61 protein-coding genes (2 of these 61 cut by a window edge) are annotated in these 53,939 nt (G+C 72.6%); 26 read left to right on the top strand and 35 right to left on the bottom strand.

What is annotated here, in order from left to right; genetic code table 11:
• Nucleotides 1-1,295, bottom strand: partial view of an NAD-glutamate dehydrogenase gene (locus IRQ30_RS06280; protein WP_338089591.1) — the 5' portion only. The gene continues 3,562 nt to the left of window position 1, outside the view; the window shows 1,295 of its 4,857 coding nt (coding positions 1-1,295); the start codon lies at nt 1,293-1,295; its stop codon lies off the left edge, out of view.
• A 55-nt stretch (nt 1,296-1,350) separates the two neighbouring features.
• Nucleotides 1,351-2,163, bottom strand: coding sequence for a tryptophan 2,3-dioxygenase family protein (locus IRQ30_RS06285; protein WP_193608925.1), 813 nt, complete (start codon nt 2,161-2,163; stop codon nt 1,351-1,353).
• A 50-nt stretch (nt 2,164-2,213) separates the two neighbouring features.
• Here IRQ30_RS06285 and IRQ30_RS06290 point away from each other — a divergent pair, with 50 nt between their 5' ends.
• Nucleotides 2,214-2,696, top strand: coding sequence for a DUF2505 domain-containing protein (locus tag IRQ30_RS06290; RefSeq protein WP_193612117.1), 483 nt, complete (start codon nt 2,214-2,216; stop codon nt 2,694-2,696).
• Entirely contained in the window at nt 2,693-3,175 is a 483-nt protein-coding gene (locus tag IRQ30_RS06295) for a DUF2505 domain-containing protein (protein ID WP_193612118.1), read from the top strand. The genes IRQ30_RS06290 and IRQ30_RS06295 overlap by 4 nt, the downstream gene beginning before the upstream one ends.
• Here IRQ30_RS06295 and IRQ30_RS06300 read toward each other — a convergent pair.
• A complete protein-coding gene (locus tag IRQ30_RS06300; RefSeq protein WP_193612119.1) occupies nt 3,160-3,354 on the bottom strand; it encodes a hypothetical protein in 195 nt (64 codons plus the stop codon). The genes IRQ30_RS06295 and IRQ30_RS06300 overlap by 16 nt on opposite strands.
• Before the next feature lie 60 nt (nt 3,355-3,414).
• Between IRQ30_RS06300 and IRQ30_RS06305 the strand changes: the two genes are divergently transcribed.
• Entirely contained in the window at nt 3,415-4,488 is a 1,074-nt protein-coding gene (locus tag IRQ30_RS06305; RefSeq protein WP_193612120.1) for an alkene reductase, read from the top strand.
• A gap of 895 nt (nt 4,489-5,383) precedes the next feature.
• Here IRQ30_RS06305 and pruA read toward each other — a convergent pair.
• Genes pruA through IRQ30_RS06320 form a run of 3 tightly spaced genes read right to left on the bottom strand, consistent with a single transcriptional unit; the run spans nt 5,384 to nt 8,839 of the window.
• Nucleotides 5,384-7,012 (bottom strand): L-glutamate gamma-semialdehyde dehydrogenase, encoded by a 1,629-nt coding sequence (pruA, locus tag IRQ30_RS06310; protein WP_193608920.1) that lies wholly within the window; start codon nt 7,010-7,012, stop codon nt 5,384-5,386.
• 43 nt (nt 7,013-7,055) lie between these two features.
• The gene (locus tag IRQ30_RS06315) at nt 7,056-7,391 is read right to left on the bottom strand and encodes a DUF6912 family protein (protein WP_193612121.1); all 336 of its coding nucleotides are present in this window, start codon (nt 7,389-7,391) and stop codon (nt 7,056-7,058) included.
• The gene (locus IRQ30_RS06320) at nt 7,391-8,839 is read right to left on the bottom strand and encodes a WS/DGAT/MGAT family O-acyltransferase (RefSeq protein ID WP_193612122.1); all 1,449 of its coding nucleotides are present in this window, start codon (nt 8,837-8,839) and stop codon (nt 7,391-7,393) included. The genes IRQ30_RS06315 and IRQ30_RS06320 overlap by 1 nt, the downstream gene beginning before the upstream one ends.
• 125 nt (nt 8,840-8,964) lie before the next feature.
• On the opposite strand from IRQ30_RS06320, the gene IRQ30_RS06325 reads away from it, so the two are divergent.
• Nucleotides 8,965-9,321 (top strand): hypothetical protein, encoded by a 357-nt coding sequence (locus IRQ30_RS06325; RefSeq protein ID WP_193608917.1) that lies wholly within the window; start codon nt 8,965-8,967, stop codon nt 9,319-9,321.
• A gap of 4 nt (nt 9,322-9,325) precedes the next feature.
• Nucleotides 9,326-10,657 (top strand): hypothetical protein, encoded by a 1,332-nt coding sequence (locus IRQ30_RS06330; RefSeq protein ID WP_193612123.1) that lies wholly within the window; start codon nt 9,326-9,328, stop codon nt 10,655-10,657.
• A gap of 2 nt (nt 10,658-10,659) precedes the next feature.
• Here IRQ30_RS06330 and IRQ30_RS06335 read toward each other — a convergent pair whose 3' ends face one another.
• The 4 genes from IRQ30_RS06335 to IRQ30_RS06350 are packed head-to-tail and all read right to left on the bottom strand — an operon-like array spanning nt 10,660 to nt 14,036.
• Entirely contained in the window at nt 10,660-11,457 is a 798-nt protein-coding gene (locus IRQ30_RS06335) for an ABC transporter ATP-binding protein (RefSeq protein ID WP_227467052.1), read from the bottom strand.
• 14 nt (nt 11,458-11,471) lie between these two features.
• Nucleotides 11,472-12,248, bottom strand: a complete 777-nt coding sequence (locus IRQ30_RS06340) for an ABC transporter permease (RefSeq protein WP_193612125.1) — start codon at nt 12,246-12,248, stop codon at nt 11,472-11,474.
• Entirely contained in the window at nt 12,245-13,018 is a 774-nt protein-coding gene (locus IRQ30_RS06345) for an ABC transporter permease subunit (RefSeq protein ID WP_193608914.1), read from the bottom strand. The genes IRQ30_RS06340 and IRQ30_RS06345 overlap by 4 nt, the downstream gene beginning before the upstream one ends.
• Before the next feature lie 7 nt (nt 13,019-13,025).
• Entirely contained in the window at nt 13,026-14,036 is a 1,011-nt protein-coding gene (locus IRQ30_RS06350) for an ABC transporter substrate-binding protein (RefSeq protein ID WP_193612126.1), read from the bottom strand.
• Nucleotides 14,037-14,218: 182 nt separating this feature from the next.
• Between IRQ30_RS06350 and IRQ30_RS06355 the strand changes: the two genes are divergently transcribed.
• The 3 genes from IRQ30_RS06355 to IRQ30_RS06365 are packed head-to-tail and all read left to right on the top strand — an operon-like array spanning nt 14,219 to nt 16,231.
• Nucleotides 14,219-15,001 (top strand): IclR family transcriptional regulator, encoded by a 783-nt coding sequence (locus tag IRQ30_RS06355; protein ID WP_193612127.1) that lies wholly within the window; start codon nt 14,219-14,221, stop codon nt 14,999-15,001.
• Entirely contained in the window at nt 14,998-15,810 is an 813-nt protein-coding gene (locus tag IRQ30_RS06360; protein ID WP_193612128.1) for an alpha/beta fold hydrolase, read from the top strand. Before IRQ30_RS06355 ends, IRQ30_RS06360 begins: the two co-directional genes overlap by 4 nt.
• A 34-nt stretch (nt 15,811-15,844) precedes the next feature.
• Nucleotides 15,845-16,231 (top strand): Rid family hydrolase, encoded by a 387-nt coding sequence (locus tag IRQ30_RS06365; protein ID WP_193612129.1) that lies wholly within the window; start codon nt 15,845-15,847, stop codon nt 16,229-16,231.
• Nucleotides 16,232-16,274: 43 nt separating this feature from the next.
• Here IRQ30_RS06365 and IRQ30_RS06370 read toward each other — a convergent pair whose 3' ends face one another.
• Together IRQ30_RS06370 and IRQ30_RS06375 are read right to left on the bottom strand one after the other, a co-directional pair.
• Nucleotides 16,275-17,465 carry a CpaE/TadZ family protein gene (locus IRQ30_RS06370; protein WP_193612130.1) on the bottom strand — a complete coding sequence of 397 codons (1,191 nt, stop codon included), beginning with the start codon at nt 17,463-17,465 and terminating at the stop codon, nt 16,275-16,277.
• Entirely contained in the window at nt 17,465-18,142 is a 678-nt protein-coding gene (locus IRQ30_RS06375; protein ID WP_193612131.1) for a hypothetical protein, read from the bottom strand. Before IRQ30_RS06375 ends, IRQ30_RS06370 begins: the two co-directional genes overlap by 1 nt.
• Nucleotides 18,143-18,243: 101 nt before the next feature.
• Here IRQ30_RS06375 and IRQ30_RS06380 point away from each other — a divergent pair, with 101 nt between their 5' ends.
• Nucleotides 18,244-18,480 carry a helix-turn-helix domain-containing protein gene (locus tag IRQ30_RS06380; protein ID WP_193608907.1) on the top strand — a complete coding sequence of 79 codons (237 nt, stop codon included), beginning with the start codon at nt 18,244-18,246 and terminating at the stop codon, nt 18,478-18,480.
• A 3-nt stretch (nt 18,481-18,483) separates the two neighbouring features.
• On the opposite strand, the gene IRQ30_RS06385 is transcribed toward IRQ30_RS06380, so the two are convergent.
• From IRQ30_RS06385 to sigE, 3 genes are read right to left on the bottom strand one after another with little or no spacing between them, the layout of a single operon-like run.
• Entirely contained in the window at nt 18,484-19,929 is a 1,446-nt protein-coding gene (locus tag IRQ30_RS06385) for a trypsin-like peptidase domain-containing protein (protein WP_193612132.1), read from the bottom strand.
• Nucleotides 19,930-19,962: 33 nt separating this feature from the next.
• Nucleotides 19,963-20,421, bottom strand: coding sequence for a zf-HC2 domain-containing protein (locus tag IRQ30_RS06390; protein WP_193608905.1), 459 nt, complete (start codon nt 20,419-20,421; stop codon nt 19,963-19,965).
• Nucleotides 20,406-20,987 carry an RNA polymerase sigma factor SigE gene (sigE, locus tag IRQ30_RS06395; protein WP_193612133.1) on the bottom strand — a complete coding sequence of 194 codons (582 nt, stop codon included), beginning with the start codon at nt 20,985-20,987 and terminating at the stop codon, nt 20,406-20,408. Before sigE ends, IRQ30_RS06390 begins: the two co-directional genes overlap by 16 nt.
• 148 nt (nt 20,988-21,135) lie before the next feature.
• On the opposite strand from sigE, the gene IRQ30_RS06400 reads away from it, so the two are divergent.
• Nucleotides 21,136-21,831 carry an O-methyltransferase gene (locus tag IRQ30_RS06400; RefSeq protein ID WP_420827598.1) on the top strand — a complete coding sequence of 232 codons (696 nt, stop codon included), beginning with the start codon at nt 21,136-21,138 and terminating at the stop codon, nt 21,829-21,831.
• 995 nt (nt 21,832-22,826) lie between these two features.
• Here IRQ30_RS06400 and IRQ30_RS06405 read toward each other — a convergent pair.
• Genes IRQ30_RS06405 through IRQ30_RS06415 form a run of 3 tightly spaced genes read right to left on the bottom strand, consistent with a single transcriptional unit; the run spans nt 22,827 to nt 24,885 of the window.
• Nucleotides 22,827-23,165, bottom strand: coding sequence for a hypothetical protein (locus IRQ30_RS06405; protein WP_193612134.1), 339 nt, complete (start codon nt 23,163-23,165; stop codon nt 22,827-22,829).
• Nucleotides 23,162-24,721: a M17 family peptidase N-terminal domain-containing protein gene (locus IRQ30_RS06410; protein WP_193612135.1), complete on the bottom strand. Its 1,560-nt coding sequence runs from the start codon at nt 24,719-24,721 to the stop codon at nt 23,162-23,164. The genes IRQ30_RS06405 and IRQ30_RS06410 overlap by 4 nt, the downstream gene beginning before the upstream one ends.
• Complete coding sequence (locus IRQ30_RS06415; RefSeq protein ID WP_136594384.1) at nt 24,718-24,885, bottom strand: DUF3117 domain-containing protein; 168 nt, start codon at nt 24,883-24,885, stop codon at nt 24,718-24,720. Before IRQ30_RS06415 ends, IRQ30_RS06410 begins: the two co-directional genes overlap by 4 nt.
• 234 nt (nt 24,886-25,119) lie before the next feature.
• Here IRQ30_RS06415 and IRQ30_RS06420 point away from each other — a divergent pair, with 234 nt between their 5' ends.
• The gene (locus IRQ30_RS06420; protein WP_193612136.1) at nt 25,120-25,923 is read left to right on the top strand and encodes an enoyl-CoA hydratase/isomerase family protein; all 804 of its coding nucleotides are present in this window, start codon (nt 25,120-25,122) and stop codon (nt 25,921-25,923) included.
• Here IRQ30_RS06420 and IRQ30_RS06425 read toward each other — a convergent pair.
• From IRQ30_RS06425 to dapE, 5 genes are read right to left on the bottom strand one after another with little or no spacing between them, the layout of a single operon-like run.
• On the bottom strand, nt 25,920-26,756 hold the full coding sequence (locus IRQ30_RS06425; RefSeq protein ID WP_193612137.1) for a M14 family zinc carboxypeptidase: 837 nt from the start codon (nt 26,754-26,756) through the stop codon (nt 25,920-25,922). The two genes, IRQ30_RS06420 and IRQ30_RS06425, sit on opposite strands and share 4 nt — an antisense overlap.
• Before the next feature lies 1 nt (nt 26,757).
• A complete protein-coding gene (locus IRQ30_RS06430) occupies nt 26,758-27,189 on the bottom strand; it encodes a hypothetical protein (protein ID WP_193612138.1) in 432 nt (143 codons plus the stop codon).
• A 15-nt stretch (nt 27,190-27,204) separates the two neighbouring features.
• On the bottom strand, nt 27,205-27,498 hold the full coding sequence (locus IRQ30_RS06435) for a DivIVA domain-containing protein (RefSeq protein ID WP_193612195.1): 294 nt from the start codon (nt 27,496-27,498) through the stop codon (nt 27,205-27,207).
• On the bottom strand, nt 27,498-28,211 hold the full coding sequence (locus IRQ30_RS06440) for an LOG family protein (protein ID WP_193608949.1): 714 nt from the start codon (nt 28,209-28,211) through the stop codon (nt 27,498-27,500). Before IRQ30_RS06440 ends, IRQ30_RS06435 begins: the two co-directional genes overlap by 1 nt.
• Nucleotides 28,212-28,219: 8 nt before the next feature.
• Nucleotides 28,220-29,290 (bottom strand): succinyl-diaminopimelate desuccinylase, encoded by a 1,071-nt coding sequence (gene dapE / locus IRQ30_RS06445; protein WP_193612139.1) that lies wholly within the window; start codon nt 29,288-29,290, stop codon nt 28,220-28,222.
• Between the two features lie 86 nt (nt 29,291-29,376).
• Between dapE and IRQ30_RS06450 the strand changes: the two genes are divergently transcribed.
• From IRQ30_RS06450 to IRQ30_RS06465, 4 genes are all read left to right on the top strand, one after another.
• Entirely contained in the window at nt 29,377-30,222 is an 846-nt protein-coding gene (locus IRQ30_RS06450; protein WP_193612140.1) for an LLM class F420-dependent oxidoreductase, read from the top strand.
• 118 nt (nt 30,223-30,340) lie between these two features.
• Nucleotides 30,341-30,973, top strand: coding sequence for a hypothetical protein (locus tag IRQ30_RS06455; protein WP_193612141.1), 633 nt, complete (start codon nt 30,341-30,343; stop codon nt 30,971-30,973).
• A gap of 199 nt (nt 30,974-31,172) precedes the next feature.
• A complete protein-coding gene (locus IRQ30_RS06460) occupies nt 31,173-31,829 on the top strand; it encodes a hypothetical protein (RefSeq protein ID WP_193612142.1) in 657 nt (218 codons plus the stop codon).
• Nucleotides 31,830-31,955: 126 nt separating this feature from the next.
• Entirely contained in the window at nt 31,956-32,612 is a 657-nt protein-coding gene (locus IRQ30_RS06465) for a hypothetical protein (protein ID WP_193612143.1), read from the top strand.
• 153 nt (nt 32,613-32,765) lie between these two features.
• Here the strand turns inward: IRQ30_RS06465 and IRQ30_RS06470 are convergent, their stop codons facing one another.
• On the bottom strand, nt 32,766-33,530 hold the full coding sequence (locus IRQ30_RS06470; protein ID WP_193612144.1) for a TetR/AcrR family transcriptional regulator C-terminal domain-containing protein: 765 nt from the start codon (nt 33,528-33,530) through the stop codon (nt 32,766-32,768).
• A 95-nt stretch (nt 33,531-33,625) separates the two neighbouring features.
• Between IRQ30_RS06470 and IRQ30_RS06475 the strand changes: the two genes are divergently transcribed.
• Both IRQ30_RS06475 and IRQ30_RS06480 read left to right on the top strand, forming a co-directional pair.
• Nucleotides 33,626-34,624 (top strand): ATP-binding cassette domain-containing protein, encoded by a 999-nt coding sequence (locus IRQ30_RS06475; RefSeq protein WP_193612145.1) that lies wholly within the window; start codon nt 33,626-33,628, stop codon nt 34,622-34,624.
• Complete coding sequence (locus IRQ30_RS06480; protein WP_193612146.1) at nt 34,621-35,427, top strand: ABC transporter permease; 807 nt, start codon at nt 34,621-34,623, stop codon at nt 35,425-35,427. Before IRQ30_RS06475 ends, IRQ30_RS06480 begins: the two co-directional genes overlap by 4 nt.
• A gap of 96 nt (nt 35,428-35,523) precedes the next feature.
• Here IRQ30_RS06480 and ileS read toward each other — a convergent pair whose 3' ends face one another.
• Nucleotides 35,524-38,748 (bottom strand): isoleucine--tRNA ligase, encoded by a 3,225-nt coding sequence (gene ileS, locus IRQ30_RS06485; protein ID WP_193612147.1) that lies wholly within the window; start codon nt 38,746-38,748, stop codon nt 35,524-35,526.
• A 233-nt stretch (nt 38,749-38,981) separates the two neighbouring features.
• Nucleotides 38,982-39,170, bottom strand: coding sequence for a hypothetical protein (locus IRQ30_RS06490; protein WP_193612148.1), 189 nt, complete (start codon nt 39,168-39,170; stop codon nt 38,982-38,984).
• A 156-nt stretch (nt 39,171-39,326) separates the two neighbouring features.
• Between IRQ30_RS06490 and IRQ30_RS06495 the strand changes: the two genes are divergently transcribed.
• Entirely contained in the window at nt 39,327-39,740 is a 414-nt protein-coding gene (locus IRQ30_RS06495) for a hypothetical protein (protein WP_193608887.1), read from the top strand.
• Complete coding sequence (locus tag IRQ30_RS06500) at nt 39,740-39,931, top strand: helix-turn-helix transcriptional regulator (protein ID WP_193608886.1); 192 nt, start codon at nt 39,740-39,742, stop codon at nt 39,929-39,931. Before IRQ30_RS06495 ends, IRQ30_RS06500 begins: the two co-directional genes overlap by 1 nt.
• Here IRQ30_RS06500 and IRQ30_RS06505 read toward each other — a convergent pair.
• A complete protein-coding gene (locus IRQ30_RS06505; protein ID WP_193612149.1) occupies nt 39,847-40,284 on the bottom strand; it encodes a DNA polymerase ligase N-terminal domain-containing protein in 438 nt (145 codons plus the stop codon). The genes IRQ30_RS06500 and IRQ30_RS06505 overlap by 85 nt on opposite strands.
• 138 nt (nt 40,285-40,422) lie before the next feature.
• On the opposite strand from IRQ30_RS06505, the gene IRQ30_RS06510 reads away from it, so the two are divergent.
• The gene (locus IRQ30_RS06510) at nt 40,423-41,067 is read left to right on the top strand and encodes a PepSY domain-containing protein (RefSeq protein ID WP_193612150.1); all 645 of its coding nucleotides are present in this window, start codon (nt 40,423-40,425) and stop codon (nt 41,065-41,067) included.
• 6 nt (nt 41,068-41,073) lie between these two features.
• On the opposite strand, the gene IRQ30_RS06515 is transcribed toward IRQ30_RS06510, so the two are convergent.
• Entirely contained in the window at nt 41,074-42,321 is a 1,248-nt protein-coding gene (locus IRQ30_RS06515; RefSeq protein ID WP_193612151.1) for a hypothetical protein, read from the bottom strand.
• An 89-nt stretch (nt 42,322-42,410) separates the two neighbouring features.
• On the opposite strand from IRQ30_RS06515, the gene IRQ30_RS06520 reads away from it, so the two are divergent.
• The 3 genes from IRQ30_RS06520 to IRQ30_RS06530 all read left to right on the top strand — a co-directional run bounded on the left by IRQ30_RS06520 (nt 42,411) and on the right by IRQ30_RS06530 (nt 45,260).
• On the top strand, nt 42,411-43,175 hold the full coding sequence (locus IRQ30_RS06520; RefSeq protein ID WP_193612152.1) for a hypothetical protein: 765 nt from the start codon (nt 42,411-42,413) through the stop codon (nt 43,173-43,175).
• The gene (gene dapD, locus IRQ30_RS06525) at nt 43,172-44,116 is read left to right on the top strand and encodes a 2,3,4,5-tetrahydropyridine-2,6-dicarboxylate N-succinyltransferase (protein WP_193612153.1); all 945 of its coding nucleotides are present in this window, start codon (nt 43,172-43,174) and stop codon (nt 44,114-44,116) included. The genes IRQ30_RS06520 and dapD overlap by 4 nt, the downstream gene beginning before the upstream one ends.
• Nucleotides 44,117-44,300: 184 nt before the next feature.
• A complete protein-coding gene (locus IRQ30_RS06530) occupies nt 44,301-45,260 on the top strand; it encodes a VldE C-terminal domain-containing protein (RefSeq protein ID WP_420827597.1) in 960 nt (319 codons plus the stop codon).
• Nucleotides 45,261-45,290: 30 nt separating this feature from the next.
• Here the strand turns inward: IRQ30_RS06530 and dapC are convergent, their stop codons facing one another.
• Nucleotides 45,291-46,442 carry a succinyldiaminopimelate transaminase gene (gene dapC, locus IRQ30_RS06535; RefSeq protein WP_193612155.1) on the bottom strand — a complete coding sequence of 384 codons (1,152 nt, stop codon included), beginning with the start codon at nt 46,440-46,442 and terminating at the stop codon, nt 45,291-45,293.
• 6 nt (nt 46,443-46,448) lie between these two features.
• Complete coding sequence (gene fdxA / locus IRQ30_RS06540; RefSeq protein WP_193608878.1) at nt 46,449-46,775, bottom strand: ferredoxin; 327 nt, start codon at nt 46,773-46,775, stop codon at nt 46,449-46,451.
• A gap of 62 nt (nt 46,776-46,837) precedes the next feature.
• Between fdxA and IRQ30_RS24135 the strand changes: the two genes are divergently transcribed.
• Nucleotides 46,838-47,815 (top strand): GNAT family N-acetyltransferase, encoded by a 978-nt coding sequence (locus IRQ30_RS24135; RefSeq protein ID WP_193612156.1) that lies wholly within the window; start codon nt 46,838-46,840, stop codon nt 47,813-47,815.
• Between the two features lie 15 nt (nt 47,816-47,830).
• Here the strand turns inward: IRQ30_RS24135 and IRQ30_RS06550 are convergent, their stop codons facing one another.
• Genes IRQ30_RS06550 through mshB form a run of 3 tightly spaced genes read right to left on the bottom strand, consistent with a single transcriptional unit; the run spans nt 47,831 to nt 50,878 of the window.
• Complete coding sequence (locus tag IRQ30_RS06550) at nt 47,831-49,603, bottom strand: VanW family protein (RefSeq protein ID WP_193612157.1); 1,773 nt, start codon at nt 49,601-49,603, stop codon at nt 47,831-47,833.
• 9 nt (nt 49,604-49,612) lie between these two features.
• Nucleotides 49,613-49,960: a hypothetical protein gene (locus IRQ30_RS06555; protein ID WP_193612158.1), complete on the bottom strand. Its 348-nt coding sequence runs from the start codon at nt 49,958-49,960 to the stop codon at nt 49,613-49,615.
• Nucleotides 49,961-49,963: 3 nt separating this feature from the next.
• Entirely contained in the window at nt 49,964-50,878 is a 915-nt protein-coding gene (gene mshB / locus IRQ30_RS06560; RefSeq protein ID WP_193612159.1) for an N-acetyl-1-D-myo-inositol-2-amino-2-deoxy-alpha-D-glucopyranoside deacetylase, read from the bottom strand.
• A 25-nt stretch (nt 50,879-50,903) separates the two neighbouring features.
• On the opposite strand from mshB, the gene IRQ30_RS06565 reads away from it, so the two are divergent.
• Nucleotides 50,904-51,998, top strand: coding sequence for a hypothetical protein (locus tag IRQ30_RS06565; protein ID WP_193612160.1), 1,095 nt, complete (start codon nt 50,904-50,906; stop codon nt 51,996-51,998).
• Between the two features lie 47 nt (nt 51,999-52,045).
• Here IRQ30_RS06565 and IRQ30_RS06570 read toward each other — a convergent pair whose 3' ends face one another.
• Entirely contained in the window at nt 52,046-52,729 is a 684-nt protein-coding gene (locus IRQ30_RS06570) for a (deoxy)nucleoside triphosphate pyrophosphohydrolase (RefSeq protein ID WP_338089592.1), read from the bottom strand.
• 52 nt (nt 52,730-52,781) lie between these two features.
• On the opposite strand from IRQ30_RS06570, the gene IRQ30_RS06575 reads away from it, so the two are divergent.
• Nucleotides 52,782-53,861, top strand: coding sequence for a hypothetical protein (locus IRQ30_RS06575; protein ID WP_193612162.1), 1,080 nt, complete (start codon nt 52,782-52,784; stop codon nt 53,859-53,861).
• Here the strand turns inward: IRQ30_RS06575 and IRQ30_RS06580 are convergent, their stop codons facing one another.
• Nucleotides 53,862-53,939, bottom strand: partial view of a thioesterase family protein gene (locus tag IRQ30_RS06580; protein WP_193612163.1) — the 3' portion only. It continues 729 nt past the right edge of the window; the window shows 78 of its 807 coding nt (coding positions 730-807); its start codon lies off the right edge, out of view; its stop codon occupies nt 53,862-53,864. It lies immediately after the preceding gene.

The following is a 53,939-nucleotide window of genomic DNA, read 5'->3' on the forward strand; positions in this document are numbered from 1 at the left end:
AGGTAGACGAGCACGGAGGCGTAGCGGCCGTAGGTGTCGCGGCGCACGACCAGCCGCAGCGCGCGGCGCTCCCGCGCGACCATCGCGGCCTCCACCATCGGCGAGAGCTCGTCGACCGGCGTGTGGAACAGCTCGTCGCGCGGGTAGGTCTCGAGGGTGTCCATCAGGGCCTTGCCCGCGTGGCTGCGGGCGTCGAAGCCGCTGCGGCGCAGCACCGCCTCGGCCTTCTCGCGGATCAGCGGGATCCGCAGCAGCGACTCGGTGTAGGCCGCGCTCGAGAAGAGGCCGAGGAAGCGACGCTCGCCGGTGACCTCGCCGTCGGCGCCGAACGTCTTGACCCCGACGTAGTCGAGGTAGGCCGGGCGGTGCACGGTGGCTCGAGAGTTGGCCTTGGCCAGCACCAGCAGCGTCTTCTCGCGGGCCTTGGCCTTGACCAGCTCGGGCAGGCGCCCGAACGAGTCGGACATCTCCTGGTCGGCACGCAGGATGCCGAGCCCGGTGCCGGGCACGGCGCGCAGGAAGTCGTCCTCGTCCTGGCGCTCCAGCGCGTACTCGCGGTAGCCGAGGAACGTGAAGTGCTCGTCGGACAGCCACGACAGCAGGTCGGCGGCCTGCCGAACCTCGTCGGGGTCCAGCGGCGGCGGGTCGGCGTGGAGGCCGTCGACGATGTCCTTGATCTGGGCGTGCATCCGCTCCCAGTCCTCGACCGACTCGCGCACGTCGCGCAGCACCCGCTGCACCGCGTCGACGATGTCGGCGGGGTCGTCGTCCTCGCGGATCCGGTCGATCTCCACGTGCATCCAGGACTCGCGCACGGCGTCGTCCTCAGGGGCGCTCGACCCGTCGTCGACCGGCCGCACCTCCTGGAGCACGCCGGTGATGTCGCGCACGACGTCGTAGTTGGGGTGGATCACCAGGTGCACGTCGCGCAGCTGGCGCGAGAGCTCCATGGTCAGGGAGTCCACGAGGAACGGCATGTCGTCCACGACGACCTCGACGACCGAGTGGCCGCCGGCCGACCAGCCCTGCTCGCTCAGCGTCGGGGTCAGCACCCGCACCCGGGCGGTGCCCTGGGGGCGCTCCTCGGCGAGCCGGTAGTGCGAGACCAGCGCGCCGTAGACGTCGACGTCGCTGCGCTCCAGGAGGTCCTCGGGCGCCACGTGGCGGTAGTAGGCCCTCAGCAGCGCGTCCACCCGGGCCTGCGGCGGCCCCCCGGTCCCCTTCTTCTTCAGGGCCAGGTCGATCGCCTGGTCGAGGAGCTCGGCCTTGTCCACATCCTGCGTCGTCGTTGACACGCTCCGACAGTAGGACCTCGGGTGCGCCATGTCACAACGAGGGGTGCGGGTCGCGCTACAGCTCGCTGCGAAGGTCCCAGAGGAGGGGGTAGTACTGCAGCGGGAGCCGGCTGCGCAGGTACGTCGAGCCGCTCGAGCCGCCGGTGCCGGACTTCGATCCGATCATCCGCTCGACCATGACGACGTGCCGCGCGCGCCAGCTGGCGGCCAGCTCGTCGTGCTGCAGCAGCGCCTCCGCGAGCGCCCAGACGGCGGCGTACCGGGAGCGGTCGTGCGCGACCGTGCGCAGCGACGCCGAGACCTCCTCGTCGGTGCCCGCCGCCAGACCCTGCGCCCGCAGGACCTCCAGGAGGGCGTCCCACAGCGTGGGCTCCTCGAGGCGCTGCCCGAGCCGGCGCTGCTCCTCGGCGGTCAGCCCGCGGAAGCGCTCGACGTACGCCGCGTCCTTCGCCCCGGAGAGGAACTCCAGCTCGCGGAACTGCACCGACTGGAAGCCGCTCGCGGGGGCGAGCTGCTGGCGGAACTGCAGGAAGTCCTGCGGGGTCATCGTCTCGAGCACGTCGACCTGCTGCACGAGCACCCGCTCGATCACGTGCACCCGCTGCAGCAGGTGCTGGGCCCACCACAGGTTGCCGGCGCTCATCGCGTCGCGAGCGGCCACCGCCTCGTGGAGGAGCTGCTTGAACCACAGCTCGTAGACCTGGTGGATGGTGATGAACAGCAGCTCGTCGTGCGCCGGCGGGTCGGACTCCAGGTGCTGGGAGTCCAGCAGCTGGGGCAGGCGCAGGTAGCTGCCGTAGGTCAGCTGGGCCCCCTGCTCGCCGAAGGACACGAAGCTCTCGTCGGGCTGCTGCTCACGGGTCGTCACAAACGCCCACCTAACCACGGACCGGTGGGGGCGGGTGCATGATGTCGGCCATGAAGCTGCACACCGAGCTGTCCTACGACGCTCCCCCCGCCGACGTCTTCGCCATGCTGTCCGACCCGGCCTTCCGGGAGAAGGTCGCCGAGGCCCAGCACGCGGTGTCCCACCAGGTGACGACCGACGTGGCGGGCGCCGGCCTGACGGTGCGCGTGGAGACCGAGCAGAACACCTCGGGCCTGCCGTCGATCGCGAAGAAGTTCGTGGGCGAGACCACGACCGCGATCCTCACCGAGACCTGGAAGGACGGCTCCGGCGGCGACGTCGAGATCACGGCCCCGGGCAAGCCGACCAAGATCACGGGGACCGTGGCCCTGCGCGAGGCCGGCGGCGGCACGGTGCAGACCGTCGACCTGGACGCGAAGGTCAAGGTGCCGCTGATCGGCGGCAAGCTCGAGCAGCTCCTCGTGGACAGCCTCGAGCAGGGCTACGCCAAGGAGCACGAGGTCGGCGTCGAGTGGCTGGCGGGCCGACGATGAGCCGCCAGGTCACGCACCGGCTGACCTACGACGCGCCCCCGGAGCGGGTGGCCGCGATGCTGCGCGACGCCGACTTCCGCCGCGAGGTGTGCGCCGCGATCGGCATGACCCGCGCCGAGGTCTCGGTCTCGGAGGACGGGGAGAACGCCGAGATCGTGCTGGACCAGTGGCAGCCGACGGCCGGCCTGCCGTCGTTCGCGAAGAAGTTCGTCGGCGAGGAGACCAACATCGTCCAGGCCGAGTCCTGGACCGGCCCGACGCAGGGCGACATCGTGGTGACGATCCCCGGCAAGCCCGGCGACATGACCGGCACCGCCGTCCTCACCGAGCACGCTGGCGTGACCACCGAGGCCGTCACCATGACGATCAAGGTCGGCATCCCGCTCGTCGGCGGCAAGATCGAGAAGATGATCGGCGAGATGCTCCTGGCTGCCCTGGAGACCGAGAACCGGCTGGGGCGCGACTACCTCTCGCGCTGAGGGTCGGCCGCAGGCTCCGCCTCGGCGGCGTCCTCCGCCGCCTCGCGCCGCCGGCGTACGGCGATCACGACGCCCAGCACCGCGAACGGCCCGAACGCGAGCACGATCGTCAGCGCCTGCTCCACGGGGTGGAGCGCGCCGAGGTGCAGCGGCGTGAGGGGCGGAGGGGTGATGTTCATCGCGGTCGATTCTCCACCCGGGGCGGAATGCGCGGCACCTCCACCCCGGTTGAACCAGGCATGCCCGATCTCTTCGACGACCTGACCATGCAGTCCTGGACGCTCCCCAACCGTCTGGTGATGGCACCGCTGACCCGCAACCGCGCCGAGCCGGGCGGAGTGCCCGGCGACCTGGCCGTGGAGTACTACGCGCAGCGGGCGAGCGCCGGACTGATCATCACCGAGGGCAGCCAGCCCAGCGCCCGCGGCCAGGGCTACCTGGACACGCCGGGCTTCCACTCCCCCGAGCAGCTCGCCGGATGGCGCCGCGTCGCCGACGCCGTGCACGGCAAGGGCGGTCGCATCGTGGCCCAGCTGATGCACGTCGGCCGGATCTCCCACCCCGACAACACCGGCGGCCAGGAGATCATCGCCCCCAGCGCGATCGCGGCCCCCGACACCATCGTCACCGCCAGCGGACCGCAGCCCTACCCCGTCCCCCGCGCGCTCGAGACCGACGAGGTCGCCGGAGCCGTCGAGGAGTACGTCACCGCCGCCCGCAACGCCGTCGAGGCCGGCCTCGACGGGGTCGAGGTCCATGCGGCCAACGGCTACCTGATCCACCAGTTCCTCGCGCCCGGCGCCAACGAGCGCACGGACGAGTACGGCGGCTCGCCCGCCAACCGCGCCCGCTTCGCCATCGAGGTGACCCGTGCGGTCGCCGAGGCCATCGGCCCGGAGCGCGTGGGCATCCGGATCTCCCCCGCCCACAACATCCAGGGCTGCACCGAGGAGGACCCGGCCGACGTCGCCGCGACCTACTCCGCGCTGGTCGAGGCCATCGCGCCGCTCGGCCTGGCCTACCTCAGCGTGCTCGCCGAGCCCCGTCAGGACCTCGTGCAGGACCTGCGCAAGGCCTTCGGCGGCGTGCTGGTCGCCAACGACGGCTTCGGCGAGGTCACCACCCGCGAGTCGGCCCAGGAGATCCTCGACAAGGACCTCGCCGACGCCGTCGCGGTCGGTCGCCTCTTCCTGGCCAACCCCGACCTCCCCCGCCGCTGGCAGACCGGCGCCGACCTCAACGAGCCCAACCCCGACACCTTCTACGGTGGCGGCGCCGAGGGCTACACCGACTACCCCGCCCTCGACGCCTGACGCTCGACGACCACGCAGGGCGGTGACCGAACCGGTCACCGCCCTGCGCCGTCCCAGGCACGCCCCTCGGTGGTTGAGGTGCGAGCGCCAGCGAGCCTCGAAACCACCCCGCCGGTGGTCGAGCAGCGAGGAGCGCCAGCGACGAGCGGCCGTCGAGACCCCCGCACCTCTGGTTGTCTCCTCGGGGCCGGACTGGGGTGCCGCGCGCGTAGCCGGTCGCGTCTCCGCCCCAAGGAGCTTCGCCCGCTTCGCGGCGGCTTCGCCGTCCTTGACCCGGAGCCTCTCTCGACCGGCTTGACGGCGCACGGGGCGACACGGGCTTCGCCCGCGCCGCCCGCGCAAAGCGCGGCACCCCTCCCCGTGGGGCTGGTGTGACTGGTGGTGCGTCTACCGACACTCAGCGTCGGCAGTTGGGCGCGGTGCCGGCCCGGCTGAGCGTGAAGTGGCTCAGCCCGAGCTCGAACTGCCGACATAGGTGACCGATCGGCGGGGCCCGCGCTGTTAGCGGGCGGCGCGGCGAAGCCGCCGCCGCCCATGCGCCGCCTCAGCAGCCCGGGAGAGGCTCGGAGTCAAGGACGCCCGAAGGGCGCCGCGAAGCGGGCGAAGCTCCTTGACGCCGAGACCCGGGCTGCTAGCGCGCGGGCCCACACCAGCCACGCATCGGCGGTGTGGTTTCGAGGCTCGCTGCGCTCGCACCTCAACCACCGTGAGGTCGGTCCGCAGCCGGCTCACCGGGTCTCGACGGGCGCTCGTCGCTGACGCTCCTCACTGCTCGACCACCAGCGGTGTGGTTTCGAGGCTCGCTGGCGCTCGCACCTCAACCACCGGAGGGTCGGTCCGCAGCCGGCTCACAGGGTCTCGACGGGCGCTCGACCACCGGCGCCCGGTCGACAGGTCAGCCCATGTACGGGTAGCGGTAGTCCTTGGGCGGGACGAAGGTCTCCTTGATGGAGCGGGGGCTGGTCCAGCGCTGGAGGTTCACCGCGGCGCCGGCCTTGTCGTTGGTGCCGGAGGCGCGACCACCACCGAAGGGCTGCTGGCCGACGACGGCGCCGGTGGGCTTGTCGTTGATGTAGAAGTTCCCCGCGGCGAAGCGGAGCTCCTCGCTGGCCCATGCGATGGCCGCGCGGTCGCGGGCGATGACCGCGCCGGTGAGGGCGTACGGCGCGAAGCCCTCGAGCTGCCGGGCGACCTTCTCGAAGTCGCCGTCCTCGTAGACGTGCACGACCAGGATCGGGCCGAAGTACTCGGTGGAGAACATCTCGTCGGTCGGGTCGCCGCCCTCGATGACGGTCGGGCGGACGAAGTAGCCGACGGAGTCGTCGGTCTGGCCGCCGGCGAGCACGGTGAGGCCGCGTTGACCGCGGGCGCGCGCGATCGCCTTCTCGTGCTTGGCGAACGCGCGGTCGTCGATGACGGCGCCCATGAAGTGCGAGAGGTCGGTGACGTCGCCCATCGAGATCGCCTCCACCTCGGCGATCAGGTCGTCCTTGATGCGCTTCCAGACCGAGCGGGCGACGTAGGCCCGCGAGGCGGCCGAGCACTTCTGGCCCTGGAACTCGAAGGCGCCGCGGACCATCGCGACCCGGACGACGTCGGGGTCGGCGGAGGGGTGGGCGAGGATGAAGTCCTTGCCGCCGGTCTCGCCGACGATGCGCGGGTAGGCGCGGTAGCCGGTGATGTTCTCGCCCACGGTGCGCCACAGGTGCTGGAAGGTCGGCGTGGAGCCGGTGAAGTGGATGCCGGCCAGGTCGGGGTGGGCCAGGGTCACCTTGGAGACGTCCAGGCCGTCGCCGGGCAGCATGTTGATGACGCCCGGCGGCATCCCGGCCTCCTCGAGCAGCTCCATCGTCAGCGACGCCGCGACCTGCTGGGTCGGCGAGGGCTTCCACACCACGGTGTTGCCCATGAGAGCGGGCGCGGTGGGCAGGTTGCCGGCGATGGCGGTGAAGTTGAACGGCGTGATCGCGTAGACGAAGCCCTCGAGGGGGCGGTGGTCGGTGCGGTTCCAGACGCCGGGGCTGTTGGCGATCGGCTGGTCGGTGAGGATCTGCTTGGCGTAGTGGACGTTGTAGCGCCAGAAGTCGATCAGCTCGCAGGCCGCGTCGATCTCGGCCTGGAACGCCGTCTTCGACTGGCCCAGCATCGTGGCGGCGTTGACGCGCTGGCGCCACGGGCCGGCCAGCAGGTCGGCGGCCTTGAGCAGGATGGCGCCGCGGTCGTCCATCGACATCGCCCGCCACTCCGGGGCAGCCTTGGCCGCGGCCTTGACCGCCGCCTGGGCGTCGGCCTCCGTGGAGTTCTTCATGACCCCGAGCACGTGCTGGTGGTCGTGCGGCTGCACGACCGCGATCTCCTCACCGCCGCCGGACCGCTTGCGCCCGCCGATGTGGGCCCGGAGGGTGACCTGCTTGCGCTCCTGCCGCTCGAGCTCGGCGACCAGCTCCGCGCGCTCCGGGCTACCGGGGGCGTAGGTCAGGTTGGGCTCGTTGGTGGGAGCCGGAGGGAAGGTGATGGCGTCCATGCTCGGATGTTGTCACCCGGCGGTCGGGCTTGTCGAAGCGGCCTCAGGCGCCGGCGAGCAGGTCCGGGATCTCCTGGGTGGCGAACCACGCGAGGTCGTCGTCGACGTCGGCGAAGTCGGCCAGGTCGGCGTGCGCCGCGACGACGCGACGCAGGGGGACCGGGTGCCCCTCGGAGGCCACCTCCGCGACCAGGACCACCCTGCGGCCCGCGCCGCCGATCAGCTCGACGGAGGCGTCGGCCGCGGTCATCAGCGCGGCGTACTCGGACTCCTCGTCGTCTCCCTCCGGCGAGATCGGGTCGGCCGGCCACGGCACCGCGTCGGCCGCGACCCACTCGGCGAGCAGCTCGAGCGAGCCGGGGAGGTAGAGGCGCGGCATCAGGCGTCCTTCGTCGGGCGGGCGGTCCGCGTGCGTCCGCGCGGCGCCCGGGACCGGGAGCCGCTGGAGGCCTCGAGCAGCTCGTCGAGGGCCTCGACGATGCAGGTGCCGAGCAGGTCGGCGTCGGGGATCTGCACCCGGTCGGCGGTGATGCCGAAGAACACCCGCCCGTCGTACGACGTCACGCCGATCGCCAGCGGGTGGCCGGCCAGCAGCGGCGGGACGGGGTAGCTGCTCACCATCCGCGCGCCGGCGGCGTAGAGCGGCGACTGCGGTCCCGGCACGTTGGTGACGTTGAGGTGGTAGCCGCGGCGCTCGGCGGCGGCCACGCGGGAGCCGATGGCGTGAAAGGTGGTGGGCGCGAAGCCGGCGATCCCGGCGAGCCGGTTGGCGGCGACGCCGCGGCCGGTCTCCTTGTGCGCCTGGAACGAGTAGCTCACCTGGTGCAGCCGCACGAGGGGGCTGGCCTCACCTACTGGAAGGTCGACGAAGTGGGGCGCGATCTGGCTGCCCAGCGAGGTGGCCTCCAGCTCGGCGTCGATGACCGAGACCGGGACGACCGCACGCACCTGCCGGAGACCCTTGAGCGACTCGGCGCGCGTCATGAGCCAGGCGCGGAGCCCGCCCGCCACCGTGGCGAGGATGACGTCGTTGACGGTGCCGCCGTGCGCCGCGCGGATCGTGCGGTAGTCGGCCAGCGGGGTGTCCAGCGTGACGACGCGCCGCTGCTGGGAGAGGTGGCCGGCGATCGGCGACTCGCCCGCGGGGGCGCGGCCGCTGAGCGCGTGGGCGACCTCCCGCGAGCGCGAGGCGGCGCCGGCCGCGGTGCGCAGCGCGGAGCCGGAGCGACTGCGCACGGTGTCGACCAGCGTCTCGGGGGCGGTGAGCGAGTCGCGGACGGCGCCGGTGAGCAGGCCGAGCGGCGACGGCGCGCGGCGCGCCTGCCACTCGTCGGCCTCGAGCTCCTTGGGCGTCGCGCTCGCGTCGAGCAGCACCTGGCCGAGGTCGACCGTGTGGACGCCGTCGACGAGGACCTGGTGCGTCTTGGACAGCAGCGCCACCCGGCCCTCCTCGAGGCCCTCCACGAAGTAGACCTCCCACAGCGGCCGGGCGCGGTCGAGGGGGCGGGAGACGATGCGGGCGACGAGGTCGCGCAGCTGGTCCATGGACCCCGGTCGCGGCAGCGCGGAGCGGCGTACGTGGTAGGTCAGGTCGAAGTGGTCGTCGTCGACCCACACCGGGTTGGCCAGGCGCCCGGGCACCGCCTGCACCCGCTGGCGGTAGCGCGGGACGAACGAGATCCGGTCCTGGATGAGGCGCAGCAGCCGGTCGTAGTCGAAGCCGGAGTCGGCCGGGTCGAAGATCTCCACCGTGGCGTTGTGCATCGGCGCCTGCGGGGTCTCCTCGGTCAGGAACGCGAGGTCGCGCGGACGCAGTCGCTCGCTCATGTGGCGCTCCTCTCCCCGTCGGTCGCCCCCCACGGACCCCGATCATCCGGGTTTGCCCCCCATGGGATTCTGACAGAGGTGTGCCATCGTCGTGGCACCTGTACCCCGAACCGGAGGAATCCACCATGCGCCGGAGCCTGGCGGCCGCAGCCGTGCTCGTCTCGACCCTGGGCGGCCTGACCGCGTGTGGCGGCGACGACGAGCCCGCCGCCAGCTCGGAGCCGAAGACGATCGAGATCACCTTCGACGGCGACTCGGTGACCCCCAACGGCGAGCGGGTCGAGGTCGGGGTCGACCAGCCGATCGACCTGGTGGTCCAGGCCGACGCACCGGGCGAGATCCACGTCCACTCCGAGCCGGAGCAGGAGTTCCCCTTCGAGGAGGGGGAGACCACGATCGAGATGCAGATCGACAAGCCGGGGGTCGTCGAGGTCGAGTCGCACGACCTCGACGTCGTGATCGTCCAGCTCGAGGTGCGCTGACGGCGTGACCGACGTACGCGACACCCCGCTGGCCCACGGCATCGGCGGCTCCGCCGACCTGCCCATCTCTCCGTCACTGGCGATCGCCGGCGCCGTCGCCGCGCTCGTCGTGTCCTTCACCGTCCTGGCGCTCGCGTGGCGCACGCCCCGCTACGACGGCGCGACCAGCGGCCGACCCGCCTGGCCGTTCCTCGACCGGCTCGTGCGCTCCACGGCCTGGTACGTCGCGCTGCGGGTCTTCGGCTTCGTCGTCTTCGCGTACGCCGTCATGGTGGCGGTCCTCGGCGAGGACCTGCTGACCAACCCGATCTTCGGCATCGTCTTCGTGTGGTGGTGGGTCGGCCTGGTCCCACTGTCGTTCTTCCTCGGCCCCGTGTGGAAGCACATCAGCCCGGTGCGCACGATCAACCTCGCCTTCGCCAAGATCTCCGGCAGCGACCCCGAGGTGGGCGTCTTCGAGTACCCGCGGTGGCTCGGCCACTGGCCGGCGGCGCTCGGGCTCTTCGCCTTCACCTGGATGGAGCTGGTCTACCCCTTCATGACCGAGCTCGGTCCGGTGCGGCTCTGGTGCGCGATCTACGTCGCGGTGATGCTGCTCGGCGGCGCGCTCTTCGGCAACGCCTTCTACGAGAACGCCGACCCGTTCGAGGTCTACTCCACCCTCGTGGGGAAGATGTCGGTCTGGGGCATGCGCGACGGCCACCTGATCGTGCGCAGCCCGCTGGCCAACCTCGACACCGTCGTCGTCCGCCCCGGCCTGGTCGGGGTCGTGGCCGTGCTCTTCGGCAGCACGGCGTTCGACTCGTTCGCCGACTCCTCGGTGTGGGTGCGCTACATCCAGTCGACCGACACCTCGTCCTACCTGCTCAACAACCTGGCCATCGTGGCCTTCTGCGTCGGCGTGGGGGCGATCTTCGCCCTCGGGACGATGCTCACCGGCGTCGAGCCCGGCACGCGGCGGCGCACCTTGCCGAACCTCTTCGCGCACTCGGTCGTGCCGATCGTCGTGGGCTACATCGTGGCCCACTACCTGACCTACCTGGTGGAGTTCGGCCAGAAGACGCTGATCCAGGCGAGCGACCCGTTCGGCAACGGCTCCGACATCCTCGGCACCGGTGACTGGTCGGTGAACTACTGGCTGTCCTACCACCCGACCCTGCTGGCCAACGTCAAGGTGCTCGCGGTCGTCATCGGCCACGTGCTCGGCGTGATCGCCGCCCACGACCGGGCCATCAAGCTGCTCCCCCGTCGCCACCAGCTCACCGGACAGCTGTCGCTGCTCTTCGCGATGGTGGCGTTCACCGTCGGCGGGCTCTACCTGCTCTTCGCCGCCTGACCTCAGCCGCCGACGGCGCTCCCGCTGTCCTTGGACGCCTGGATCGACGACAGCACCTGGGTGCGACACGCGATGAAGGCCGGGTCGGCCTTGGTGGTCAGCTGGTCGCGGACCCCGCTGATCGGCACCTCGACGATCTCGCGCACCAGGGCCGGACGGCCGCCCACGACGACGACCCGGTCGGACAGGTAGACCGACTCGTCGACGTCGTGCGTGACCAGGACGACGGTGATGCCCAGGTCGCGCTGGAGCGTGAGCAGAAGATCCTCCAGCTCCGCTCGCGTCTGGGCGTCCACCGAGGCGAACGGCTCGTCCATCAGCAGCACCTGCGGCCGGTAGGCGAGCGCGCGGGCGATCGCCACCCGCTGCTGCATGCCGCCGGAGAGCTGCCAGGGGTAGGACCGGGCGGCCTCGACCAGGCCGACCACCGAGAGCGCCTCGGCCACCCGCTCGTCCTGCACCGCGCGCGCCAGCCCCACTCCCCGGAGCGGCAGGCGCACGTTCTCGCCGACGCGCAGCCACGGCATCAGGGTGCGGCCGTAGTCCTGTGACACGAGGGCGAGCGTGGCGGGCGGGGCCGTGATGGCCGTGCCCCCGATGAGCACCTCCCCGGTGGTGGGACGTTGCAGCCCCGCGATGCACCGGATCAGGGTGCTCTTGCCGATGCCGGAGTGCCCGACGATGCAGACGATCTCGTTCGGCGCGATCGACAGGTCGATCCCGCGCAGCACCTCGCGGCCCGTCGCGCCGCCGTAGGTGACGCCGAGGTCGCGCAGCTGGACTGCAGGCGTGGCGTTCATGGTCTGGGTGCCTTTCACTTCGAGCCCGACGTGCTGCGGGGCTGCCACCGGAGCAGCCACCGCTCGATCACGCCGTAGCCGACGTTGAGGGCGTAGCCGATGACGCCCAGGAGGAGGATGCCGGACCACATGTCGGCGAGCGCGAAGGTCTGCTGCGCCACGACCACGAAGTGCCCGATGCCGGCCGTGGACACGTACATCTCGCTGCCGACCATGATCACGACGCCGATGGCGAGGCTGGTCCGGATGCCCACGGTGATCTGCGGCATGGCCCCGGGCAGCAGCACGTTGGTCACCAGGAGGTACGGCCGGATCCGGTAGCTGCGCGCCACGAGCCGGACGCTGGGATGGATGGACCGGATGCCGTCGAGGGTGTTCAGCAGGATCGGCCACACGGCGCCGAACGCGATGGCGGCGACGTTGCCGGTGGATCCGGTGCCGAACAGGATGAACAGCGCCGGGAGGACGGCGAGTGCGGGGATCGCCCGGAAGAACTGCAGGAACGGTTCCGCGATCTCGCCGGCGAGCGGGAACAGCGCCAGCAGCAGCCCGGCCCCGACCCCGACGACCAGCGCGAACGCCAGCCCGAGGGCCAGGTTCGTCATGCTGGGGACGACGTCCACGCGGAACGAGGGGCCGAACCAGTTCTCCACGAACGCCTCCCAGATCCGCGAGAGCGGCGGGAAGTACGGCGAGGTGCTGGACGCGGACACGAACCACCACACCACGACGAGCGCCACGGGAAGCCACAGCTCCCACAGGAGCAGTCGGAGGCCGGCGAGCACCCTCATGCCGCCGCCCTCGGGACGTGGTGCCAGGCCAGCAGCCGCGACTCGATGGCCGTCACGGCGAACGCCAGCGCCATGCCCAGCACGCCGGCCACCGTGATCAGCGCGAACATGCGGTCCGGCACCGACTGGCTCAACAGGATCTCCTTGCCGAGGCCGGGGACGCCGGCGATGAGCTCGGCGCCGATGGTGAGCAGGAGGCTCAACGTCGCCGAGATGCGGATGCCGGTGAAGACGTAGGGCATCGACGCCGGCCCGACCACGAACAGCAGCCGTCGCCACAGCGGGAGCCCGAACGACCTCGCCGTGGAGAGCAGCTCGGGGTCGACGTTGCGCACCCCGTGGATCGTCTGCAGCAGGATCGGCCACACGCTCACCGCGATGATCAGCGAGACCGCCATCCGCTGGGTGGGCCCCATGAGGAGCAGGAACAGCGGGATGACGGCCAGCGGCGGCACGGTGCGGCAGAAGTCGATCACGAAGCGCGACGAGATGGTCAGTGCGGGGTGTGCCGCCAGGATCAGCCCGGCCGGGATGCCGACGAGCAGGCACAGCACCAGGCCCAGGGCTGTGGTCGTCAGGGTCTCCCCCAGTGCCGTCGCCAGGGCGGAGGTGCCGAGCTCGTCGCCCAGGGCGGCCAGCACGGCGCTGAGCTTCGGCACCGCCTTGACGTCGGCGTCCGGGGAGGAGCCGAGGACCTGCCAGCCGGCGGCCAACGCGAGCAGCGTCAGCAGCCGGCCGAGCAGGACCTGGCGACGACGGGTCCTCAGCACGGAGGCCTCACTCGGTCGAGGTCAGCATGTCGTCGGCGTCCACCGAGTCCTCCAGCACGCCGTACTCGACCAGCAGCTCGATCAGCGTGGTCAGGGCACCGGGGTCCACGACCGCGGTGTACGTCGGGTTCTTGCTGTCGGCGAGCATCTCGAGCGGGATCTTCGCCTGCTCGGAGAGCGCCGCGGTGACCTTCTCGGGGTTCTCGTTGGCGTAGGCGGCGGCCTTCTCCAGGGCGCTGGCGAACTTCTCCATGGTCTCGGGGTTCTGCTTGACGAAGGACACCGAGCCGACCAGCGAGGTGCCGGGGACGCCGGGCGCCGCGAGCGGGAAGGGGTGGCCCAGGACCTTCAGTCCCGAGCTGGTGGCCATGCTCAGGAACGGGTCGATCAGGAAGGCCGCGTCGGCACCGCCGCTCGAGACCAGGTCGGCCAGGTTGGGCATCGGCGCCTGGATGAACTCGACCTCGTCCGCGGAGCCGCCCGACTCCTCGACCGCGGCGGAGATGACGGCCTCGCTGACGGACTTCAGGCCGCTGATGGCGACCTTCTTGCCCTCGAGGTCCTCGAAGCCGGCGATGCTGCTGTCCTCGGCGACGACCAGCCCGGACTGGTCGGTCTCGTCGGTCTCGGCGAAGTTGGTGAGGCCGCCGACGATCGTCACGGCCATGCTCTGGCTCTGCGCCTGGATCGCCGCGGTCGCCGTGGTGGCGGCGAGGTCCGCGTTGTCGCTGAGCAGCAGCGGCACCTGCGCGGCCGAGGTCGCCCCACCCTCGACGAGCTCGATGGTCAGGCCCTCGTCCTCGAAGAAGCCCTCCTCCATGCCGAGCCAGATGGGGGCGAAGTCCGCGATGGGCTGGGGAGCGATGCGGATCGTCGTCGCCTGCTCGCCGTCGCCGCCTCCACCGCCGCCGTCGGAGTCGCTGCCGCACGAGGTCAGTGCCAGCGAGGCGACGCTGAGCGCGGCGACCGCCGCGACCCGGAGCCGCGCCGCCGACCGAAGGGAATGTCCAACCGTCATGTTCGAACCTCTCGCTGGAGTGACTGCCACCCGGCCGGGGTCCGGCTGGACGATGAACGTACCGCAGAGTTTCCTATGACGGAACGATTATTGCGACTACAGTAATCTTTCTCAGACGAACGACGGGACCTCCAGCCTGGTGGAGACTCGGACGCTCACACCGGCACGCGGAGGGAGATCGAATGACGAAGGGCTCTGCGTCGGCCGTCGACAAGGCGCTCGACCTGCTCGAGGCCATCGCCCAGGCGAGGTCGCCGATGACGCTCAGCGAGCTGGCCGAGGAGGTCGGGATGCTGCGTCCCACCGCGCACCGCGTGCTCGCCGAGCTGACCCACCGGGGCTGGGTCTTCCGCCACGACGGCCGGTACCTCCCGGGCCCCTCGGCGCTGCACGTCTCCCACGAGGCGGCGGCGAACTCGCTGGCCGCCCTGTGCCTGCCGACGATGCGCGAGCTCTCCGAGAGCACCGACATGATGGTGAACCTCCAGGTGCTGGAGCGCGACGGCACCCGCATCATCGCCGCCCTGCGTCCCGAGCGCCTCAAGATGATCACCCGCATGGTCGGGGACCTCCTGCCGCCGCACCGCTTCGCCGGCCCGCTGGCGCTCGTCGCGGCCCTCGAGGACACCGCGCGCGCGCCGTACCTGGCGATGGTGGAGCAGAGCGGCTACCCCCTCGAGGGGCCGCAGGGCTTCCTGGCCGACGTCGAGGAGACCCGCACCACCGGCTTCGCGGTGGTCCACCGACGCTCCCAGGACATCATCGGCTCCGTCTCGCGCGCCGTGCTGTCCCGCAAGGGATCACCGCTGTGCGCCCTCACGGTGATCGGCTTCGACTCCGACTTCGACGACGCCACGACCCGGACGGTCGAGGACCACCTCCTGCGCGCCACCGACGAGGTCCAGGCGCTGCTCACCCACCACACCTCGGGCAAGCGTCCGACCGACTCAGGAGAAGACGCATGATCGAGCGCACCGAAGGCTTCCTCACCGCCTCCGACGGGGAGCGGATCTGGTACGAGACGGCGGGCTCCGGGCCCGACCTGGTCCTCACCCACGGCCTGGGCGGCAACGCCGCCGTGTGGTACCAGCAGGTCCCCTACTTCGCCCACCACTACCGGGTGATCACCTGGGACCAGCGTGGGTTCGGGAGGTCGACCAACGAGCACGGTCGGCACGGACCGGCCGCCGGGACCTCGGACCTCGTGGAGATCCTGGACCACCTCGACGTCGAGCGGGCCCACGTGGTGGGCCAGTCGATGGGGGGCTGGGCCGCGCTGGGCAGCGCGATCGCGGCACCGGGCCGTGTCGCGTCCGTGGTCCTCGCCTGCACCACCGGCGGCGTGCCCGTCGGCTTCGGTCCGGACGTCGCGCCGCCGCTGACGGACGCACCCGTGAGCGCCCGCCCCCTCGGCGAGCACCCGGCCGTGGGCGGGCGGCTGCCCTCCCTGGACATGGCGCGGGCCTACCTCTACCAGGCGCTGGGCACGTTCGGCCACCGGCCGCCGGACAACGAGTTCTTCCGCATCCTCAAGGACCACACGCACGACCCGTCGGTGCTCGCGGAGCTGGCGATCCCCGTGCTGCTCATCGCCGGCGAGCTCGACGACCTGATGACCCCCGAGCGGATCCGCAGCGCCGCCGCGCTGCTGCCCCGCGCCGAGGTCGTCGAGCTGGCCGACCGCGGCCACTCGCCGTACTTCGAGGACCCGCACGAGTGGAACGAGCTGGTCGCGCACTTCCTCGCCGGCGTCCAGGCCGCCGAGACCCGCTAGCCCCCTCCCCCACCCCCGCCACCAGGAGCTCCCCGTGAACGAGTCGCAGACCATCGAGTTCATCCCCCCGACGTTCGACACCCCCTTCTCCACCGGGGTGCGCATCGACGACGTCCTCTACCTCTCCGGACAGATCGGCATGCTGCCCGACGGCACGCTCGCCGAGGGGTTCGAGGCGCAGGCCCGGCAGACCATGGACAACATCGCGGGGTCGCTGGCCGCCTACGGGTTCGGCATGGACGCGGTGTTCAAGTGCACGGTGATGCTGGACGACATGTCGCGGTGGCAGGAGTTCAACAAGGTCTACCTGGAGTACTTCCCGGCCACCCGCCTCCCGGCCCGCAGCGCCTTCGGGACCGACGGGCTGGCCCTGGGGGCGCACATGGAGGTCGAGTGCATGGCGCACACGCCGCGCCGATGACGCCCGCGTGAGGTCGGACGTCCGGCCCGGTCACCTCACCCGGTCAGACGAGGGCGTCCGCCAGTGACGACAGCGCCCTCAGCAGCGGCGAGTCTCCCGACTCCACGAGCGTGCGGCCGGCCACCAGGGCGCGGTCGACGGCCGGCCGGTCGTCGGGCAGGAAGTGCAGGCCCGAGAGCCGCGTGAAGCCGCCCACCATGCCGGCGATGTCCTTCTCCGACCAGCCCAGGCTGGGGCGCATCCGGTTGACGACGACCCGCACCGGCGCACCGGCGACGTGCTCGCGGACGTCGACCAGGGCGCGCGCCAGTCGCGACAGGCCGACCGGGTCGGCCGCCCCGACCACCAGGACCTCGTCGGCGGCGTCGAGCGCGGCCAGCGTGAGCTGGTTGCGGGCCGGCCGGGTGCCGAAGTCCTGACCCGGGTCCTCCTCGAGGCTGAAGCCGGTGTCGACCACGACCTCGGCGTGCTCGCGGGCGACGTCGAGGAGGTGCTCCAGCGCGCCGGGACGCACCTCCACCCAGCGGTCCGCGCGAGGCAGCCCGGTGACCACCGACAGGTGCGGGCCGACGGCGCGCTGGACCGAGGCGAACCGCTCCTCGAGCAGGCCGCCGGTCGCCAGCCGCGCCGCCGAGAGCAGGCCGGACACCTCGTCGAGGATCCCGAGCTGCTGCGCGACGCTGCCACCGTAGGGATCGGCGTCCACGAGGACCGTGCGCGAGCGACGCCGGGCCAGCTCGGCGGCGAGCCCGGCCGCGACCGTCGTCCGGCCCGGTGCACCGGCGGGGCCCCAGACGGCGGTCACCCGGCCGCCCGCGGCTGCCGGGACGGCCGCCGCCGCGCCGCCACCGGGCAGCGGCGTGGGGAGCTCGGGCGGCGGAAGGGTGTCACCGTCGAGGACCGCACCGGGCAGGGCCTCGAGGTCGTCGTCGGCGACGAGGGCGGCGATGCCGATGCGGGCGGCGCGCAGCCGTCCGGCCTCGAGCGCCGGGGCGGGCACGACCGCCACCGGGCGGACGGCGTAGCGGCGCAGGTGCTCCACGACGGCCACGTCCAGACCGGGCGTGTCCAGCCCCAGCACGGCCACGTCGGCCTGGCCGGCCGAGGCGGACGCGACGAGGTCGTCGACGTCGACGCACCGCTTGAGCACGACGATCTCGCGGTGCTCGGTGAGCAGCCCGAGCGCCGCCGACTCCCAGGCGGCGCCCGAGGCGACGACCAGGACGACGATCATCAGCCCCGCCGCACCACGGTCAGCACCGGGCCGTCGAAGGAGTTGAGCAGCTCGAAGAACGCCTGGGCGTCGTCCTCGGGGACCGCCAGGTCGAGCTGCCGCTCGCCCGCGGCGCCGAAGGTGTCGTCGCCGGCCGGAGCCGCCACCACCGTCACCGCGCGCAGTGCCGGCTCACCAGGACCGCCAGGAGCGGGGCCCTGCGGGTCGGTGGGACGCGCGACGATGAAGACGTCGACCACGGAGCCCGCGCCCACGGACTCCGGCACCCGCTCGACAGCGACCGAGATCGGGACCTGCAGGGTGTCGGTGTCCTCGGCCGAGCCCACCGCGGCCCGCGGCAGCAGCTCGCCCTCGCCCACCCCGCGGAGGAGCTCGAGGTCGCCGGGGAGCGGGTCGTCACCGGCGAAGTAGCGGTTGAGCTGCGCGTCGTCGGCGAAGCGCACCCGATGGGCCACCAGGTCCTCCTCGGTGACCTGGTCGCCGGCGCCCATGTCGGCGGCCACGGCCCACACCGTCACCGTGTCGTCGGCCGACGCGAGCAGCCGCGCGCCGCCCACGACCGAGGCCGCGACGATCGCGATCCCGATCCACAGGCGGGGGTCACGCCAGCCAGGGGTCGCCGTGCGCACCGCAGGGGGTGGCGCCGGTGGCCCCGGACTCCCGAGATTCCTGGACACGAGGCCATCATGCATTCTGCGCGGCCTGCGGTCACCTGCTCCTCCACAGGAGTACGGCGGTCCGGTGACACCCCTGGGGCGGGAGGTGCGACGATGGGCCCATGTCCGCGACGCCCCGCTTCCTCACGCTGGCCGACGTGGCCGAGGTGCTCAACACCTCCAGCGCGCAGGTCTACGCGCTGGTGCGCCGCGGCGACCTGCCCGCGATCAAGATCGGCGGGCGCGGCCAGTGGCGTGTGGAGTCGAGCAAGCTCGAGGACTACATCGCCCGGATGTACAAGCAGGCCGAGGACTTCGTGGCCCAGCACCCGTTCGTCGAGGCCGACACCACGGAGTGAGGCTCAGCCCTGCTCGGCGCCGAGCTCGACCTGCGCGCTGCGCTCCTCGCCGTCGCGCTCGTAGGTGAACTCGATCGTCTCCCCCGGCTGGTGCGTGCGGATCGCGACGATGAGGCCGATGCCGTCGGTGACACGGTCGCCGTCGACCTCGACGATGACGTCGCCCTCCTCGAGGCCGGCGTCGGCGGCCGGGCTGCCGTCGTTGACCTTGTCGATCCGGGCGCCCGAGCCGTCCCGGACCCCGGTCTGCACCTGCGCACCGATCACGGGATAGCTGGACTCGCCGGTCTTGAGGATCTGGTCGGCGGTGACGACGACCTGCTCGACGGGGATGGCGAAGCCGACCCCGATGTTGCCGGCCTGCCCGCTGATGGTCCCGCCGCCGTTGGTGGCGATGGCGGAGTTGACGCCCACGACCTGCCCGCGCAGGTCGACGAGCGGCCCGCCGGAGTTGCCGGGGTTGATGGCGGCGTCGGTCTGGACGGCGTTGATGTAGGAGGAGTCGTCGGAGGACTCTCCGGTGGTGACCGGGCGGTTGAGCGAGCTCACGATGCCGGCCGTGACCGTGGAGCTCAGGCCGAGCGGCGAGCCGATCGCGACGACACCCTCGCCGACCCGCAGGCGCTGCGAGCGGCCCAGCGAGGCGGGCGGCAGCTCGTCGGCGTCCTCGGCGAAGAGCACGGCCAGGTCGTAGACCGGGCTGCGGCCGACGACGCTGGCGTCGTAGCGGTTGCCCTCCTGGTCGACGATCTGGATCTTGCCGTCCTCCTTGGCCGCGGACTCGACGACGTGGTTGTTCGTGATGATGTGGCCCTGCTTGTCGAGGACGAAGCCGGAGCCCGTGGCGCCACCCTCCTCGCCGTCGAGCGACGCGATGATCTGGACGGTGCTGGGAAGCACCTGCTCGGCCACGGCGGCGACCGATCCCTCCTGCTCCGCCGAGAGCGGGGGCAGGCTCACGGTGTCGACGTCGTCGAGGCCACCGCTGACCGTGCCGGGGGCGTCGGAGTCGCTGAGCTCGTCATAGGCCACGCTTCCGGCCACGCCACCGAGGACGCCGACGACGAGGGCGACCGCGGCCAGGACGGGCCACACCCATCCGCTGACCCGGGCGCGTGGGCCCGCGGACGCGCGGTGCGCCGGGGGCTCGGTGGGCATCGGCTGGGTGCCCGGCGGCGGGTACCCGCCCCACGGGTCCGGGGGGCCGGCGGGTGGCGACGACGGCGGGAGCCAGGAGGCGCCGGGCTGGACAACCCCCGGCTGGGGAGCGCCCGCGGGCGGAGCCTCGCTCCGCGGCCCGTCGTACCGGGGCTCGTCGGCCTGCGCCGCGTCGGCGGGCGGACGGGGACTCTGCTCGTCGGGACGGAGGGGACCGAGGGACAACGGCTGGGTGAGCTCGTCGTCCCGGTACCCCTCGTCCGGGCTCGAGGGCTGCTCCGGCTCGTTCACCCGGTCATCATCCCCCGGGCCGGCAAACGCCGGTCACGGGAGGGTGGCGCGACGCGGCTGGCCGCCGACCGGCGACGGCGCCGGGTTGGTGACCTGCGTCGTCGGCGTGCGCCGGTCGATGGTCGGCGCGTCCGCGGGCGCGGCGCCCAGCGCGAGGACCCCCATCACCGCGGCGCCGACGGCCCCGCCGCCGATCGCGGCCAGCCCGAGGTTGCGCCGGGTGCGGTGGGGATCCTCCTGGGCGATCGCGAGGTAGAGCTCGCTCGGGGTGACGCCCAGCAGCGAGCCCTTGAGCCGCTCGGGCGCCGAGCCGCAGTCGAAGGAGAGGCTGGAGAGACGGGTCTTGACCCAGCCCTCGCGCTCCACGAGGTCGCGGCAGGCGTGGCAGGTGTGCACGTGGGCCCAGGCACGCTCGCTCTCCTCCGGCGAGAGCTGCCCGTCGAGGAGGGCGCTGACGCGGGTGCCGAGGTGACCGATCACGACGCGCTCCACGCGGCTGCCTGGTCCGCGGCGGGACCGGAGTAGCGCGCGCGGCCGGCCGCCGGCGCGCGGTGGGCGAGCGCCGTACGGAGCATGGCGCGGCCGCGGTGGATGCGCGAGCGCACGGTGCCGAGCTTGGCGCCGAGGATCTCAGCGATCTCCTCGTAGGTGAGGCCCTCGACGTCGCAGAGCACCACCGCGGCGCGGAAGTCGGGCGGCAGGGTCGCCAGCGCGCGCTCGATGTCGTCGTCGAAGGTCTGGTCGGCGTAGGCGGTGTCCGGGGCAGGCGAGGCGCTGGTCAGCCGGTCGGCCCGCTCGTCGGAGAGCGCGTCGAAGCGGATGCGCTGCTTGCGGCGGGCGCCGTCGAGGAAGAGGTTGGTGGTGATGCGGTGCAGCCAGCCCTCGAACGTCCCCGGCGTGTAGGTCGACAGCGAGCGGAAGACGCGGACGAAGACCTCCTGCGTGAGGTCCTCGGCGTCGTGGCGGTTGCCGGTCAGCCGGTAGGCGAGGCGGTAGACGCGGTCGGAGTGGCGCTCGACGATCTCGTCCCAGGTGGGGACTCCCTCGGTCTGCTCCATCGTCGCTCCTCGCGTCGGCACTGCTGAAGTGGGCACCACGCTAGGTGCCCTGCCTGAACGTTCCCTGTGAAGAGCCATCACTTCTCGCAACGATCGGCACCGGTGCGGTGTTCCCACCGCGCGTCCGTCGCGGCGGGCCCCGGTGGCGATACGGTGGACGCCTCCGAGACCCGCCCACCAGGAGGACGTCATTCCCACCCCGATCAAGCCCGCGAGCTGGACCTACGCCGAGTCCTTCGTCCCCGAGGACGAGGTGCTCGCCGCCGCCCGGGCGCGCGCCGAGGAGGTCGGCGTGGCGCCGATCGGCTCCGGCGGCGGAGCCGCCCTGCGCTTCCTCGCCTCGGCCATCGACGCCCGCGCCGTCGTCGAGATCGGCACCGGCACCGGCGTCTCCGGCATCTGGCTCCTGCGCGGGATGCGCTCCGACGGCGTCCTCACCAGCGTCGACATCGAGGCCGAGCACCAGCGCCTGGCCCGCGAGACCTTCGCCGACGCCGGCATCCCCAGCCAGCGGGTCCGCACGATCGCCGGCGCCGCCCTCGACGTCCTGCCGCGCCTCACCGACGGCCACTACGACCTGGTGTTCTGCGACGGCGACAAGGCCGAGTACGCCGCCTACCTCACCGAGGCGCTGCGCCTGCTGCGTCCCGGCGGCGTCGTCGTCTTCGACAACGCCCTGTGGCACGACCGGGTCGCCGACCCGGCCCAGCGCGACGAGGAGACCGTCACCATCCGCGACCTCGGCCGCGCCGTCATCGAGCACGAGGGCCTGGTCTCCGTCCTGCTGCCCGTCGGCGACGGCCTGCTCGTCGCCAAGAAGGAATGGCTCGCCGAGACGGAGTAGGCGAGCCTCTACCCCACGCCGGTGTCCGGTGGTTGAGGTGCGAGCGCAGCGAGCCTCGAAACCACATCGCCGCACCCATCCGGTGCGGTTCGGTGGTTGAGGTGCGAGCGCCAGCGAGCCTCGAAACCACATCGCCGCACTCCACCGGTGGTCGAGCAGTGAGGAGCGCCAGCGACGAGCGTCCGTCGAGACCCCCGCACCTCTGGCTGCCTCCTCGGGCCGAGCTGGGGTGCCGCGCGCATAGCCGGTCGCGTCTCCGCGTCAAGGATCGCCTGCGGCGCCCGCTTCGCGGCGCCCTTCGGGCGTCCTTGACCCGGAGCCTCTCTCGACCGGCTTGACGGCGCACGGGGCGACACGGGCTTCGCCCGCGCCGCCCGCGCAATGCGCGGCACCCCTCCCCGTGAGGCTGGTGTGACTGGTGGTGCGTCTACCGACACTCAGCGTCGGCAGTTGGTCACCGCGCTGGCTGGGCCAAGCGTGAAGACCTCCGCCCGGAGCTCGAACTGCCGACATAGGTGACCGATCGGCGGGGCCCGCGCTGTTAGCGGGCGGCGCGGCGAAGCCGCCGCCGCCCGTGCGCCGCCCCAGCAGCCCGGGAGAGGCTCGGAGTCAAGGACGGCGAAGCCGCCGCGAAGCGGGCGAAGCTCCTTGACGCCGAGACCCGGGCTGCTAGCGCGCGGGCCAACACCAGCCCCGCACAGGCGAGGTGGTTTCGAGGCTCGCTGGCGCTCGCACCTCAACCACCGTGGTTCAGCTCGGCGTTAGGCTCACGGGGTCTCGACGGGCGCTCGTCGCTGACGCTCCTCACTGCTCGACCACCGGCGGGGTGGTTTCGAGGCTCGCTGCGCTCGCACCTCAACCACCGGTGGGGTCAGCTCGGCGTTCGGCTCACCGGGTCTCGACAGGCGCTCGTCGCTGGCGCTCCTCGCTGCTCGACCACCGGTGGGTGGTGTCGAGGCTCGCTGCGCTCGCACCTCAACCACCGGGGGCGAGGGTCAGGCGCGGGGGGTGGCTTCGAAGCCGTCCCAGCCCTCGGCGACGGCGACGATGTCGCACGGCTCGACCAGGACCGGCCGGGAGCCGATGATGCGGGTGCCGGGGGCGTCCGCGACGCCTTCGACGAACTCCGCCTGGAAGGCGGCGCGGGCCTCGTCGGTGGCGAAGACGTAGGAGCCCTCGAACCACTCACCCTCGCGCACCCGCCAGGTCTTGTGGTGCAGGCCGGACATCCCGGTGAAGCGGCCGTGGGAGGTCTCGGCGACGAAGTCGCGCAGCTGGTCGACGACGCCGTCGGGCGCGCCCTCGAGGGACCAGCGGATCGTCAGGCCCTTCACCCGATCCCCGCCAGCGGGTCCTCCCGGCCGAGCCAGGCGAGCAGCGCCCGGGCGCCGAAGCCGGTCGGCCCCTTGGTCCACTCGTGGCGGTCCTCCGGGGCGTCGCCCACCGACGCGATGTCGAGGTGCGCCCAGGGGACGCCGCCGACGAAGTGCTGCAGGAAGAGCGCGGCGGTGATGGCGCCAGGACCGCCCGGCGCGTTGTCGGCGTCGGCGATCTTGGAGGCCAGCTTGTCCTCGTAGCCGGCGTGCAGCGGGAAGCGCCACAGCTGCTCGCCCGCCTGCTCGCCGGACTCGGCCAGCGCGGTGGCCAGCGCGTCGTCGTTGGCGAAGTAGCCGCCGACGGTCTGGCCGAGCGCGACCTTCATCGCGCCGGTCAGGGTGGCGACGTCGACGATGACGGCCGGTGACAGCTGCTCGACGGCGTACGCCAGCGCGTCGGCGAGCACGAGGCGGCCCTCGGCGTCGGTGTTGGTGACCTCGCTGGTGCGACCGCCGTAGTGACGCACGACGTCGCCGGGGCGCATCGCGTTGCCGGAGACGGCGTTCTCGGCGGCGGCCACGAGCCCGACCACGCGCACCGGGCAGCCGACCTCGGCCAGCGCGGCCATGGTGGCGAGCACCACGGCGCCGCCGGTCATGTCGCGCTTCATGTTGACCATCGCCTCGCCGGGCTTGATCGAGAGACCGCCGGTGTCGAAGGTGATGCCCTTGCCGACCAGCACGACGGTGGGGGTGCGGCGGTTGGCCTTGCGAGGCGCGTAGTCGAGGCGGATCAGCCGCGGCGGGGTCGCCGAGGCCTTGCCGACACCCACGATGCCGCCGAAGCCACCCGCCTCGAGCTCGCGCTCGTCCCAGACCCTGATGTCGAGTCCGGCCGCGCCCGCGATCTCGCGGGCCTGGTCGGCCAGCCACTCGGGGTTCTTCAGGTTGGAGGGCACCGACGCGAGGGTGCGGGAGCGCCAGCCGGCACCGCCGGCGGCCAGGGCGCGACCGAGGGTCGCGCGCTGGGACGCGCTCTCGTCGAGGTCGGCCAGCACCACCCGGGGCACGGGCACGGTCTCCGGAGGCGTCGAGCGCCAGTGGAAGGCGAACGACCCGAGCATGACCCCGACCACGAAGGCCTCGAGCCCGGCCTCGGGGTCGAGTGCGGCGATGGTGGTGGCCACGGCGTGACGGTCGTGCGCCGCCCGCGCCAGAGCCGCCCCGGCCCGCCGGAAGTCGACCGGTCGCTGCGCCCCGACCCCGACCAGCAGGACCAGCCGCAGACCGGAGTTGTCGGGGGCGCCGGAGGGCACCGGCAGCGCCACGACCTCGCCCGCGGCGCCGGTGGCGCGACCCGCCTCCAGCACGCCGACCAGGTCCAGGCCCAGTGCCTCGCCGAGCTCGGCGCCGCCGGGCCCGAGGAGCACGGCGCCGCCGGCCTCGTCCTCCGGCAGCACCGGCAGGGCGACGACGTCCACCCCGAGGATCACGTGGGGCCGGAGCCCGCTGATCGCGAACTCCGGTGGCGAGACCTGGCTGGGGAAGGACAGAGCGGTGGACGTGTCGGTCACCCGACGACGTTCTTGAGTGCCTCGCCCAGGGCTCCGGCCTCCTCGGCGTTGAGCTCGACCACGAGTCGGCCACCACCTTCGAGGGGGACGCGCATCACGATGCCGCGCCCTTCCTTGGTCACCTCGAGCGGACCGTCACCCGTCCGCGGCTTCATTGCCGCCATGCGGCACCTCGTTCCTGTTCCCGATCCAAGAGCAGCCGGGGACCCCCGTGCTCGCTACGCACCGACCATTATCCCCCATCACCCAGGTGATCGGGACCACAGCCCTGCGCGACCCGCGTCGGCGCGTCCCCCCGGCGCGTCCGGACGCCGTCGGCGACGGCCCGGACGAGCACCGGCGACGGGGCGGGGTCGCCGCCCTCGTGCGCCGCCCCTCGCGACTGACAGACTGCCGCCATGACGACCTCCCCCGACTCCGCGGTCCGGCTCGAGCTGAGCGACGGCGTCGCGACGATCACGATCAACCGACCCGACGCGATGAACAGCCTCGACGTGGCGACCAAGGTGCTCCTGCTGGAGACGGTACGCACCGTGGCCGACGACCCCGCCGCGCGCTGCGTCGTCCTCACCGGCACGGGCCGGGCGTTCTGCACCGGCCAGGACCTCAAGGAGCACATCCAGCTGCTCCACAACGGCGGCAGCGACCAGCTCTTCAGCACCGTCGACGACCACTACAACCCGATCGTCACAGCGCTGGCCGGGATGGAGAAGCCGGTCATCGCCGCGCTCAACGGCGTCGCCGCGGGAGCCGGCGCGAGCCTGGCCTTCGCCTGCGACCTGCGCGTCGTCGCCGACACCGCCGGCTTCAACCTCGCGTTCGCGAACGTCGCGCTGTCGTGCGACACCGGCGCCAGCTACCACCTGCCCCAGCTCGTCGGCCGGGCCAAGGCGATCGAGCTCCTCTACTTCCCGCGCACGATCAAGGCCGACGAGGCGCTCGAGCTGGGCCTGGCCACCACCGTGGTCCCGGCCGACGAGCTCGCCACCGAGGTCGGGGCCCTGGCCGCCCGCCTGGCGGCCGGCCCCACGGTCGCGCTCGGCGCCATGCGCCAGTCGGTCGCCTACGCCTCGGGCCACACCTTCGAGGAGGCTGTGGCCTTCGAGAGCGCGATGATGCAGCGCACCGGAGCCACCGCCGACCACGCGGCCGCGGTGGCGGCGTTCGTGGCGAAGGAGAAGCCGGTGTTCGAGGGCCGCTAGCCCGAGGTCGGGGCCGGATCGATCGCGACCGGGACACGTCGCCGGGCGCCGAAGATCGAGAGCACCTGGCGCGGAGCGACCCGCGACATCGTGCGGCGCGACGGGTGGGCGCCGTACTCCACCGTGAGCGCGGCGCCGTCGAACCGGTGGTTGAACCAGCCGGTCATGGTGCCGTGGCAGACGCCGCCGCAGGTGAGACTGCGGCGTGGCAGGTGCAGCTTGCGCGCCACCCGGCGCGCGAACGCCGGCTTCTTGGTGTCGGTGTCGACGGCGTACAGCGGCTGGTGGAAGCTCAGCACGCGGTCGGGTCGGACCGTGCGGAGGAACCTCATGACCGCGCGCGTCTCCGGCTCGGACCGGGGCTTGGGCCCGGACTCGTAGTTGCCGTCGAGATCGGCCCACTTGTAGGGGAAGTTGCGGTTGAGGTCGACGCCGTGGGCGTTCTTGCGGGTCCCCCGCGCCAGCCCGTCCGGGTTGTACGTCGGGATGACCCACAGGTTGATCCCCTCGACGGGCGCACCGTCGCGCAGCGACTCCAGGATCCGGCGGGTGGCCGGCTCGTTGCCGTGCATCGTGGAGATGAGGACGACGGTCCTGACCCGGGGGCCGGCCGGCTCGCCGAGGCGCCAGGCGACGATCTTGCGGCCGCGGACCGACGTGCCCAGGACCCGCCGTCCCACGACGGCCGGGCGGCCGGCGGCGGGTGCCGAGGCGGCCGCTGCCGAGGAGACGGAGCCGGCGGGCGCCGGGGAGGCACCGCTGGATCCGGGGGTGCCGGCGAGCAGCGCGGCCACGAGGCCGGCGCCGCCGATCAGGGCCGTCGCGCGCCGCACCTCAGACCACGCTGCTCAGGTAGGCCCAGGTGAAGACCGCCACGCCGGCCGCCATCCCGACGTGTGCGAGCACCGACAGTCCCGGACCGTCGGACCACGTGTCCTGCGTGCCGCCGGCGGAGTGCCGGCCGCGGCTGGGCAGCCACCGCACGAGGATGAGCAGGCCCGCGAGGGCCACCAGCCACCACAGCGCCAGGGCCGCGATGCCGATCAGGTTCTCCGTGCCCTCGCTGACGACGTCGCCGCCGAGCAGGAAGACGAGCCAGACCGCCAGCGCCAGCCCGCCGGAGACGGTGTGCAGGGTGAGCAGCGCCCGTCCGACGTAGACGCGGCCCGCGCCCCCCTCGTCACGCCCCAGCCGCAGGCGCGTCAGGACCACGACCAGGGCCGCCAGGGCGGTCAGGACGTAGACGATGATCTGCTCGGTCGACACGCTCGGCAGTGTGCCCTAACGGGCCGGGTCGCCGCCACGAGCCTCGCGCTCGCGGACGTCGCGGTCGGCGAACGACTCCTGCTCGGTCGCCAGCCGGTCCAGCAGGGCGTCGACCTCGGACATCCGGTAACCGCGGAAGGCGAGCGAGAACCGCACGCTGCGCAGGTCGCGCGCCTCGACCGGGCGGTCGGCCGGGACGAGCGCGTCGGGGCGGTCGTCGTAGACCTCCGCCATCGGGGTGCCGTGGCCGGCGGCGAGCATCGCCACGCCGCCCATCGCCAGGACGATGAGCACCGCGAAGAGCCACATCACCCTGCGGCCCTCGCGGACGTCATCAGCGCGACCGCCTCGTCGACGTCGTCGGTGAGCGTCAGCCGGTCGAGGTCGGCCTGGGCGATCTTGCCGTCCTCGAGCACGGTGTCGCGCAGCCAGGCGATCAGCCCGGACCAGTACGCCGTACCGATGAGGACCACCGGGAAGGCCGAGACCTTCTGGGTCTGGGCGAGCGTCAGCGCCTCGAACAGCTCGTCGAGCGTGCCGAGGCCGCCGGGCAGGACGATGAAGCCCTGGGAGTACTTCACGAACATGGTCTTGCGCACGAAGAAGTACCGGAAGTTGATGCCGACGTCGACCCACTCGTTGAGGCCGGACTCGAAGGGCAGCTCGATGCCGAGCCCGACGCTCAGCCCGCCCGCCTCGCTGGCGCCCTTGTTGGCGGCCTCCATCGCGCCGGGGCCGCCGCCGGTCATGACCGCGAAGCCCTCCTCGACCAGCCGTCGGCCGACCTGCTCCCCCACGGCGTACGACGGGTGGTCGACCGGCGTGCGCGCGGAGCCGAACACGCACACCGCGGGCCCGAGCTCGGCGAGCGCCCCGAAGCCCTCCACGAACTCCGCCTGGATGCGCAGCACGCGCCACGGGTCGGCGTGCACCCAGTCGGCCGCGCCCCGCGAGTCGAGCAGGCGCTGGTCGGTCGTGGTGCCGTCGACCTGATCGCGACGCTGCATCACCGGTCCCTTCATCTTGAACTTCACGACGCTCCCCCCAGCCAGTCGGTGAGGACGCGCGCACAGCTGCGGATCTGGTCGACGGCCACGTGCTCCTCCTGCTTGTGCGCCAGCATCGGGTCGCCGGGGCCGAAGTTGACGGCCGGGACGCCCAGGGCGGTGAACCGGGCGACGTCGGTCCAGCCGAACTTGGGGTTGACCTCACCGCCGACCGCCTCGATGAACGCCTTGGCCGCGGGACGGTCGAGGCCCGGCAGGGCGCCCGGCGAGGTGTCGGTGAGCGTCACCTCGAAGCCCTCGAAGAACTCGCGCACGAAGGCCTCGGCCTCGGCCTCGGAGCGGTCGGGGGCGAAGCGGAAGTTGACCTCGACCACGCACTCGTCGGGCAGGACGTTGCCGGCGACGCCGCCGCGCACGAAGACGGCGTTGAGCCCCTCGTGGTACTCCAGCCCGTCGATGACCGGCAGCCGCGCCTCGTAGGAGTTGAGCCGGGCCAGGATCTCGGCCGCCTTGTGGATGGCGTTGACGCCCTTCCAGCTGCGGGCGGAGTGGGCCCGCTCGCCCGTCGTACGGACGTCCACGCGCAGCGTGCCCTGGCAGCCGGCCTCGACGACGGCGTTCGAGGGCTCCATCAGGATGGCGAAGTCGGCGGCGAGGAGCTCGGGGTGGCGCTGGCTCAGCAGGTGCAGCCCGTTGTACTCCGCGTCGATCTCCTCACCCTCGTAGAGCACGAAGGTGAGGTCGCGGTTGGGTGCTGTGACGGTCGCCGCCAGCTGGAGGATGACCGCGTCGCCGCCCTTCATGTCGCAGGTGCCGAGCCCGTGCAGCAGCCCGGTGGCCTCGTCGAGGCGGCTGGGGAGGTTGTCGTTGAGGGGCACGGTGTCGAGGTGGCCGGCGATGACCACGCGCTCGCCGAGGCCGAGGTCGGTGCGCGCGACGACGGTGTTGCCGAGCCGGGTCACGGTGAGGTGGGTCAGCGGCGTCAGCGCCGCCTCCACGACGTCGGCGATCGCCTGCTCGTCCCGGCTCACCGACTCGATGTCGACGAGCTGCCGGGTGAGGGTGACGACGTCGCCTGTCAGGTCGAGCTGCATGGCGCCAGTCAACCAGCCCGACGGTGCCGGCCGGTGGCCCGCGGGGCGACTTCCCTGAAACTGGAACACGTTCTAGTGTACGGACCATGCGCAACGGACTCGTCCTGTTCACCTCCGACCGCGGCATCCGGCCGGCCACCCTCGGCGCGGCCGCGGAGGAGCGCGGGTTCGACACGTTCTACGTGCCCGAGCACACCCACATCCCGGTGAAGCGGCAGGCCGCGCACCCCGGCACCGGGGACGAGTCGCTGCCCGACGACCGCTACCTGCGCACGCTGGATCCATGGGTCTCCCTGGCGACGGTCGCGCAGGCCACCTCGCGGATCCGGCTCTCCACCGCGGTCGCGCTGCCCGTGGAGTCCGACCCGATCACGCTGGCCAAGCAGATCGCCACGCTCGACCACCTCTCCGGCGGTCGCGTCGAGATCGGCGCCGGGTTCGGCTGGAACACCGACGAGCTCGCCGACCACCACGTCCCGGCCGGGCGCCGGCGCACGGTGCTGCGGGAGTACGTCGAGGCGATGCGCGCACTGTGGACGCAGGAGGAGGCGTCGTACGACGGCGAGTACGTCTCGTTCGGGCCGTCGTGGGCCTACCCCAAGCCGGCCGCCCACATCCCCCTGATCATCGGCGCCGGCGGCGGACCCAAGACGTTCGCGTGGATCTCCGCGCACGCCGACGGCTGGATGACGACCCCCACCCAGCAGGACATCTCGGGCCAGATCGAGGCGCTCAAGACCGCCTGGGCCGAGGCGGGGCGCGAGGGTGCGCCGGAGATCCGGATCCTGATCGCCTTCCGGCCGGACCCCGCGGACCTGGCCGCCTGGGCCGAGCAGGGCGCCACCGAGCTGATCTGGGGAGTGCCCGACAAGGAGGAGGCGGAGGTGCTGGGCTCGCTCGACCGCCTCGCCGGACGGCTCGGTCTGGGCTGACCCCTACGTCCTGCGGCGACGCGAGTTGAGGGATCACCCCTCATGCCCCGGCGTCGCCGCGCAAGGAGTGTGGCGGGACCGGCCGCGACGGAGCGGCCCCCAGCCAAAGGACAGCACCATGCTCCGCAACACCCGGGCCCTGCCCGCCGCGCTCGTCGTGGCCGTCGTCCTGCTCGTCGCCGTGGCCGGCGGCGCCACCGCCGCCAAGCTCATCACCGGCAAGCAGATCAAGAACGGCACGGTCACCAGCGCCGACCTGAGGAACAACAACGTCTCCGGCACCGACCTCAAGAACGGCAGCGTCGGCAGCGCCGACCTCGCCAACGGTGGCGTCGCCCTGGCCGACCTCGCCCCCCAGGCGCGCACGTCGCTCAAGTCTGACTCCCACGACGGCCTGCTCATCGCGGTCCCGACGTGCAACGACAACACCCTGGTGACCTGCGAAAACCTCCTCACCGTGCCGGTCGTGCCGGGCACCCAGCTGGTCACCGCGAGCGGCGACTTCGACAACATGGACGCCGACAACGCCATCAACAACACCTGCGGCCTGGTCCAGGGCGGCGTGCTGCTGAACGTGACCCGCTTCGTCCTCACGCCCAACTTCCAGCCCGGCGAGGTCGAGAACTTCACCCTGCAGCAGGTGATCACGGTGCCGGACGCCTCGCAGCCCGTGCACCTGCGCTGCAGCGAGGGCGACGACGACACGCTGCGCCTGGTGCGCCCCCGCCTGACCTCGATCAAGGTCAGCTGACCGCTCCGAGGAGCGCCGGCCCGTTCCGTCCGGGGCGGGCCGGCGGCATGTCCCCGCCGGCACCCCCAGGCACCCCCAGACACCCCCAGGCACCCCCCAGCCGGAACTTGGGGGTCCGACCCTCATGCCCCGGGGGTGCCGACACCAGCAGGCTTGCCACATCGGCCGCAACGGAGCGGCCCCGTCGAAGGAAAGAACCATGCTTCGCAACGTCCGGGCGCTGCCCGCAGCCATCCTCGTCGCCGTCGCGCTGATCGTCGCCGTGGCCGGCGGCGCCACCGCCGCCAAGCTCATCACCGGCAAGCAGATCAAGAACGGCACCGTCACCACCCAGGACGTCAGGAACGACAGCCTCACCACCCAGGACGTCCGCAACCAGTCCCTCACCGGAGGCGACGTCCAGGACGGCTCCGTCACCGGCGTCGACGTCGCCAACGGCTCGGTCCGGGGCGCCGACCTCGCCGCCGACGCCAGGAACCAGGCGAAGGTGACCGTGGGCACCAACACGTTCGTCCCGTCCTGCGCAGGCCAGGAGCTCGTCGGGTGCGAGCCCCTCGTCGACATGCCCCTGACGGCGGGCACCTGGCTGGTCAGCGCCACCCTGACGGTGAACAACATCCACGGACAGCCCACCTCCGACGGCAACCGCTGCGGCCTGCTCGAGCTCGACGCGCTTCTCGGCTACGCGTCCCACGCGCTCGCGCCCAACAACACGCCGCACGAGGGCGAGACGCTCGCGTTCACCCAGGTCGTGACCGCGACCCAGCCCACCGGCGTGACGGTCAGGTGCACCGAGCAGCCCGGCGAGGCCCTGCGCGCGATCAGCCCGACGGTCTCCGCGGTCAAGGTCAGCTGACCCCTTCCCACCCGCCCCCAGCCCTCACCGAACTGAGGGTCCGCCCCTCATGCGTGCGGGGTGCCCCTCGACAAGTCTCCTCACATCGGCCGCAACGGTGCGGCCCTCATCAGAAGGAACAGAACCATGATTCGCAACCTCCGAGCCCTCCCCGCCGCACTCCTGGTCGCCGTCGTGCTCGTCGCCGCGATGGCCGGCGGCGCCACGGCCGCCAAGATGATCACCGGCAAGCAGATCAAGAACAACACCGTCACGACCAAGGACATCAAGAACAACAACCTGACGTCCAAGGACGTGCGCAACAGCACCCTGACCGGCGGCGACGTCAAGGACAACAGCCTGTCCGGCGCCGACGTCGCCAACGGCAGCGTGAGCGCCGCCGACCTCGCCGCCGACGCCAAGAACGAGGTGCGCACCAGCGACCTCGGCGACTCCAACCTGGTCACCTGCGCCGACAACGGTCTCAGCAACTGCCTCGCCATCACCGGGCTCTCGCTTCCCGCGGGCACCTGGCTGGTGACCGGCACGATGACCCTGCTGAACCTCGACAACGCCCCGACGGACGACTTCAACCGTTGCGGTCTGGTCAGCGCCAGCACCCTGCTGGCCGAGGCGAGCACGCCGCTGGCCGCGGAGGGCGGTCCGGGCGAGTCCGAGACGGTCGCGTTCACCCAGGTCGTCCAGGCCGCGGGCACCGTCGGCGTCTCCCTGCGCTGCAGCGAGCAGGTCGGCGAGAACATGCGCGCCGGCAGCCCGACCCTCACCGCGGTGAAGATCAGCTGATCGCGCTCACGCGCTGACGTTTCACCAAGGTATGTCGCTGGAGCGTCACTTCCCTCGGGCTGCAGACAGAGGGAAGTGACGTCGTCCCTGCATACCTTGGGGAAACAGCGCCGCTCACCTCCACCGCTGGCCCGTCGGACCACCTCCGACGGGTCAGCGGTTCTTCGCGTCCAGGTGGGCCAGCAGGCCGTCGACGATGCGGGCCAGCCCGAACTCCAGCTCCCGACCCGGGTCGCTCGCCGCCTGGTAGGCCTCCCCGGCCGCCTGCCCCACGCGGCCGGCGAGCGGGTAGGAGCGGTGGGCCATCACCTCGCCGAGGGTCTCCGCGTTGGCCTGCCACCACTCGAGGTCGGTCATCCCGGACTCGCGCTGCGCCTGGCGTACGGCGTGCTCGGCGCGCGCGATGTTGCTGGCGAAGCCGACCAGGAGCGAGACCGCCTGGTCCATCTCCAGGTCGTCGAGGCCGACGCCCTCGAGCGCCGAGAGCTGCCACTCGTAGCGGTCGGCCATGTGGGGGCCCAGCCACGGCCGCACGCCCGACACGTCCAGCAGCCACGGGTGCGCCCGCACGTCGGCGTACTGGGTGAGCGCAACCAGCTCGAGCCGCCCGCGCAGGTCGTCGGCGGGCAGGGCGGGCAGCTCCGTGCGCCCGAGCGCCTGGTCGACCATCAGGACGACGAGCTCGTTGCGCCCCGGCACGTAGGTGTAGAGGGTCATGGCACCCAACCCCACCGCGGCGGCGAGCCGGCGCATGGACAGCGCGCCCAGCCCGTCGCGGTCCGCGATCTCGATCGCCGCGTCGACGACCTCGTCGACGCTGAGGCGCTGCTGGGGTCCCCGCCGCGTCGTGGGCGCGTCGCCGGACGGCACGACGTGGCGCCACAGCAGCCTCAGGGACGGGTCGGGATCGGCGGGCACGCCCTCAGCCTAACTTCTTCGTACGGCGTACGGCATAAATGCTAGGGTGTGCCGGTTCGTCATCTCCGTACGTCGTACGAAGTAGAAGGAGCCCCATGCCCACCACCACCCCACCCCCTGGTCCCACCGCCGCCGTGTCCGCGCGCGGCCTGCGCAAGCGCTACGGCGACACCGTCGCCCTCGACGGCTTCGACCTCGAGGTCCGGGCGGGGACGGTGCACGCCCTCCTGGGCCCGAACGGCGCCGGGAAGAGCACGGCCGTCCACACGCTCGCGACCCTGACCCGCTGCGACGACGGCGAGGCCACCGTGGCAGGGCACGACGTACGTCGCGAGCCGCACCGGGTGCGTGCGGCGATCGGCCTGGTCGGCCAGGCCGCGGCCCTCGACGAGGTGCTGCACGGTCGGGAGAACCTCGTGATGTTCGGCCGGCTGCACGACCTGTCGATCGGCGAGGCCCGGGCACGGGCCGACGAGCTCCTCGTGACGTTCGGCCTGGCCGACGCCGCCGACCGCAAGGTCTCGACGTACTCCGGGGGGATGCGGCGGCGGCTCGACATCGCGTGCGGCCTGGTGCTGCGCCCGAGGGTGCTGTTCCTGGACGAGCCGACGACCGGCCTCGACCCGCGGGCGCGGCACGAGGTCTGGGAGACCGTACGGCGCGTGGTCGCCGCCGGGACGACCGTGCTCCTGACCACGCAGTACCTCGACGAGGCCGACCAGCTGGCACACCGGATCACCGTGATGGGGGCCGGGCGGGTCATCGCCGAGGGCACGGCGAGCGAGCTCAAGGGCCGCCTCGGCGGGGACCGGGTGATCGTCACGGCCGCCGCGGACGTCGACCTGGAGCGACTGCGGGCCGTCCTGGGCGGGACGGCCGACGCCGAGCGGCACCAGGTGAGCGTCGAGGCAGGCGCCGCCGGCGGGGGCGCGGCCCTGAGCGCCGCCGTGCGCGCGATGGACTCCGCGGGGCTCGCCTTCGACGACGTCCTGCTGCGGCGACCGACGCTCGACGAGGTGTTCCTGCACCTCACCGAGCCCAGCACCAGCACCAGCACCAGCACCACCGCCCCCAGCACCGGAGGAGACCGATGACCGGCACCCCGACCCACACCCTGGCTCGCACGGCACGGCACAGCTGGGTCGTCACCCAGCGCGACCTGCGGCACTGGGTCCGCGAGCCGTGGGGACCGATCTTCGGCATCGCCTTCTCGATCATGCTGCTGCTGGTCTTCGGCTACCTCTTCGGCGGTGCCATCGCGCTGCCCGGCGGCGGCGACTACCTGCCGTACCTGCTGCCCGGCATGTTCGCCCTGACCATGCTCTTCGGCATCGAGACCACGATGGCCGCGGTCACGACCGACTCCAAGCGCGGCATCACCGACCGCTTCCGCTCCCTGCCGATGAGCAGCGTCGCCGTGCCGCTGGGTCGCGCGGGCGCCGACCTCGCCAACTCCGCGATCGCGCTGGCGGTGCTGATGGTGGGCGGGCTGTTCGTGGGCTGGCGCATCGACGGCGGCGCCGGCCAGGCGCTGCTCGCGGTCGGGCTGCTGCTCTGGCTGCGCTTCGCGATGCTGTGGCTGGGGATCTACCTCGGGCTGACCTTCCGCGGCGAGGGCTCGATGGCCGCCGTGCAGGTGCTCGTGTGGCCGATCGGCTTCCTGTCCAACCTGTTCGTCGCCCCGGAGACGATGCCGGGCTGGTTGGCGTTCCTCGCCCAGTGGAACCCGGTCTCCGCCACGGCGGCCGCCTGCCGCGAGCTCTTCGGCAACCCGACCGGCATCACCGACGGCGTCCTCGCCGACCACGCGCTGCTGCTGGCGCTCGCCTGGCCCGCGGTGCTGGTCGCGGTGCTGGTGCCGCTCTCGGCGCGGGCGTACCGCGGGCTCGCGCGCTGACGTTTCACCAAGGTATGTCGCCAAAACGTCACTTCCCTCGGGCTGCAGCCCGAGGGAAGTGACGCTTTCCCTGCATACCTTGGTGAAACGGCGCCGCTAGGCCTTGGCCACCGTCACGACCGGCTCGCCGTCGGGCCCCTGCTCCACGACGTACGACGTCGCGAGGGTCTCGTTGGTGATCAGCTGCTCGTGGGCGCGGGCGGCGGCCTGCACCTCGGCGGAGCCGGCCACGGTCAGCGAGATCCGGTCCGACACGTCGAGGCCGGCGTCGCGGCGCGCCTGCTGGACCGCGCGCACGAGGTCGCGCGCCAGACCCTCGGCGGCGAGCTCGGCGGTCACCGCGGTGTCGAGGACGACGAAGCCGCCTCCCGGCAGCACGCCGGTCGCGGTGTCGGCGTCGGCGGACCCGGCGACGGTGTCGAGGGTGAACTCCCCCTCCACCAGCTCCAGGCCGCCTGAGGTGACGGTGCCGTCGTCGGACACCGACCAGTCACCGGACTTGGAGCCCTTGATGGCCCGCTGCACGTCCTTGCCGAGCCGCGGTCCGGCCGCGCGGGCGTTGACGGTCAGCCGTCGCTCCACGCCGTACGACGCCGCCTCGGACGAGTCGGCCGCGAGCAGGCGCACCTGCTTGACGTTGACCTCGTCGGCGACGATCCCCTCGAAGCCGGCGAGCGCGGCGGGGTCGTCGACGACCACGGTCAGCGTCGCCAGCGGCAGCCGGTTGCGCAGGCTGCCGGCCTTGCGCAGGGCCGACGTCGCCGAGCAGACCTCGCGCACCTGGTCCATCGCGGCCACGAGCGCGTCGTCGGCCGGGAGCGCGGAGGCGTCGGGCCAGTCGGCGAGGTGCACCGAGCGCTCGCCGGTGAGCCCGCGCCAGATCTCCTCCGTGGTCAGCGGCAGCAGCGGGGCCGTGACCCGGCAGACGACCTCGAGCACGGTGTAGAGCGTGTCGAACGCCTCGGTGCTGTCACCCCAGAAGCGGTCGCGCGAGCGCCGGATGTACCAGTTGGTCAGCACGTCCAGGAACGACCGCGTCGAGTCGCACGCGTCGGCGACGGCGTAGTCGTCCATCTGACGCGTCATCTGCTCGACGTACTGACGGCACTTGGCCAGCAGGTAGCGGTCGAGCGGGTCCGTGGACGACGTCGACCACTGCGCCTCGTGGCCCTGCCCGCCGCCCGCGGCGTTGGCGTACATCTGGAAGAAGTACCAGCTGTTCCACAGGGGGATCATCACCTGGCGCACCGAGTCGCGGATGCCCTGCTCGGTGACGATCAGGTTGCCGCCGCGCAGGATCGGCGACGACATCAGGAACCACCGCATCGCGTCGGCGCCGTCGCGGTCGAAGACCTCGGTGACGTCGGGGTAGTTGCGCAGCGACTTCGACATCTTGTTGCCGTCGGAGCCGAGCACGATGCCGTGGCTGATGCAGGAGCTGAACGCCGGCCGGTCGAAGATCGCGGTCGCCAGCACGTGCAGCGTGTAGAACCAGCCGCGGGTCTGGCCGATGTACTCGACGATGAAGTCGCCGGGGAAGTGCCCCCCGGCGGAGCCGGACGAGTCGGGACCGTCGAACCACTCGGCGTTCTCGAACGGGTAGTGGACCTGGGCGAACGGCATCGAGCCCGAGTCGAACCACACGTCGAGCACGTCGCTCACGCGGCGCATCAGCGACTTGCCCGTCGGGTCGTCGGGGTTGGGGCGCACGAGCTCGTCGACGTAGGGCCGGTGCAGGTCCGGCACGCCGTCGCCCTTGCCGGGCAGGCGCCCGAAGTCGCGCTCGATCTCCTCGAAGCTGCCGTAGACGTCCAGGCGCGGGTACGCCGGGTCGTCGCTCTTCCACACCGGGACCGGCGAGCCCCAGAAGCGGTTGCGGGTGATCGACCAGTCGCGGGCGTTCTCCAGCCACTTGCCGAACTGGCCGTCCTGGATGTGGTCGGGCACCCAGCGGATCTCCTGGTTGAGCTCGAGCATCCGCTGCTTGACCGCGGTCACCTCGACGAACCACGACGAGACGCCCTTGTAGATCAGCGGCTCGCGGCAGCGCCAGCAGTGCGGGTAGGAGTGGTCGTAGGTCTCGCGGCGCAGCAGCACCGTGCCCGGCGAGACCGCGCCGGTCTCTCCCGAGCCCGCTGTCGCGGCCTTGAGGTGGTCGATGATCTGCAGGTTGGCGTCGAAGACCAGCAGGCCCTCGTAGTCGACGACGGGGAAGGTGAACCTCCCGTCCTTGCCGACCGGCATGACGGCCTCGATGCCCTCGCGGTCGGTGACGACCTTGTCGTCCTCGCCGAACGCGCCGGCGGTGTGCACGAGCCCGGTGCCGTCGGTGGTCGTCACGAACTCCGCCGGCACCACGCGGAACGCGTTGTCGTGCCCGGCGTAGTAGCTGAACGGCGGGGTGTAGGTGAGCCCGACGAGCTCCTCGCCCTTGCCGCGCCAGGTGACCTCGGGGTCCTCGCCCAGCTCGCGGGCGTACGACGCCACGCGGGCCTCGGCCAGCAGGTAGCGCGTCCCCTCGACCTGGACGACGACGTAGTCGATGTCGGCGCCGACCATCACCGCGAGGTTGGAGGGCAGCGTCCACGGCGTCGTGGTCCAGACGAGGACCTTGACGCCGAGGAAGTCACCCGGGGTGGTGACGTCGTAGCCGACGGTCACGGCCGGGTCCTGCCGGTTCTGGTAGACGTCGTCGTCCATGCGCAGCTCGTGGTTGGACAGCGGCGTCTCGTCGTTCCAGCAGTAGGGCAGCACCCGGAAGCCCTCGTAGATGAGGCCCTTCTCGTGCAGCTGCTTGAACGCCCACATGACCGACTCCATGTAGTCGGGGTTCATGGTGCGGTAGTCGTGGTCGAAGTCGACCCAGCGCGCCTGGCGGGTGACGTACTCGCGCCACTCGCCGGTGTACTTCATGACCGACTCGCGACAGGCCTCGTTGAACTTGTCGATGCCCATCTCGACGATCTCGTCGGTGGTCTTGATGCCGTTGAGGCGCATCGCCTCCAGCTCGGCCGGCAGCCCGTGGGTGTCCCAGCCGAAGCGGCGCTCGACCTTGCGCCCGCGCATCGTCTGGTAGCGCGGGATCAGGTCCTTGACGTAGCCGGTCAGCAGGTGGCCGTAGTGCGGCAGCCCGTTGGCGAACGGCGGACCGTCGTAGAAGACGAACTCGTTGGCGCCGTCCTGACCCGCGTCGCGCTGGTCGATGCTGGCCTGGAAGGTGCCGTCGGCATCCCAGTAGGCGAGCACCCGCTCCTCGATCGCGGGGAACTTCGGGCTCGAGGGGACACCGTCGCCGGTGGTGGAGACCTTCGGATAGGCCATGGTTCGCTCCTGCTGGTACGTCGGTCGGCTCGGGCTGCTGCCACGAGGACGACGCCCTGACTGCTGGGCCGCGGTACCACCTCGCTTGCCGCCCCGTCTCCGGGACGACCGCTTCGTTCACGGCTGTGACGGGCCTACCCGTCCGGCTCTACTGCGCACTCGAGCTGGGCACTCGCGTGCTGTTCTTCCGGAGGCTCGCCGCTGATGACGGCTCGAACGCCTGTGGGCCCAGCCTACGGCGGCCCCGGCGCGGCGTGCGAATCGGTTGCCTCCTCCAGCCAGGAGAGGATCCGCTCGGCGGCCTGCCCCGGGCTGAGGGCGCGGTTGTCGAGGCGCAGGTGCGGCAGGTCGCGCAGCACGTCGTCGGCCGGCGACGGGTGATCCGGGTCCGTGACCATGCGCTGCGCCTCGAGCTCGCGCACGTGCGCGTCCGACCGGGCTCGGCGGCCACGGAGCTCGCCGCTCGCCGCTCGCCCCGCCGTCGCGACCCGGCTGGGCGGGATGTCTGAGAAACTTGACATCGGTCGGGTCCGCGTCGCAGGGTGATGTCAAAGAAGTCATACATCGAGAGGTGCCCCATGAGCGCGACCCGGACCGACCTTCCCGCCCCCACCCGCCTGGCGATCGCCGTCGGCTGCGGGCTCGTCGCGGCCGCGGCCGTCGGCGCCGTGGCGGCCTGGGCGCGCGACGACGCCTCGGACGGCATCACGTTCGCGGTGTTCGCCCTGCTGACGCTGCCGTTCGTGACGGCGCTCGTGGCCCTCCTGCTCGACCGCACGCCGTACCCCGAGCGCGACGAGGACTCCATCGAGTCCCAGTGGACGACCCGCGCCAGCAGCGGCGCCTTCTACGACACGATCGTCGCCATGAGCCTGGCGACCGTGGTCACCTCGGTCCTCGACACCCAGTCCGTGCCGGTGTGGGTCTTCGTGGCGCTCGGACTGGTGGACATGAGCCTGCGGCTGGTGCTCCTCGGTCGTCGGGAGGGCTGATGCAGAACCGGCTCCGGGTGCTGCGCGAGCAGGCCGGGCTGTCGCAGGGCGAGTGCGCCGAGGCCCTGGGGGTGTCGCGCCAGACCGTGATCTCGATCGAGAAGGGTCACTTCGACCCCCGGCTCTCGCTCGCCTTCCGGATCGGCCGGCTCTTCGAGGTGCCGGTCGACGAGGTGTTCCTCCCCGACTGACTCGGCTCACCCGGCTGGTCCTTGACCAGGTGGAGCAGCCAGTCGCGGCCGGTGTCGATCAGCGCGTAGCGGCGGACGAAGGCTGTGCCGTGGAGGTCGAAGACGAACCGGCGCTCGTTGCGGTCCACGAGCTCCCACCAGCCGTGGTCGGCGATGGACTTGTGCTCGTCGGTGTACGTCGCATGGTCCAGGTCGTGGTCGGGCACGGCCACCGCCAGCCGGTCGTGGCGGCTGTCAATGGGCAGCCCCTTGGGGACCGCCCATGAGCGCAGCGTGCCGTCCTGCTCGAGCCGCAGGTCGAAGTGGTGGCGCGGCTGCTCGTGCTCGTGGAGCACCCACACCGGCCGCGACATGGCGCCATTCTTCCCCGCCCGGCCCGGCAGGCCTTTGCCTGCCCTTGATGTTCGGTTGACGCGCCGTTAGCGGCCCGTGGCGGAGGTTGGTGTCACCGTCCCGGCACGACCGTGCCCACCCCGACCACAGGAGATCCCATGTCTGTCCGCCGCACCCGCCGCACGCGCCTCAGCGCCGCCCTCGTGGCGGCACCGCTCGCCCTCACCCTCGTCGCCTGCGGTGGTGACGACGACACGGACACCGACACCCGCTCCGACGACGCCCCCGCCTCCGGCACCGCCTCCCCCGCGGACGAGACGCCCCAGGACGACCAGGCGGGCTCGACGTCCCAGCCCGCCGGCGACACCGACGGCCTCCTGGCGGCCGCGACGACCGCACTGGGCGAGGTCTCGGGCGCCACGGTCTTCTCCGTCGACGCCGAGCCGACCGGGTGGGAGGTCACCCTCGTGGCCGCCGACGGCACCGAGAGCGAGGTGGCCGTCGCGGCCGACGGGACCGTCGCCCGCGGCCCCGTGACCGACCCGGACGACAGCGGCGCCGACGAGGCCGACGACCTGGCCGAGCGCCGGCAGCTGCTGAAGGACGCCACCGTCGACCACGCCGCCGCCGTCGCGGCCGCCCAGTCGTCCAACCCGGGAGCGGTGGTGACCGGCGTCGACCTCGACCTGGACGCCGGCCGCGCGACCTGGGACGTCCAGCTCGGCGAGGACACCCCCGACGAGCTGACCGTCACCGTCGACGCGACGACCGGCGAGGTCATCGGCACCGAGCGCGACGACTGATCCCGCTCAGCGGCCCACCCGCCTCGCGGTGAACGTGTCCACCGCGAAGCAGCGGTCGGGGCCGGAGTAGGTGAAGCGCCCGCTGGTGGCCCGTCGCCCGGCGATCTTGACCTGCAGGGTGACGCCGTACAGCCGGGCGCGCTGCGTGCGGTCGACCACCCCGTCGAGGCCGATCCTCGATCTCGGGAAGCTGTAGGTGTTCATCGTGTACGTCGGGAAGCCGTCGGGGTAGCCGCCGCACTGCGTGCGGGTGTAGCTCCGGAAGCCGGTGAGCCGGCGGCCCGAGGTGACCCGGAAGGTGATGGTGCCGCTCCGGTTGGCGTACTTCCCGGGGGCCGGACGTGCGGCGGCTCGCACCGGCCTCGTGCGCACGGCGCGGCGGGCGGACGGAGCGTCGACCGACGTGACGGTCAGCCGGAGCGGGCCCGTCCTGGCGCTCGTCCGTCGGACCTGGATCCGCGCACTCGAGCTGCCGGTCTCGTAGACCCTCTCGATCCGCGCGCCCCTCACCCGCAGTCCCCTCCCCGCGCCGGTCACCCGCACGCCGGTGGCATCGACCCGGCCGCGGTTGACGACCGGCACCGTGACCGCGGTCCAGTTGCCGCGGACCAGCGGGAGCCGGCGGACCGGGCGGTCGAGGACCTCCGGAGCGCCCAGCGACAGCTGGGGGCGCGCCGGGACGTCCACCAGACCCCCCAGCAGCACGGACCGCACGGTGTTGTCGTCGGGCGGCAGGTTGGTGTCGAGGTCCAGCACGGCGAAGGCGCAGTCCCAGGTCTCGTAGCCGGCCTGGTCGTCGGCGATGCTCATCGTGATCGTGCGCCCGGCTCGCGAGAAGCCGGCAGCCATCGTGCCCCACGTGATGGTGGTGAGCTGCAGGTCGCCGTAGCAGGTGCTGTCGGCCACGTGACCGAAGGCGACCGTGAGGTAGGACTCCGTGCCGATGCCGGTGGGCTCGGCGTCCAGCACGACGGTGGCGCTGACGCGGTCGCGGAGGAGGTCCTGACGCACCGAGGCGGAGGTGAGCCGGCGAGCGCCGCTGCCCAGGGGCCCGTCGGGGCGGACGGTCAGGTTGCCGACCCGAGCGTCCAGGGGGACGCGGGAGGCCGGCGCGGCGCGCAGTCTCGGTGACGAGAACGCGCTCGCCGACCGGTCGTCCTGCGTCACGGCCCGCGTGGCTTCGGCCGCCTCGGCCGGGGCGACCAGCCCGCCGGCGAGCATCGCGAGACCGGCAGTCAGGACAGCGACGCGCATAGGGACCTCCGAGGCCGTGGGGCGTGGGACCGAAGGTAACCCGGGATCGGCCGCATGGACACCCTGTTCGCCACACCTAGGGTGTGCCGGTGACCTCCCGAGGACCCCGGCTCCTGCGCTGGCTGCTGTGGCTCGGCTGCCTGCTCGTGGCCTGCTACGGGCTGTGGCTGCTCGCGCGGACCGGCTCCCAGGAGACCTACGACCGGCCGATCTTCACGCTGCTGGCGGCCGACGCGGCGATGGGGCTGGTCCTGTTCGCCTCGGCCGACTGCCTCGACCCGCGCCGCTTCCCGTCCCGGATGTCGGCGGCCCTCGTGCCCGCCGTCAGCGCCGTGCTGATCCAGCTCCTGGTCGGGTTCCTGCTGTTCCCGGCGACGCTGGAGGAGGGCCAGGACCCGGACCGGTCCTGGTTCGGCGTGGTCGCCCTGCTGGTGCTGGCCCTGGGGCTCGGCGCGTTCCTGCTCGCCGTCCTGGTCTTCGCCCTCGTGATCGGCCCGATCGGCACGATCGCCACGCGCTCGCGGGCGGCGCTGCGCGGCGAGCCGGACGCCCGCTACGCCGTGCTGCTCAGCGCGCTGCTCCTGCTGATCGTGACCCTGGCGGTCTGCGTGGTGACGATCGACCCCGTCGGCGGGCGCGGCGGCCTCCTCACCCGGGGCCTGCTCCTGCTGCTCGGCGTCAGCGAGCCGGACGAGGGCCGCTACGCGGTGGCGTGGCTCGGGCGCGCCGCGCTCGCCGCGCTGGTGCCCGTCGTCGTCCTGAACGTCCGGGCGCGGCGGCGGCTCCAGGCCACCGGCGTCGACCCGGACGCGCCGCCGCCCACGACGCGACGGCCCCTAGGCTGGTGGCCGTGAGTGACGCGACGACTGCCCACGGCCACGGCCTCGCCACCCTCGACGCCCAGGGGGCGGTGCTCGACGTGTGGTTCCCCGCGCCGGCGCTCGGCGTCGCCACCGGCGACGAGGCGCCCGCGAGCCTGACCGCGCTCGAGGGCACCGACGACGCGCGCGGCGTACGGCGCGAGGTGCGTCTCGTCGAGATCGCCGACCTGGCCGCGGCCCCGGCCAGCACGGAGGACGCCTGGCTGCGCCTGCACCTGCTCTCGACCCGGCTCGCGACGCCGCACTCGATCTCCATGGACGGCATCTTCGGTCTGCTCACCAACGTGGTGTGGACCTCGGCCGGGCCCTGCGCCGTCGCCGGCTTCGAGGAGACCCGGGCCCGGCTGCGGGCGACCGGCCAGCACGTCACCGTCTTCGGCATCGACAAGTTCCCCCGCCTGGTCGACTACGTGATCCCCTCCGGCGTCCGCATCGCCGACGCCGACCGGGTGCGCCTGGGCGCCCACCTCGCCGAGGGCACCACCGTCATGCACGAGGGCTTCGTCAACTACAACGCCGGCACGCTGGGCGCGTCCATGGTCGAGGGCCGCATCTCGGCCGGCGTGGTGGTCGGCGACGGCTCCGACGTCGGCGGCGGCGCCTCGATCATGGGCACGCTCTCGGGCGGCGGCAAGCAGGTCATCTCGATCGGCGAGCGCTGCCTGCTCGGCGCCAACGCCGGCCTGGGCATCTCCCTCGGCGACGACTGCGTCGTGGAGGCCGGCTGCTACGTCACCGCCGGCACCAAGGTCACCATGAAGGACATCGAGGGCAAGCCCAAGGTGGTCAAGGCCCTCGAGCTCTCCGGCGCCAGCAACGTGCTCTTCCGCCGCAACTCCGTGTCCGGCGCCATCGAGGCCGTGCCGTGGCACGGCGACGGCATCGTCCTCAACGCCGACCTGCACGCCAACTGAGGCCCGCCGGTCCGTGAGTTTCACCGGGTACCCGGTGAAACTCGTGCTTCCCGCACGAAGCTTCATGCCGGAAGCGTGAGTTTCTTGCGGGGAGCTCGGCCGTGACGGCGGTGGCGACGGTCCCCGGACGCGCTCGACGGGCGCCCTGCCCGGCGAGTTGGCACGCCCCAGGACAATGGGGCGCATGGGACGAGCAGCGGCGGTCGTGGGACTCGCGGCGGTGGGCGTGGTGGCCGCCGTCGGCTACGGCGTGCTGCACGACGGCGACCCCCTCGGGATCGGCGGATCGGCGGACACCTGCACCGCCACGGTCGACGGGCACACCGTCGAGCTCGAGGTCGAGCAGGCGGAGAACGCCGCGCTGATCACCGCCATCTCGGTGCGCCGCGGGCTGCCCGCCCGCGCGGCGTCGATCGCGCTGGCCACGGCCTACCAGGAGTCCGACCTCTACAACCTCGACTACGGCGACCGCGACTCCGTGGGGCTCTTCCAGCAGCGCCCCTCGCAGGGCTGGGGCAGCGTCGAGGAGATCCTCGACCCGGTCTACTCCACCAACGCCTTCTACGACGGGCTGGTCGAGGTCGACGGCTACGAGCGGCTGGAGATCACCGACGCCGCCCAGGAGGTGCAGCGCTCGGGCTTCCCCGACGCCTACGCCGACCACGAGGCCGACGCACGGGCGCTCGCCTCGGCGCTGACCGGCAACTCCCGGCGTGCCTTCACCTGCGACATCGACGACGACAGCGACGACACCGACCCGGCGCTGCTCGAGACCGGGCTCACGGCCCGTGCCGACACCGTCCGCGAGGAGGTCGCCAGCGTCTTCGGCGACGTGCCGCTGGGCGGCTTCGCCCCCGGCGGCGTGCGCGACGGGCACATGAAGGGCTCCACGCACTACGACGGCCGGGCCGTCGACATCTTCGTGCGGCCGATCAACGCCGACAACAAGAAGCGCGGGTGGGCCATCGCGCACTACCTCGTGGCGCAGGCGCAGCGGCTCGACGTGCAGACGGTCATCTTCGACGCCCGGATCTGGAAGGCCGGCTCCGACGAGGGCTGGCGCGACTACGACCCGCCCGCCCGCAGCGGGGACCGCAAGATCCTCGAGCACCGCGACCACGTGCACGTCGACGTCTTCGAGTAGCGACGGCGCCCAGCGAGGGTCGGGTGGGGCTCAGCCACCCAGGCGGGACACGGCGGCCGCGACCCGCTCGTCGGTGGCGGTGAAGGCCACCCGGACGTGCCGCGCGCCCGCCGCGCCGTAGAACGCGCCGGGAGCGACCAGGATGCCGCGCTCGGCCAGCCAGGCGACGGTGTCCCAGCAGTCCTCGTCGCCCGCGTCCGTCTGACGCCGCGCCCAGAGGTAGAGGGACGCCTCGGAGTGGTCGATGCGGAAGCCCACGCCCTCGAGCGCCGAGCGGAGGGCGGACCGGCGGGCGGCGTAGCGCGCGTGCTGCTCGGCCACGTGCTCGTCGTCGTCGAGCGCGGCGGCCATCGCACGCTGCTGGGGTCCGGGCATCATCAGCCCGAGGTTCTTGCGCACGGCGAGCAGCTCGCCGACCAGCGCGGGGTCACCGGCCACGAAGGCGCACCGGTAGCCCGCGAGGTTGGAGCGCTTCGACAGCGAGTGGACGCTGAGGATCCCCTCGGTGGAGCCGCCACAGACGTCGGGGTGCAGCACCGACATCGGCGAGGACTCCCACGCGCACTCGAGGTAGCACTCGTCCGAGACCAGGATCGTGCCGCGCTGGCGGCACCAGTCGACGACCTTGCGCAGGTGCTCGAGGGGCAGTACCCGGCCGGTGGGGTTCGACGGTGAGTTGAGCCACAGCAGGGCCGGCACCTCCGGCCCCAGCGACGTGAGCGAGTCGGTGGCCACCGCGCGAGCGCCCGCCAGGGCTGCGCCGACCTCGTAGGTGGGGTAGGCGAGCTCGGGGTGGACGATCAGGTCGCCGGGCCCGAGCCCGAGGTGCACCGGCATGGAGCCGATGAGCTCCTTGGAGCCGACGACCGGGAGCACCTGGTCCAGCCCGAGCCCGGTGACGCCGTGGCGTCGGGCGAGCCAGTCCAGGCAGGCCTGCCGCGTCGCGGGCAGCCCCAGCGTCGTCGGGTAGCCCGGCGAGTCGGCCGCGTCCCGCAGCGCCTGCTGCACGACCTGCGGGGTGGGGTCGACGGGCGTGCCGACCGACAGGTCGACGATGCCGTCAGCGTGTGCGCGCGCCTGCGCGGCGTACTGCGTGAGGTGGTCCCACGGGAAGTCGGGGAGCCGGGTGCTGACCTGCGTCCGGGGGGCTCGAGACGGTCGCTGCGCGACCTCCTCAACCACCGGCTGTCACTCGTCGTGCTCTTGCGGAGGCAGCGCGGAGACGAGCGGGTGGTCCTTGTCGATCTCCCCCATCTTGGCGGCGCCACCGGGCGAGCCGAGGTCGTCGAAGAACCCGACGTTGGCGGTGTAGTAGTCCTTCCACTGCTCCGGCACGTCGTCCTCGTAGAAGATCGCCTCGACGGGGCAGACCGGCTCGCAGGCACCGCAGTCGACGCACTCGTCGGGGTGGATGTAGAGCATCCGCTTGCCCTCGTAGATGCAGTCGACGGGGCACTCGTCGACGCAGGCACGGTCCTTGAGGTCGACGCAGGGCTGGGAGATGACGTAGGTCACCGGGTCCTCCTCAGGACGGTTGGTGCGGGTGTGCGAGAGCAGCCTCAGCCTAGTATCCCGGTGTGGTCGACGCGCGGGAACCCCACCATGTGGGCGAGGCAGCAGCCCTGGAGGAGACGGGCCGGCACACGCTCGGGCCCCACGTCGTGGGGCAGCGGATCGTGGTCCGCCGAGTGGTCCGCGGCGAGACCGGGCCCTCCGGCGGGCCGGCGCTGACCGACCTGCTCGGGGTCTGCACGGCCTGGGGCGACGGCACCTGCGTGGTCCGCCCCGAGTCCGGCGAGCCGGTGCGCATCCCGATCGCCGACATCGTCTCCGGCAAGCCGGTGCCGCCCCGGCCGTCGGTGCGCCAGCGCGTGCCCGCCCGGGAGGCCCAGGAGCGCGGCTTCTCGTTGTTCGCCGACCTCCGGACCCGCCCCCTCGGCGGCTGGGTGCTGCGCCACTCCCCCACGGCCACGGCGCGCCGGGCCAACTCGGTGCTGGCCTTCGAGCCGGCGGGCGTGCCGGAGGCCTACGAGCAGGTGGTGGCCCACTACGCCGCCACGACCGGGCGCCCGATCGCGGCGGTGCTGCCGGGCTCGGCCGAGGACGAGCTCTTCCGGGGCCACGGCTGGGCCCTCGAGAGCCACGACGCCGACACCGTCTTCCAGCTCACCTCGGTCAGCCAGGCCTTGCGCGCGCTCGCGGCCTCGACCCGCGCCGTCCCAGACGCGGGGGTCCGGGTCGAGCTCGACGTCGTGGGCGACCAGGCCACCGCCCGGCTGCTGCTCGACACCGGCGAGCGCATTGGGGGCGGCGTGGCGGCGTACGACCGCGACTGGGTGGGCTTCCGCACCATCGAGGTCGATCCCGAGCACCGCCGTCGCGGCCTGGGCCTGGCGATCATGGCCGAGCTGCTCGACTGGGGCGCGGAGCGTGGTGCGACGACGGCCTACCTGCAGGTGCTCGGCGACAACGAGCCGGCGCTCGCGCTCTACGCCCGCCTGGGGTTCCGCGAGCACCACCGCTACCGCTACCTCGCGGCGACCGCGGGGCGTTAGCGCGTCAGCCGGGGCTCAGCGCCCCGGCTTGGGCTTCGGCGGCGGCTTGCAGATGACGGTGTCGGACGGCGTGTAGACGGTGTGGAACTTCTCCTCGTGGTCCAGCGCGGAGGAGCCCGGCTTCTTGAAGTAGCGCCAGACGTCGACCTGGAAGCCGGAGTAGCCGGTGTTGGGGTAGCAGTCGGGCGTGTCGAGCGTGCGGGTCTTCGGCGGGACCGACGCGTAGCGACCACTGGTCTTGGTGGTGATGTCCCAGACCTTGGTGGAGTACATCGAGACCGTCACCACGCCCTGCGTGCCGGGGCCGGCCGGGTCGACGTTGGCCTTGATGAGCACGCCGTGGGGCGTGTCGTTCTGGAACCGCAGGTCGACGGCGCCCCAGGCCACCGTGGCCTCGCGGCCCACCGGGTAGCGGTCGATGTAGAACGAGTGCGGCTTGTGCTCGATGTCCTTGAGCCCGGCGAAGAACATCGCGTTGAACACCGTCGTCGCCATCTGCGAGACGCCGCCGCCGAGGTCCTCCTTGAAGATGCCGTTGCTGATGATGAAGCCCTCGGTGAAGCCGTTCTCGCGGGTCCGCTCCCCCACCACGTCGTTGAGGGAGAACGTGTCGCCCGGCTGCAGCACGGTGCCGTCGACCAGCTCGGCGGCGCGGCCGATGTTGATGTTGCGGTACTCCGCGTAGGGGTAGTTCGTCGTGAAGGTCGACACGCGCTCCTTGATGTTCAGCGCGCGGGCCTCCTTGGTGGTGATCTCGGGCTCGTCGACCGTGGCCTCGACCTTCATCCGCCGCTCGCCCTCGGTCTCGGTCACGAGGGTGAGGAAGGCGTCGGTGACGTCGGCGGGCTCGTAGGTGACGCCCGGCTTGGCCGGCACCACCCGCGGCTTGCCGCCGACGACCTCGAACGACGCGTCCACGGGCGCACCGGCGCGGCCGACGGCGTCGGCGACCAGGGCCGTGAGCCGGTCGGTGTCGAGCTCGGGCACCAGCTCGCCGCCCTCGGCCTTCATGCCCAGCACCGGCGCGAAGTCGCGGGGCTGCAGGCGGACCGGGGACTTGCCGAACACCAGCGTCACCGGGCCCGACAGCGCCGGGTTGGCGAACCCGTCGAGCGCGGCCTGCACGTCGGCCTCGTCGATGTCGGGCTTCGCGGTGGAGAGGGACAGCTCGGCCACGTCGTCCGCGTCGTCGGAGAGGTACGCCGCCACGAGCGCCTCGCGGGCGGCGTCGGGGTCGATCGCCTCGCCGTCGACCGGGTCGGTGACCACGATCTCGCCCTGCTCGAAGGAGACCGCACCGTCCTTGGGCTCCGAGCCCAGGTCGGTGCCGAGTCGCTCCAGCAGGCTGTCCATGGCGGTGTCGTCGACCTCGACGACGGCGTCGAGGTCGTCGCCGCCGGTGTAGTAGTCCCAGAGCCGCTGCGGCTCCCAGCTCTGCTCGCCGCCCGCGGCCTGGACGGAGGCGTCGTAGTCGACCGTGAGGCCCGCGTCCTGCGGGGTGACGGCCTCGGTCCGGTCGCCGACGGTGACGTCGATGGGCGCGTCGATGCGGTCGGCCAGCCCGGCCTCCAGCGCCTCCGAGGCCTCGGCCTGGGTGCGGCCGCCGATGTCGACGCCCGCGACGGTGGTGCCACGCGGGACCTTGTCGCCGGCGACAAGGTAAGCGGCGGTGTAGCCACCGGCCAGCAGCAGGACCAGGGCGACGACGAGGAAGAAGACGAGTCGTCCGCCCTCACGCTCGCGGCGCGGCTCGGACTCGGTCGCGCTCTTCTCGTCCCACAGGGTCACGTCCGCATCCTATGAAGCCGACGGGCCTTTCCCGGCATCTGCCCGTCCAGGGCGAGGCAGCGTCGCCAGCGACACCGTCAGGACCACCAGCGCCCCGCCCAGCAGCAGGTAGCCGGGGAGGTTCGCGGAGACCAGGTAGTCGCCCTCGCCGAGGCGCACCGAGAAGTAGCCCACGGTGACCGCCCAGGCCAGCCCGAACGCCGTCCGCGCCCACCACCCGGGGGGCAGGGCGGCCAACGACGCCGCGGTCGCCGCCACGCCCAGCATCAGGCCCCACCAGGCCGAGTGGAGCACGACCGTCGCCAGCCCCGTCGCCGCGCCGAGGACGAGCAGGCCGAGCGCGACGAGGGCCCTCACGTCTCAGACGCCGGCGAAGAGGTCGGTCTCGAGACCGTCCTCGCCCAGCTCGCCGCGGGTGCCCTTGGCGAGCCGGTAGTACTCGATCCCCCACGCGGTCGAGCCGACGTTGTTGGACAGCGCGAAGAACGGGCCGTCGGTGGTGATCTGCGTCTTGTGCGCGCCCAGCGCCCGCATCTTCTGCTCGTGGAAGTCCTGCGCGTCGACGGCGGCGGCGAGGTTCTCGTCGCTGGTGACGAACGGCGGCAGCTTGCCATCGGGGTCCATGCCCTCGAACGTCGTGGTGTCGCCGGCGTCGCGCAGCGACCGCAGCCCGGCGCGCATCCGGGTCTCGGACATGGCGCCCCAGTAGATCTTGGCGATGTCCCAGGCCTCGCCGAGGTCGCGCCGGTACGACGGCACGGCGGCCAGCGCGGCGCCGTACGTCGCGACGCGGTGGGCCTGGATGTGGTCGGGGTGGCCGTAGCCGCCGAACTCGTCGTAGGTGACCAGCACCTGCGGGCGGACCTCGCGGATCACCTCGACCAGGTGCGTCGCCGCCTCGGTCAGGTCGGCGCTCCAGAAGGCGTTGGGGCTGAGGTCGTCCGCCGCGACGGCATGGCCGTCCTCGTGCCACTTCATGCCGGAGTCGCGGTAGGTGCCGAACCCGCCGAGGTAGCGGTGGTCGGTGACGCCGAGCGCCGCCATGGCGTCGGCCAGCTCGCCGCGGCGGTGCTCGCCGAGGGTGTCGTCGCGGTCGGCCGCGAGGTGCTCGAGCTCGGGCACGAGGATCTCGCCCATCTCACCGCCCGTGCAGGTGACGAGCGTGACGCCCCGGCCCTCGGCGACGTACTGGGCCATCGTGGCGCCCTGACCGATGGACTCGTCGTCGGGGTGGGCGTGGACGAGGAGCATCCGGTGTCGCGGCGTCTCGGTCATGACTCGAAGCGTAATGATGGTGCCCATGCGCCGCGCCCCCGTGTCAGCCCTCAGCCTCGTCGCGGTCTCCTCGCTGGTCGCGTCCCTGGCCGGCTGCAGCCTGATCCCGGGCAACGACTCGGACCTCGAGGACGCGCTGGAGGTGATCCCCTCGGACGCCACGACGGTCACGTTCGTCGGCCGCGCGGCCGCGGCGGAGCGGCTGGGCGTCGAGGTCGAGCGCGACGCCGACGACGGCGAGATCGGCCGCTACCTCGACGCCATGGACGCCGCGGGAGCCTCGACCCGGCTCACGCCGTTCCTCGGCGTCATGGGCGAGGCCGCGCTCAGCGACGCCGACGTCGTCTGGGAGGTCAGCGGCCGCGTCGAGGCCGACGGCGTGCCCTGGACGGTCTGGAAGACCGACGACGACCTGGACCTGGACGAGGTGGGCGACGACCTGGCCGACGCCGGATACGAGGAGTCCGAGCGCGACGGCGAGCGTCGCTTCCGCGCCGACCTGTCCGCCGCCGACCCCGAGACGTCGCTGGTGGGCGGCCGCTACCCCGTCGCGGTCATGGCCGACGTGGTGCTGGTGCCCGACGAGCACCTGGTCCTCACCGGCCCGGACGTCGAGGCCACGCTCGAGGTCGTCCAGGACGACGCGGACTCGCTGGTCGACGCGCAGGAGCTCGAGGCGGCCGCCGGCGCCGTCGACGACGTGGAGCTCGCCCACCTGCGTCGCGACATCGACTGCGCCGAGGCCTTCAGGCTCGGGCCGGTGAACCCGCAGCAGGCCGCCGAGACGGCGGACCGGCTGCGGCTGGAGGGGCTCGCCCGACCCGACAGCACCGGCTTCCTCGTGCACGGCGACGACGCCGAGACGACCACGGTCCTGGAGCTCGCGGACGACGAGGCGGCCGAGGCCGACGCCGAGGCCCGGGGCGCCTGGCTCGAGACGGTCATGTCGATGCCGCCGGGGCAGCAGTCACTGGTGGAGGACGTCACGTGGGAGGTCGAGACGGACGGCCCCCTGGTGCGGATCGACCACCGGTTCGGGGAGGTCTCCCCGACCACCGCCTTCGCGACGGGCAGGACGGCGGACGTCTTCGCCCTGTGCGACCCCGAGGCCGGAGGTTGAGGAGGTTCCGCTAGGAACCGACTGCCCCGGAGGTCGAGGAGGTTCCGCTAGGAACCGTCTCGAAACCGGCGCTTCGGCTGCGTCGGCAGCTCCACCGGCGCCGGCCCGGCCGGCCCCGCGGGCGGGTCGGGCGAGTCGCGGTCCAGCCAGCCGTCGTACTCGTCGACGAGCACCTCGACCACGAACGCCGGGGCGTCGCTGAGCACCGCCCACGGGTGGTCCTCGTCGTCGTCCTCGCCCTGGAGCCGCTCGCGCACGACGCTGGCCTCGAACCCGTCGCGGGTGAGCCGGTCGGCCATCGCCCGGGCGTGCTCCTCCTCGAACAGGATGGCCCTGAGCAGCGGCTCGGGCGACCCGAGCCTCGCTGCGAGCTCGGAGAGGAAGGGCCGGTCGGGCTCGAGCCAGTCGACGTCGGCGAGCTCGTCGCGCGTCAGCCAGCGCACCTCGTCGTGCTCGGTCGGCTCGGGCTCGCCCGCGACGAGTCGCACCAGCGCGACCGTCAGCTCGTGGGTCGGCCCGATCGGCACCCGTCCCGCGAGCCAGTCGGTGACCTCGACCGTGCACCCCAGCTCCTCGGCGACCTCGCGCACCAGCGCGTCCCCGGGCAGCTCGCCGTCCTCGACCTTGCCGCCGGGCAGCTCCCAGCGGCCGGCCGCCTCGGGCGGGGACGTACGGCGTGCGGCCAGCACCCGCGCGTGGCGCACGAGGGCGGCTCCGACGACCTGCTTCACGCGCCCGAGCCTAGGCCGTGGCAGCGCGGGCGCCGATGGGTACCGTCCCGTCATGACCGCCCTCGGCGTCCACCTCACCCGCACCGACGAGAACGTCGACGAGATCGACGCGCTCGCGCGACTGCTCGGCGGACGCGTGCCGATGGCCGGCGTGCTCGACGACCTCGACCGCAACGGCCGCCGCACGTGGGCGCCCGGGCGCGCGGTCCACCGGGCCTTCACCTTCGACGCGCACGACCGGCGCGACAAGCGGTGGTGGCCCCAGGGCGTGACGACGTCGGCGGACGCCTCCGAGAGCGGCGAGGTCGCGGGCCGGCGGCTGGTCGTCGTGGCGTGGTACGCCAAACAGCTGCCCGGCGACACGGCCGGCAACCACGGCGTGCGGATCACGCTCTTCGACCTCGACAGCCGCGACTACCGGCACGTGCTCCTCGTCGTGCCGGAGATGAAGGACGGCGTGCTGGGGCTGTCCCCGCTGCGGGTGCACGCCGGCGGGATCGTGTGGTTCGGCGACCACCTCCACGTCGCCGCCACCGCCAAGGGGTTCATGACCTGCCGGATGAGCGACCTGATGCGGGTGCCCGACGAGGTCGCCGGCGAGCGCACGTCGTTCGGCATCGAGGGCGACCGGGTGGCGTCGTTCGGCTACCGCTACGTGCTGCCCGTGCGCTTCTCCTACCGCGCCCTGGCCGACGAGGGCCAGGAGCGGCTGCGCTACTCGTTCATGTCGCTGGACCGCGCGGCCTCGCCGCCCGAGCTCGTCGCCGGCGAGTACGCCGGTCGCGGGCGAACGCGGCGGCTCGCGCGGTTCTCGCTGGACCCCGAGACCACCCTGCTGGCGACCGCCGACGACGGCCGGTCGACGCCGATGACGCTCGACGAGGGCGTCTACCGCATGCAGGGCGCGGCCGTGGCCCGCGGGCGCTACCACGTGACGGTGTCGCGGACGCCGCACTGGCCGGGCTCGGTCTACGCCGGCACCCCCGGAGACATGCGCCGGTTCCAGTTCGCGACGCCCATGGGGCCCGAGGACCTCGCCTACTGGCCGCAGACCGACCTGCTGTGGTCGGTCACCGAGCACCCCCACCGCCGCTGGATCTTCGCGATGAAGCGGTCCTGGTTCGACCGCTAGTCAGGGGCGGGGCAGCAGCGCGAGCTGGCGGCTCTGCGCGACCAGGCGCCCCGCGGAGTCCCAGACCTCGCAGTCCTC

Origin of the sequence: Nocardioides lijunqiniae, from assembly GCF_015024225.1 — a bacterium.
GTDB classification, from domain to species: domain Bacteria; phylum Actinomycetota; class Actinomycetes; order Propionibacteriales; family Nocardioidaceae; genus Nocardioides; species Nocardioides lijunqiniae.

Coding starts and splice junctions, on each gene's coding strand:
- IRQ30_RS06290 (WP_193612117.1), top strand. CDS start 2,214: ATGAAGCTGCACACCGAGCTGTCCTACGACGCTCCCCCCGCCGACGTC.
- IRQ30_RS06295 (WP_193612118.1), top strand. CDS start 2,693: ATGAGCCGCCAGGTCACGCACCGGCTGACCTACGACGCGCCCCCGGAG.
- IRQ30_RS06300 (WP_193612119.1), bottom strand. CDS start 3,354: ATGAACATCACCCCTCCGCCCCTCACGCCGCTGCACCTCGGCGCGCTC.
- IRQ30_RS06305 (WP_193612120.1), top strand. CDS start 3,415: ATGCCCGATCTCTTCGACGACCTGACCATGCAGTCCTGGACGCTCCCC.
- pruA (WP_193608920.1), bottom strand. CDS start 7,012: ATGGACGCCATCACCTTCCCTCCGGCTCCCACCAACGAGCCCAACCTG.
- IRQ30_RS06315 (WP_193612121.1), bottom strand. CDS start 7,391: ATGCCGCGCCTCTACCTCCCCGGCTCGCTCGAGCTGCTCGCCGAGTGG.
- IRQ30_RS06320 (WP_193612122.1), bottom strand. CDS start 8,839: ATGAGCGAGCGACTGCGTCCGCGCGACCTCGCGTTCCTGACCGAGGAG.
- IRQ30_RS06325 (WP_193608917.1), top strand. CDS start 8,965: ATGCGCCGGAGCCTGGCGGCCGCAGCCGTGCTCGTCTCGACCCTGGGC.
- IRQ30_RS06335 (WP_227467052.1), bottom strand. CDS start 11,457: ATGAACGCCACGCCTGCAGTCCAGCTGCGCGACCTCGGCGTCACCTAC.
- IRQ30_RS06340 (WP_193612125.1), bottom strand. CDS start 12,248: ATGAGGGTGCTCGCCGGCCTCCGACTGCTCCTGTGGGAGCTGTGGCTT.
- IRQ30_RS06350 (WP_193612126.1), bottom strand. CDS start 14,036: ATGACGGTTGGACATTCCCTTCGGTCGGCGGCGCGGCTCCGGGTCGCG.
- IRQ30_RS06355 (WP_193612127.1), top strand. CDS start 14,219: ATGACGAAGGGCTCTGCGTCGGCCGTCGACAAGGCGCTCGACCTGCTC.
- IRQ30_RS06360 (WP_193612128.1), top strand. CDS start 14,998: ATGATCGAGCGCACCGAAGGCTTCCTCACCGCCTCCGACGGGGAGCGG.
- IRQ30_RS06370 (WP_193612130.1), bottom strand. CDS start 17,465: ATGATCGTCGTCCTGGTCGTCGCCTCGGGCGCCGCCTGGGAGTCGGCG.
- IRQ30_RS06380 (WP_193608907.1), top strand. CDS start 18,244: ATGTCCGCGACGCCCCGCTTCCTCACGCTGGCCGACGTGGCCGAGGTG.
- sigE (WP_193612133.1), bottom strand. CDS start 20,987: ATGGAGCAGACCGAGGGAGTCCCCACCTGGGACGAGATCGTCGAGCGC.
- IRQ30_RS06415 (WP_136594384.1), bottom strand. CDS start 24,885: ATGGCGGCAATGAAGCCGCGGACGGGTGACGGTCCGCTCGAGGTGACC.
- IRQ30_RS06420 (WP_193612136.1), top strand. CDS start 25,120: ATGACGACCTCCCCCGACTCCGCGGTCCGGCTCGAGCTGAGCGACGGC.
- IRQ30_RS06435 (WP_193612195.1), bottom strand. CDS start 27,498: ATGTGGCTCTTCGCGGTGCTCATCGTCCTGGCGATGGGCGGCGTGGCG.
- IRQ30_RS06440 (WP_193608949.1), bottom strand. CDS start 28,211: ATGAAGGGACCGGTGATGCAGCGTCGCGATCAGGTCGACGGCACCACG.
- dapE (WP_193612139.1), bottom strand. CDS start 29,290: ATGCAGCTCGACCTGACAGGCGACGTCGTCACCCTCACCCGGCAGCTC.
- IRQ30_RS06450 (WP_193612140.1), top strand. CDS start 29,377: ATGCGCAACGGACTCGTCCTGTTCACCTCCGACCGCGGCATCCGGCCG.
- IRQ30_RS06455 (WP_193612141.1), top strand. CDS start 30,341: ATGCTCCGCAACACCCGGGCCCTGCCCGCCGCGCTCGTCGTGGCCGTC.
- IRQ30_RS06460 (WP_193612142.1), top strand. CDS start 31,173: ATGCTTCGCAACGTCCGGGCGCTGCCCGCAGCCATCCTCGTCGCCGTC.
- IRQ30_RS06465 (WP_193612143.1), top strand. CDS start 31,956: ATGATTCGCAACCTCCGAGCCCTCCCCGCCGCACTCCTGGTCGCCGTC.
- IRQ30_RS06475 (WP_193612145.1), top strand. CDS start 33,626: ATGCCCACCACCACCCCACCCCCTGGTCCCACCGCCGCCGTGTCCGCG.
- IRQ30_RS06480 (WP_193612146.1), top strand. CDS start 34,621: ATGACCGGCACCCCGACCCACACCCTGGCTCGCACGGCACGGCACAGC.
- ileS (WP_193612147.1), bottom strand. CDS start 38,748: ATGGCCTATCCGAAGGTCTCCACCACCGGCGACGGTGTCCCCTCGAGC.
- IRQ30_RS06495 (WP_193608887.1), top strand. CDS start 39,327: ATGAGCGCGACCCGGACCGACCTTCCCGCCCCCACCCGCCTGGCGATC.
- IRQ30_RS06500 (WP_193608886.1), top strand. CDS start 39,740: ATGCAGAACCGGCTCCGGGTGCTGCGCGAGCAGGCCGGGCTGTCGCAG.
- IRQ30_RS06505 (WP_193612149.1), bottom strand. CDS start 40,284: ATGTCGCGGCCGGTGTGGGTGCTCCACGAGCACGAGCAGCCGCGCCAC.
- IRQ30_RS06510 (WP_193612150.1), top strand. CDS start 40,423: ATGTCTGTCCGCCGCACCCGCCGCACGCGCCTCAGCGCCGCCCTCGTG.
- IRQ30_RS06515 (WP_193612151.1), bottom strand. CDS start 42,321: ATGCGCGTCGCTGTCCTGACTGCCGGTCTCGCGATGCTCGCCGGCGGG.
- IRQ30_RS06530 (WP_420827597.1), top strand. CDS start 44,301: ATGGGACGAGCAGCGGCGGTCGTGGGACTCGCGGCGGTGGGCGTGGTG.
- mshB (WP_193612159.1), bottom strand. CDS start 50,878: ATGACCGAGACGCCGCGACACCGGATGCTCCTCGTCCACGCCCACCCC.
- IRQ30_RS06565 (WP_193612160.1), top strand. CDS start 50,904: ATGCGCCGCGCCCCCGTGTCAGCCCTCAGCCTCGTCGCGGTCTCCTCG.
- IRQ30_RS06575 (WP_193612162.1), top strand. CDS start 52,782: ATGACCGCCCTCGGCGTCCACCTCACCCGCACCGACGAGAACGTCGAC.